Source organism: Flavobacterium frigoris PS1 (assembly GCF_000252125.1).
Taxonomy (GTDB): domain Bacteria; phylum Bacteroidota; class Bacteroidia; order Flavobacteriales; family Flavobacteriaceae; genus Flavobacterium; species Flavobacterium frigoris_A.
The window spans coordinates 1-57,671 of sequence record NZ_AHKF01000017.1; the positions used below are offsets into that span (position 1 = coordinate 1).

The 57,671-nt window shown below is 34.9% G+C and carries 49 protein-coding genes and 4 tRNA genes (1 of these 53 running past the window's edge); 40 read left to right on the forward strand and 13 right to left on the reverse strand.

What is annotated here, in order from left to right:
* Positions 1-291: 291 nt before the first annotated feature.
* The 5 genes from HJ01_RS07635 to HJ01_RS07655 all read right to left on the reverse strand — a co-directional run bounded on the left by HJ01_RS07635 (position 292) and on the right by HJ01_RS07655 (position 4,871).
* Positions 292-1,422, reverse strand: coding sequence for an esterase-like activity of phytase family protein (locus HJ01_RS07635; protein WP_007137777.1), 1,131 nt, complete (start codon positions 1,420-1,422; stop codon positions 292-294).
* A 6-nt stretch (positions 1,423-1,428) separates the two neighbouring features.
* Complete coding sequence (locus HJ01_RS07640; RefSeq protein WP_007137778.1) at positions 1,429-1,836, reverse strand: group III truncated hemoglobin; 408 nt, start codon at positions 1,834-1,836, stop codon at positions 1,429-1,431.
* A 67-nt stretch (positions 1,837-1,903) separates the two neighbouring features.
* A complete protein-coding gene (locus tag HJ01_RS07645; protein ID WP_007137779.1) occupies positions 1,904-2,431 on the reverse strand; it encodes a DUF4136 domain-containing protein in 528 nt (175 codons plus the stop codon).
* 49 nt (positions 2,432-2,480) lie between these two features.
* On the reverse strand, positions 2,481-4,463 hold the full coding sequence (locus HJ01_RS07650; RefSeq protein ID WP_007137780.1) for a urocanate hydratase: 1,983 nt from the start codon (positions 4,461-4,463) through the stop codon (positions 2,481-2,483).
* 228 nt (positions 4,464-4,691) lie between these two features.
* Complete coding sequence (locus tag HJ01_RS07655; protein WP_007137781.1) at positions 4,692-4,871, reverse strand: DUF5522 domain-containing protein; 180 nt, start codon at positions 4,869-4,871, stop codon at positions 4,692-4,694.
* 294 nt (positions 4,872-5,165) lie between these two features.
* Here HJ01_RS07655 and HJ01_RS07660 point away from each other — a divergent pair, with 294 nt between their 5' ends.
* From HJ01_RS07660 to hemL, 4 genes are all read left to right on the forward strand, one after another.
* Positions 5,166-5,507, forward strand: coding sequence for a hypothetical protein (locus HJ01_RS07660; protein WP_007137782.1), 342 nt, complete (start codon positions 5,166-5,168; stop codon positions 5,505-5,507).
* Positions 5,508-5,713: 206 nt separating this feature from the next.
* On the forward strand, positions 5,714-6,610 hold the full coding sequence (locus HJ01_RS07665) for a 1-aminocyclopropane-1-carboxylate deaminase/D-cysteine desulfhydrase (RefSeq protein WP_040473798.1): 897 nt from the start codon (positions 5,714-5,716) through the stop codon (positions 6,608-6,610).
* Entirely contained in the window at positions 6,603-7,487 is an 885-nt protein-coding gene (locus HJ01_RS07670) for a glucosaminidase domain-containing protein (protein WP_007137784.1), read from the forward strand. Before HJ01_RS07665 ends, HJ01_RS07670 begins: the two co-directional genes overlap by 8 nt.
* A gap of 51 nt (positions 7,488-7,538) precedes the next feature.
* Positions 7,539-8,825: a glutamate-1-semialdehyde 2,1-aminomutase gene (gene hemL, locus HJ01_RS07675; protein ID WP_007137785.1), complete on the forward strand. Its 1,287-nt coding sequence runs from the start codon at positions 7,539-7,541 to the stop codon at positions 8,823-8,825.
* A gap of 42 nt (positions 8,826-8,867) precedes the next feature.
* Here the strand turns inward: hemL and HJ01_RS07680 are convergent, their stop codons facing one another.
* Positions 8,868-9,329, reverse strand: a complete 462-nt coding sequence (locus tag HJ01_RS07680; protein ID WP_007137786.1) for a hypothetical protein — start codon at positions 9,327-9,329, stop codon at positions 8,868-8,870.
* A 126-nt stretch (positions 9,330-9,455) separates the two neighbouring features.
* Here HJ01_RS07680 and HJ01_RS07685 point away from each other — a divergent pair, with 126 nt between their 5' ends.
* The 5 genes from HJ01_RS07685 to HJ01_RS07705 all read left to right on the forward strand — a co-directional run bounded on the left by HJ01_RS07685 (position 9,456) and on the right by HJ01_RS07705 (position 14,854).
* Positions 9,456-9,830, forward strand: coding sequence for a hypothetical protein (locus HJ01_RS07685; RefSeq protein ID WP_238531078.1), 375 nt, complete (start codon positions 9,456-9,458; stop codon positions 9,828-9,830).
* Between the two features lie 109 nt (positions 9,831-9,939).
* Entirely contained in the window at positions 9,940-10,737 is a 798-nt protein-coding gene (locus HJ01_RS07690) for an MbnP family protein (protein WP_007137788.1), read from the forward strand.
* Between the two features lie 144 nt (positions 10,738-10,881).
* Positions 10,882-11,919, forward strand: a complete 1,038-nt coding sequence (locus HJ01_RS07695) for a cytochrome-c peroxidase (RefSeq protein WP_007137789.1) — start codon at positions 10,882-10,884, stop codon at positions 11,917-11,919.
* A gap of 4 nt (positions 11,920-11,923) precedes the next feature.
* Positions 11,924-12,895 carry a hypothetical protein gene (locus tag HJ01_RS07700; protein ID WP_007137790.1) on the forward strand — a complete coding sequence of 324 codons (972 nt, stop codon included), beginning with the start codon at positions 11,924-11,926 and terminating at the stop codon, positions 12,893-12,895.
* Between the two features lie 150 nt (positions 12,896-13,045).
* The gene (locus HJ01_RS07705) at positions 13,046-14,854 is read left to right on the forward strand and encodes a hypothetical protein (protein ID WP_007137791.1); all 1,809 of its coding nucleotides are present in this window, start codon (positions 13,046-13,048) and stop codon (positions 14,852-14,854) included.
* A gap of 101 nt (positions 14,855-14,955) precedes the next feature.
* Here HJ01_RS07705 and HJ01_RS17960 read toward each other — a convergent pair whose 3' ends face one another.
* Positions 14,956-15,078 carry a hypothetical protein gene (locus HJ01_RS17960; protein ID WP_007137792.1) on the reverse strand — a complete coding sequence of 41 codons (123 nt, stop codon included), beginning with the start codon at positions 15,076-15,078 and terminating at the stop codon, positions 14,956-14,958.
* 427 nt (positions 15,079-15,505) lie between these two features.
* Between HJ01_RS17960 and HJ01_RS07710 the strand changes: the two genes are divergently transcribed.
* Positions 15,506-17,119: a hypothetical protein gene (locus tag HJ01_RS07710; protein WP_007137794.1), complete on the forward strand. Its 1,614-nt coding sequence runs from the start codon at positions 15,506-15,508 to the stop codon at positions 17,117-17,119.
* A 74-nt stretch (positions 17,120-17,193) separates the two neighbouring features.
* Here the strand turns inward: HJ01_RS07710 and lysS are convergent, their stop codons facing one another.
* Positions 17,194-18,897, reverse strand: a complete 1,704-nt coding sequence (gene lysS / locus HJ01_RS07715) for a lysine--tRNA ligase (protein ID WP_007137795.1) — start codon at positions 18,895-18,897, stop codon at positions 17,194-17,196.
* A 288-nt stretch (positions 18,898-19,185) separates the two neighbouring features.
* On the opposite strand from lysS, the gene HJ01_RS07720 reads away from it, so the two are divergent.
* A complete protein-coding gene (locus HJ01_RS07720; RefSeq protein WP_007137796.1) occupies positions 19,186-19,911 on the forward strand; it encodes a hypothetical protein in 726 nt (241 codons plus the stop codon).
* An 86-nt stretch (positions 19,912-19,997) separates the two neighbouring features.
* Positions 19,998-20,705: a lipoyl(octanoyl) transferase LipB gene (lipB, locus tag HJ01_RS07725; RefSeq protein WP_007137797.1), complete on the forward strand. Its 708-nt coding sequence runs from the start codon at positions 19,998-20,000 to the stop codon at positions 20,703-20,705.
* Positions 20,706-20,736: 31 nt separating this feature from the next.
* Here lipB and HJ01_RS07730 read toward each other — a convergent pair whose 3' ends face one another.
* A complete protein-coding gene (locus tag HJ01_RS07730) occupies positions 20,737-21,435 on the reverse strand; it encodes a ribonuclease HII (protein ID WP_007137798.1) in 699 nt (232 codons plus the stop codon).
* A gap of 173 nt (positions 21,436-21,608) precedes the next feature.
* Here HJ01_RS07730 and HJ01_RS07735 point away from each other — a divergent pair, with 173 nt between their 5' ends.
* The 5 genes from HJ01_RS07735 (at position 21,609) to HJ01_RS17880 (ending at position 27,379) form a co-directional block, all read left to right on the forward strand.
* On the forward strand, positions 21,609-23,555 hold the full coding sequence (locus HJ01_RS07735) for a putative porin (RefSeq protein WP_040473783.1): 1,947 nt from the start codon (positions 21,609-21,611) through the stop codon (positions 23,553-23,555).
* A 187-nt stretch (positions 23,556-23,742) separates the two neighbouring features.
* Positions 23,743-25,104, forward strand: coding sequence for a pyridoxal-phosphate dependent enzyme (locus tag HJ01_RS07740; protein WP_007137800.1), 1,362 nt, complete (start codon positions 23,743-23,745; stop codon positions 25,102-25,104).
* Between the two features lie 126 nt (positions 25,105-25,230).
* Entirely contained in the window at positions 25,231-25,713 is a 483-nt protein-coding gene (locus HJ01_RS07745; protein WP_007137801.1) for a 3'-5' exonuclease, read from the forward strand.
* A 102-nt stretch (positions 25,714-25,815) separates the two neighbouring features.
* Positions 25,816-27,087: a DUF2851 family protein gene (locus tag HJ01_RS07750; RefSeq protein WP_007137802.1), complete on the forward strand. Its 1,272-nt coding sequence runs from the start codon at positions 25,816-25,818 to the stop codon at positions 27,085-27,087.
* A gap of 37 nt (positions 27,088-27,124) precedes the next feature.
* Positions 27,125-27,379 (forward strand): hypothetical protein, encoded by a 255-nt coding sequence (locus HJ01_RS17880; protein WP_040473784.1) that lies wholly within the window; start codon positions 27,125-27,127, stop codon positions 27,377-27,379.
* A 79-nt stretch (positions 27,380-27,458) separates the two neighbouring features.
* Here the strand turns inward: HJ01_RS17880 and HJ01_RS07760 are convergent, their stop codons facing one another.
* Entirely contained in the window at positions 27,459-28,910 is a 1,452-nt protein-coding gene (locus tag HJ01_RS07760) for an amino acid permease (RefSeq protein ID WP_007137803.1), read from the reverse strand.
* 315 nt (positions 28,911-29,225) lie between these two features.
* On the opposite strand from HJ01_RS07760, the gene HJ01_RS07765 reads away from it, so the two are divergent.
* Positions 29,226-30,113 (forward strand): ComEA family DNA-binding protein, encoded by an 888-nt coding sequence (locus HJ01_RS07765; protein WP_007137804.1) that lies wholly within the window; start codon positions 29,226-29,228, stop codon positions 30,111-30,113.
* Between the two features lie 171 nt (positions 30,114-30,284).
* On the forward strand, positions 30,285-31,454 hold the full coding sequence (locus tag HJ01_RS07770; protein ID WP_007137805.1) for an acyl-CoA dehydrogenase family protein: 1,170 nt from the start codon (positions 30,285-30,287) through the stop codon (positions 31,452-31,454).
* 189 nt (positions 31,455-31,643) lie between these two features.
* On the opposite strand, the gene HJ01_RS07775 is transcribed toward HJ01_RS07770, so the two are convergent.
* Positions 31,644-32,711 carry an endonuclease/exonuclease/phosphatase family protein gene (locus tag HJ01_RS07775; protein ID WP_081478705.1) on the reverse strand — a complete coding sequence of 356 codons (1,068 nt, stop codon included), beginning with the start codon at positions 32,709-32,711 and terminating at the stop codon, positions 31,644-31,646.
* Positions 32,712-32,820: 109 nt separating this feature from the next.
* Between HJ01_RS07775 and rpsU the strand changes: the two genes are divergently transcribed.
* The 18 genes from rpsU to HJ01_RS07865 all read left to right on the forward strand — a co-directional run bounded on the left by rpsU (position 32,821) and on the right by HJ01_RS07865 (position 48,744).
* The gene (rpsU, locus tag HJ01_RS07780) at positions 32,821-33,015 is read left to right on the forward strand and encodes a 30S ribosomal protein S21 (protein ID WP_007137807.1); all 195 of its coding nucleotides are present in this window, start codon (positions 32,821-32,823) and stop codon (positions 33,013-33,015) included.
* Between the two features lie 72 nt (positions 33,016-33,087).
* Complete coding sequence (locus tag HJ01_RS07785) at positions 33,088-33,981, forward strand: tyrosine-type recombinase/integrase (RefSeq protein ID WP_040473785.1); 894 nt, start codon at positions 33,088-33,090, stop codon at positions 33,979-33,981.
* A gap of 38 nt (positions 33,982-34,019) precedes the next feature.
* Positions 34,020-34,322 carry a ribosome hibernation-promoting factor, HPF/YfiA family gene (hpf, locus tag HJ01_RS07790; RefSeq protein ID WP_007137809.1) on the forward strand — a complete coding sequence of 101 codons (303 nt, stop codon included), beginning with the start codon at positions 34,020-34,022 and terminating at the stop codon, positions 34,320-34,322.
* Positions 34,323-34,414: 92 nt separating this feature from the next.
* Positions 34,415-34,488, forward strand: a tRNA-Thr gene (locus HJ01_RS07795).
* A gap of 56 nt (positions 34,489-34,544) precedes the next feature.
* Positions 34,545-34,626: transfer RNA gene (locus tag HJ01_RS07800), tRNA-Tyr, on the forward strand.
* An 85-nt stretch (positions 34,627-34,711) separates the two neighbouring features.
* Positions 34,712-34,783 (forward strand) — tRNA-Thr (locus tag HJ01_RS07805).
* Positions 34,784-34,836: 53 nt separating this feature from the next.
* Complete coding sequence (gene tuf, locus HJ01_RS07810) at positions 34,837-36,024, forward strand: elongation factor Tu (protein ID WP_007137810.1); 1,188 nt, start codon at positions 34,837-34,839, stop codon at positions 36,022-36,024.
* Positions 36,025-36,081: 57 nt separating this feature from the next.
* Positions 36,082-36,152 (forward strand) — tRNA-Trp (locus HJ01_RS07815).
* Between the two features lie 18 nt (positions 36,153-36,170).
* Positions 36,171-36,368: a preprotein translocase subunit SecE gene (locus tag HJ01_RS07820; protein ID WP_040473800.1), complete on the forward strand. Its 198-nt coding sequence runs from the start codon at positions 36,171-36,173 to the stop codon at positions 36,366-36,368.
* Positions 36,369-36,376: 8 nt separating this feature from the next.
* Positions 36,377-36,928 (forward strand): transcription termination/antitermination protein NusG, encoded by a 552-nt coding sequence (gene nusG / locus HJ01_RS07825; protein WP_007137812.1) that lies wholly within the window; start codon positions 36,377-36,379, stop codon positions 36,926-36,928.
* Positions 36,929-36,995: 67 nt separating this feature from the next.
* Entirely contained in the window at positions 36,996-37,433 is a 438-nt protein-coding gene (rplK, locus tag HJ01_RS07830; protein ID WP_007137813.1) for a 50S ribosomal protein L11, read from the forward strand.
* Positions 37,434-37,446: 13 nt separating this feature from the next.
* Positions 37,447-38,136 carry a 50S ribosomal protein L1 gene (gene rplA / locus HJ01_RS07835; RefSeq protein WP_007137814.1) on the forward strand — a complete coding sequence of 230 codons (690 nt, stop codon included), beginning with the start codon at positions 37,447-37,449 and terminating at the stop codon, positions 38,134-38,136.
* Positions 38,137-38,158: 22 nt separating this feature from the next.
* Complete coding sequence (gene rplJ / locus HJ01_RS07840) at positions 38,159-38,665, forward strand: 50S ribosomal protein L10 (protein WP_007137815.1); 507 nt, start codon at positions 38,159-38,161, stop codon at positions 38,663-38,665.
* A 91-nt stretch (positions 38,666-38,756) separates the two neighbouring features.
* A complete protein-coding gene (gene rplL, locus HJ01_RS07845; protein ID WP_007137816.1) occupies positions 38,757-39,125 on the forward strand; it encodes a 50S ribosomal protein L7/L12 in 369 nt (122 codons plus the stop codon).
* A gap of 278 nt (positions 39,126-39,403) precedes the next feature.
* The gene (rpoB, locus tag HJ01_RS07850) at positions 39,404-43,216 is read left to right on the forward strand and encodes a DNA-directed RNA polymerase subunit beta (protein ID WP_007137817.1); all 3,813 of its coding nucleotides are present in this window, start codon (positions 39,404-39,406) and stop codon (positions 43,214-43,216) included.
* 281 nt (positions 43,217-43,497) lie between these two features.
* A complete protein-coding gene (rpoC, locus tag HJ01_RS07855) occupies positions 43,498-47,805 on the forward strand; it encodes a DNA-directed RNA polymerase subunit beta' (RefSeq protein ID WP_007137818.1) in 4,308 nt (1,435 codons plus the stop codon).
* Positions 47,806-47,808: 3 nt separating this feature from the next.
* Positions 47,809-48,117: a DUF3467 domain-containing protein gene (locus HJ01_RS07860; RefSeq protein WP_007137819.1), complete on the forward strand. Its 309-nt coding sequence runs from the start codon at positions 47,809-47,811 to the stop codon at positions 48,115-48,117.
* Between the two features lie 273 nt (positions 48,118-48,390).
* The gene (locus HJ01_RS07865) at positions 48,391-48,744 is read left to right on the forward strand and encodes a hypothetical protein (protein WP_007137820.1); all 354 of its coding nucleotides are present in this window, start codon (positions 48,391-48,393) and stop codon (positions 48,742-48,744) included.
* 84 nt (positions 48,745-48,828) lie between these two features.
* Here HJ01_RS07865 and HJ01_RS07870 read toward each other — a convergent pair whose 3' ends face one another.
* Together HJ01_RS07870 and HJ01_RS07875 are read right to left on the reverse strand one after the other, a co-directional pair.
* Positions 48,829-50,418: a peptide chain release factor 3 gene (locus HJ01_RS07870; RefSeq protein ID WP_007137821.1), complete on the reverse strand. Its 1,590-nt coding sequence runs from the start codon at positions 50,416-50,418 to the stop codon at positions 48,829-48,831.
* Between the two features lie 103 nt (positions 50,419-50,521).
* The gene (locus tag HJ01_RS07875; protein WP_007137822.1) at positions 50,522-51,961 is read right to left on the reverse strand and encodes an alpha-amylase; all 1,440 of its coding nucleotides are present in this window, start codon (positions 51,959-51,961) and stop codon (positions 50,522-50,524) included.
* Between the two features lie 662 nt (positions 51,962-52,623).
* Between HJ01_RS07875 and HJ01_RS07880 the strand changes: the two genes are divergently transcribed.
* The 3 genes from HJ01_RS07880 to HJ01_RS07890 form a co-directional block, all read left to right on the forward strand.
* Entirely contained in the window at positions 52,624-54,054 is a 1,431-nt protein-coding gene (locus HJ01_RS07880; RefSeq protein WP_007137823.1) for a peptidylprolyl isomerase, read from the forward strand.
* 83 nt (positions 54,055-54,137) lie between these two features.
* Positions 54,138-55,091 carry an AAA family ATPase gene (locus tag HJ01_RS07885; RefSeq protein WP_007137824.1) on the forward strand — a complete coding sequence of 318 codons (954 nt, stop codon included), beginning with the start codon at positions 54,138-54,140 and terminating at the stop codon, positions 55,089-55,091.
* 341 nt (positions 55,092-55,432) lie between these two features.
* Positions 55,433-57,671: the 5' portion of a bifunctional aconitate hydratase 2/2-methylisocitrate dehydratase gene (locus HJ01_RS07890; protein WP_007137825.1), read on the forward strand. The gene runs 533 nt beyond the window's last position; 2,239 of the gene's 2,772 nt are visible here — the first part of the coding sequence; it begins with the start codon at positions 55,433-55,435; its stop codon lies beyond the right edge, outside the window.

A 57,671-nucleotide genomic window follows, 5' to 3' on the forward strand; every position in this document is an offset into this window, starting at 1 on the left:
TGTTTTTTATCATAGAATGCGGTAGCTCGGGGCGGAAAATGTACTACAAATTTTATACACGAAACTTTGTCTCGTTTTTTTATTCCTATAAAATGAATAACTTATTTCCTGAAAAATCTGATAAATTAGATTTTGTTTTTAAATCTAATTTAAAAATTAACTTGTTGTTATTCATGTATTTAGGAGGAAACCTTAAACAGCATTAATTTTTTGATATTTATAAAAATGAGACCAAAAAAAATCCGCAACACAAACTGTTACGGATTTTGATATTTAAAAAAAAACACTGTTTTAGTCCACTTCAAAAAGCAGCACTTGCGTTTTTTGCTTATCAGAGAAATTATTGTCAGATACAAAAAGCAAGGATTGTTTGCCATTGGCTAGTTTTGGGCCAAAAGTAACTCCTTCGATATTATCAATAAAAATGCCTAAATCATCCATATTAAGAATCAATTTTTTTGATGCTGGGGTAAATTCTTGCCCTTTCAGTGAAGCAATGTTTTTTACATTTGTGGCATTGGTGAAATCACATAAATATACTTTTATAGTACACGCTTGTCTGCCTACAGAGTACGAACGCTCTACGACTAAAAGTTGGTTTTTATCATAATACTGAATCGTTGCTATTCCGTTTACCGCAAAACCATCTGTAGGGTTTGGTTTGTGTGCAATAGGGTCTAAAAGGTAGGCGAATTGTGCGGTGTTTTTTCTGGATTTTACATCAAAGGCAAATAAGCGAATCATACCACCTTTTGTAGTGGTTGCTTCGGCATCATCTTCATACAAAGGCTCTTCGACGTTTGTGTAAAGCGTTGTGTAGTTTTTATTAAATGCTATTCCTTCAAGGACGCCATTGCTACGCGGTCCTTTTTCCTCTTTTTGCATATTGAGGTTAGCCGGTAGCTTGTATTCATTTAGATAGTTTCCGTTTAAATCCGCTGTTTGCACTGTGGGATTTTGCAGCACCGAAAAGTCTTTTGCAATAACACGAGCGCCTTCACTGCTCCATACCACTGATTTTGTTTTCGGGTTGTAACGCAGTTCTTCTGGATCAATAGATTGAGCTGGTTTTATCTCCCAGTTGCTGTATTTATCTCCAGCGGCATTTTTTAATGAAACTACATTTTTAAAAGCGATGCTATCCATTTTATTGGAGCCCAAATGAATTTTGGCCGTATAAAAACGAGCATCATTATAAATTGCTCTGTCATCGCATATAAAATAGTACAAATCGTTTTTGGCATCATAATCAATACTGGACAGTCCGCCTACAACCGTATTTTTAAATTCCTTATTGAACGGAACTTCGATAGAATTGATGAATTTTAGGGAAGGATTTGCGTTAGCTATTTCAATCCGTTTTAGACTAGAACAGGATATAAAAGCAAGCGGTAAAAAGGCGAGGAATAATAATTTGCGCATGAAATTTTATTTTGAATTTAAAAGATTCCCTTTTTGGTCGGCATCTCTAAAATAGTTGATCTTGTAATTAAACATCTCAGCCATGTTCTTGGCACGCAGTTTTGCTTCGTCAGCAATTGCACCAGTAAATAATGTATCTACCGTTTCAATAAAAATTTCCATCCATCGGTCAAAATGCACTTTATCAATAGGTAGATGTTTGTGTGGAGGAAATGGACTTCCAGTATAAGTATGTTGTTCGAGTAGGATAGTTTGCCAAAAACGGTACATTTTTCCCAAATGCTCTGGCCAACGATTCGCTATTTTCTCATTAAATATAGAACCGATGAAATCGTCTTTTTGTACTTTACCGTAGAAGGTGTCAACCAATAATTTAATATCTTCGAGTGCAGTAATGTCTTTATTTTGTGTCATAATGGGGTATAAAAATGCCTACGCAAAGGTAGGCCATTTATATAAAAAAATGAATTTTTGACTATTTCTATTTTGGTGGGAATTGTGCCAGTATTTTTGCTACAAATTCATTAATTTGACTTTCTTTTCGCTCTCGATTTTCCGTTAGGTAGCCAACACCTTCGCCTTCCCAAACCAATTCTTTTTTCTTGGCATCAATTAAATCAATGTATAGCGTTCCTTCAACATAGGTAGAAACGTAAGTACGTCCTCCCCAAAGGTATGGGTTCCATCCGTATCCCCATCCGTAACCCCAACCTGCGTTGTATTGGTCTACATCGATGCGTTCTCTTTCTTTGGTAAATATATTAATCAGTAAATCAGGGTTTTCGCTTTTAGTCATCCCTTTTTTACTAAGTTCCATATCGATTGCATTAAGAATTCTTTTCTTGTCTAATCCAGATATTTCGACTCTGTCAATACCTCTTTTATGGAATGCATAGGTTTTGTATTGACTGAAATTAACCGATTTGTCATAATCAGAATTAACTCGTATTGAGCTACAAGAACCCAATATAAATAGAAAGAGTAGTGCTAGAGTTTTAATTGCTCTCATGGTTTATATGTTTGATTACTAAAAGTTTACTAAAGATACGCTCAATTTATTAGAAATCCAACAAATTATCAGCAACAATATTCGGCAGGGTCACCTTAAGCAGCGGTTGGCTTTCCATAGCTCTTTTTATCGCAAAAAGCGCTCCCTCATTTCGAGCCCAACTTCTTCTTGAAATCCCGTTATTGACATCCCAGAAAAGCATGGATTCGATTCGTTTTGATGCTTCTTTCGATCCATCAAGCACCATTCCAAATCCACCATTAATTACTTCACCCCAACCTACACCACCACCATTATGGATAGAAACCCAAGTAGCGCCGCGGAAACTGTCTCCAATCACGTTTTGAATAGCCATATCAGCAGTAAAACGGGAACCGTCATAAATATTTGAGGTTTCTCTGTAGGGCGAATCCGTCCCTGATACATCATGATGATCCCGACCTAAAACCACAGTTTCTATTTCGCCTTTGGCAATAGCCTGATTAAAAGCTTCGGCAATTTTCATGCGGCCTTCGGCATCGGCATATAAAATTCTGGCTTGTGAGCCCACGACCAATTTGTTTTCTTGTGCTCCTTTTATCCATTGGATGTTATCCTGCATTTGTTGCTGAATTTCAATTGGAGCCGTTTTTGCCATTTCTTCCAAAACAGCGCAGGCAATATCATCCGTTTTTTGTAAGTCTTCTGGTTTTCCTGAAGCACAAACCCAACGGAAAGGTCCAAAACCAAAATCAAAGCACATAGGTCCCATGATGTCTTGAACATAACTTGGATACCTAAAATCAATATTATTTTCGGCCATAATATCGGCACCAGCGCGGGAAGCTTCAAGTAAGAATGCATTTCCATAGTCAAAGAAGTAGGTTCCTTTAGCAGTGTGTTTGTTGATGGCTGCTGTATGTCTGCGTAACGTTTCTTGAACTTTTTCTTTGAATAGATCAGGGTTGTTAGCCATCATTTCGTTGGCATCTTCAAAAGAGATATCAACGGGATAATAGCCACCTGCCCAAGGATTGTGTAATGAAGTTTGGTCGCTTCCCAAATCAATATGGATGCTTTCTTGGTCAAATTTTTCCCAAACGTCAACTATATTTCCAAGATAACCGATAGATACGGTTTCCTTGTTGGCTTTCGCCAAAGCGACTCTTTTAACCAATTCATTGATATCTTCAACGACTTCGTTGATCCAGCCTTGGCTGTGGCGAATGTGTGTAATTTTCGGATTCACCTCGGCACAAACGGTAATGCATCCTGCGATGTTACCCGCTTTGGGTTGTGCACCACTCATACCTCCTAATCCTGAGGTTACAAATAAACCACCTTTTGGAGATTTTTTTATTTTTCTAAAACCATTGAGCACCGTAATTGTTGTTCCGTGTACAATTCCTTGTGGACCAATGTACATATAACTTCCTGCGGTCATTTGGCCATATTGTGATACGCCTAGGGCATTCATTTTCTCCCAATCATCCGGTTTAGAATAATTAGGGATTACCATTCCATTTGTGACCACAACTCTAGGTGCTTCTTTGTGCGACGGGAATAATCCCATAGGATGTCCGGAATACATTGTCAAGGTTTGGTCCTCTGTCATTTCTGACAGGTATTGCATTGTCAATAGGTATTGAGCCCAGTTCTGGAAAACGGCACCATTACCGCCATAGGTAATTAACTCATGGGGATGTTGTGCCACAGCATAATCCAGGTTGTTTTGAATCATCAACATAATGGCTTTCGCCTGTTCACATTTACCGGGATATTCATTGATAGGACGCGCGCGCATTTCGTAATCTGGACGAAAACGATACATATAGATGCGTCCATAAGTTTCTAATTCTTGTCGGAATTCTTGAATTAGTTCGGCATGATGTTCTGCCTCAAAATAGCGCAAAGCATTACGAAGTGCTAGTTTTTTCTCCTCTGCTGATAGAATTTCTTTTCGTTTTGGAGCATGATTGATTTCTGCCTCATACGTTTTAGGCTGAGGTAGTATAGTAGGAATTCCTTGTTGGATTTGTTCTTGGAAAGTCATCTTAAATGTTGATTCGTTAATTTAGTAAAGTTTTGATTCGGTAGAAAATGCCTTTGGAACTTCCTCGGGCTTTTTATAGTAACGAAACCACTATGGATAACGAATATCCGATCGATGGTAGGATTTGTGAATTCGAATCCTAAATTTCTGTGAGCAAATATCCATTTATATTGTTTTGTTTTTTATTGTTTGAAAACTAAGAATACCATTAAAAATTTTATTTAATAATTACTGTTTTTTTATATTTCCCGTTTTCTTGTCGTAACCGTAAGGACAGTGGCGACAACCGCTTTTACAGCAATACCCTCTTTTTAGGTGGTGTTTTTCAGTAAAGCATTTATAACCTTCTGGGGTGTAATAGAAATCTTCGCCTTCGATTAATTTATTTTCGTTATTCTCGTCAATCATGTTTTGGGGGTATTCTATTGTGAAAATTATTTAAAACATTTCGAATTGTCCGATTTGCTCAAACGATTGAGTTTTTCATTAAATTAAACTATTTTATTACCACAAATTTATAAATTTTATAGCGAATGTGTCTTGTTGTTGCTGAAAATTTAATTTATAGATATGTTGGATAATTAGGAATCCAATAGTAATACTTCTCTTTTACTTTGTGTTTTAAAAAGTAAGAGCGATTCAGAACAATTTTGAAGAATATTTTTTTAGTACTTTCGTTATTTTTATTAAACCTTAATAGCAATGTTTCTAGTTGTAACTAAATATTTAATACCGAAAGGATATCGCGGCTTGACGGCATTTCCTTTTGTATTTGTGAAATACCGTAGCGATAAAGAAAACATGGTTTTTATTAATCACGAAAGAATTCATTTGCGACAACAGTTGGAACTATTAGTATTTCCTTTTTTTGTACTCTATATGTTAGAATACTTCGTTCGTTTAATCCAATATAAAAACAGGAATTTAGCCTATCGAAATATTAGTTTTGAGAGGGAAGCTTATGATAATGAATCGGATACTTCCTATCTTAAAAAAAGAAGGTTTTTTAGTTTCATACAATATATAAAAAACCGCACGATGTAGTGTTTTGCTTTCTGACGAAACCGCCTGGTTCAATAGCAGTTATCTAGTAGTACTAGTGATTTTTTAATGGTATAAAAGACTAAATTGGTAAGAAAGTTTAACTGAAAAAGGAATATTGCCTTAAAAACATGTTATAAAGAGACAATCTATGGTTAATGCATCTTTTTGTAGGCTATAAATTTTACCTTTGTAAAAAATTATTTCGTTTGAATCAAAAGCTTTTTATAGAGTTCCCACATTCAATCTCCGTTTCAATAAAACGTGAAGACTTGATCCATCCATTCGTATCAGGAAATAAGTTCAGAAAGCTAAAGTATAATTTGCTGCAAGCGAAAGAAGAAAATCAAGAAACGCTACTCACTTTTGGAGGGGCTTTTTCTAATCATATTGCCGCTGTGGCCTATGCTGGAAAAGAAAACGGATTCAAAACCATCGGGATTGTTCGTGGCGATGAATTACGTGATAAAATTGATGAAAATCCAACTTTAGTATTTGCTCAAAATTGCGGTATGCAATTAGAGTTCATTTCTAGGGAAGAATATCGTTTGAAAAATGAGTCTGCATTTTTAGAAAACTTGAAAAAGCAATACGGTGATTTTTACCTTATACCAGAAGGCGGAACCAATGACTTGGCCATAAAAGGCTGTCAAGAAATTCTAACTAAAGAAGATTCTGATTTTGATTTTGTATGCTGTTCGGTAGGAACCGGCGGTACTATTTCGGGAATTATAAACAGTGCTTTACCGAATCAGAAAATTTTAGGATTTCCAGCTTTAAAAGGTGATTTTTTGAAAGATGAAATTCGTATTTTTGTGCAGAATGAAAATTGGGAACTGATAACGGAGTATCATTTTGGCGGATATGGGAAAGTAAATCAGGATTTAGTTACTTTTATCAACCAATTTTATGTCGAAAATAAAATTCCTTTAGACCCTATTTATACTGGAAAGATGGTTTTTGGCGTTATAGATAAAATACAGAAGGGTTATTTTCCGGCCCAATCAAAAATTTTATTGATTCATACAGGTGGAATACAAGGAATCAAAGGAATGAATGTGAAGTTGAAAAATAAACAATTACCAATAATAGATATACATGTTTAAAAAAATCCTACTTATTCTCACCGCAATTTTAATAGTGAGTTGCAACGCTACAAAACCGGTGATTGTCACAACAAAATCAGCTCCAGTAGTTACAAAAAAAGTACCCTCCCGATCAAACAAAAGGACAAACGTTGCTAAACCAATTGTAAAAAAGATAGCAATAGCAGCACAAGATAAGGAAGAAGATGAAGTGATAGAATCAACTTCGAGAACGGTTGTTTCAAATGATATTGTGGCTAATTATATTGCCCAATATAAAGATATTGCCATGAGTAACATGAAAATTTATGGTATTCCTGCAAGTATTATTTTAGCACAGGGAATACTAGAATCTGGCGCAGGAAAAGGTGATTTGGCAATTAGGGCCAACAATCATTTTGGAATTAAATGCCACGATTGGACAGGGGAAAGTGTCAGGCATGATGATGATGCCAGACAAGAATGTTTTAGGAAATATGGAGAACCAGCTGAATCTTTCAAGGATCACGCTTTATTCCTAACTGGCAGAGGCAGGTATTCCCGTTTGTTCAGCTTGCCAAAAGAAGATTACGAAGCTTGGGCAAAAGGGCTTAGAAGTGCCGGTTATGCCACCGATCCAAGATATCCACAGAAATTGATTTCATACATTCAAAGATACGATTTAGGGAGATTTGATTCGCAGGTTTTGGGAACCAACTACACACCTATGGAAAATCAAGTACAATCAGTACGAATTGTTAGCGTTGAGAGTTATAATGGCGATGTCTACGTAGTACAAAAAGGAGATACTTTGTACTCCATTTCAAGAAAATTTAATTTAGTAGTCGATCAATTAAAGCAGAAGAATAAGCTTTCGGCAAACACACTTTCTATTGGACAAAAACTGATTGTGAATTAGAATTTTAGAAAATTAATACAGTTATCATAATTAAAATATCAAAAAATATAAATGTTATATAAAAGAAGTAGTCAGCTTTTTGCTGAAGCGGAAAAAGTAATTCCAGGTGGTGTAAATTCGCCAGTAAGAGCATTCAAAGCAGTAGGAGGAACTCCAATTTTTGTACAACGTGCCAAAGGTGCTTATTTGTATGATGAGGATGGAAACCGATTAATAGATTATATCAACTCTTGGGGACCTATGATTTTAGGTCACGCTTTTGAACCGGTTGTAAAAGCAGTAATAGAAAAAGCAAAACTTGGGACTTCTTTTGGGATGCCAACAGAGTTAGAAACTCAAATTGCAGCTTTGGCAGTTTCTATGGTTCCAAATATTGATAAAATCAGGTTTGTTAATTCGGGAACAGAAGCTTGTATGAGCGCTGTAAGATTAGCACGTGGATTCACCAAAAAAGATAAAATAATAAAATTCGCAGGTTGTTACCACGGTCATTCTGATTCTTTTTTGATTCAGGCGGGAAGTGGAGCGATTACTTTTGGTTCGCCAAATAGCCCAGGCGTAACTGCAGGAACAGCAAAAGATACTTTATTAGCAACTTACAATGATTTACAAAATGTAAGGACTTTAATCGAAGCTAATAAAAATGAAATTGCCGCTATAATTGTAGAGCCTGTGGCTGGGAATATGGGTTGTATTCCTCCGAACAAAGGGTTCTTAGAAGGTCTAAGACAACTTTGTACAGCTAATGACATTCTGCTTATTTTTGATGAGGTAATGACTGGATTCCGACTAGCAAGAGGTGGAGTTCAAGAATTATCTGGTGTAGATGCAGATATCGTTTGTTTTGGAAAAGTAATTGGAGGAGGTTTACCAGTAGGTGCTTTTGCTGCACGTGAGGACATCATGAATTATTTGGCTCCATTAGGACCAGTTTATCAAGCGGGAACTTTATCAGGAAATCCTTTGGCAATGGCCGCTGGATTAGCAATGCTGCAAGCATTAGATAACGATCGTGCTATTTTTCAAAGATTAGCTGAGAAAACAGCATACTTACACGAAGGAATTGAAAAGGTTTTAGAAGCAAATAATGTTGTTTTTACGATCAATAGAATAGGATCAATGATTTCAGTACATTTTGATGCGGCCCCAGTAGTAGATCTTAAGTCTGCCGGAAACGGAGACAATGAAACCTTCAAGAAATTCTTCCACGGATTATTGCAGGAAGGGATTTATATTGCGCCATCTGCCTATGAGACTTGGTTTATTACCGATGCGCTTACTTATGAAGATCTGGATTTTACTATTCAAGCTATAGATAAAGTTTCTAAAACTTTCTAGAACAAAAAAAACTCTCGGCTATCAACCGAGAGTTTTTTTTAATTATTTTTTCATTTCTTCTTTTTTGGTCTCGTTATGCATTCCTTTTCTTTGGTGCATTCCTCTTTTTTTATGATGTTTTGCTTTCATAGCATCCCATTTTTCAAATTGCTCTGCTGATAATATAGATTTCATTTTAGCTTTCATTGCAATTTGCTCATCCATCATTTTGCTTTTCATGGCAAAACGTTGGTCGCTTGTCATTTTTTCTTTGTTTTCTTTTCGTGCCTCCATCATTGCTTCACGTTTAGCACTTTTCTCAGCAATGACACTTTTCATTTGAGCTTGTTGTTTTGATGACAAATCTAATTCTAATGTCATTTTTTTCAACATCAGCTCGTTTCGCTGTTCAGGAGTGAATTTTTCCATTTCAGCTCTACCTTGTCTTTTGTCAGTTTTATTTCCTTGTTGCGCAAAGCTTGTCATTCCAACAACTAATAATGCGGCGATAATTAATTTTTTCATTTTTTTTATTTTAATGTTTATAGTGATAAGACAGCGATATGTCTCGATGGTTTAAGCCTTAACAAAAGTTTAATAAAAGCTGATATTTATTAGATATATTAAATAACGGTATTATATCTTTGCATCGTGAAAAAAATTGCAGTCATAATAATTATTGTTTTGTTTCTAAAACCCATATTCCCGGTTTTAGATTATGCTGTTAATTATGACTACATCTCAAAAGTACTTTGTATCAATAAAGCAAAACCAGAACTGAAATGTAATGGAAAGTGTCATTTGATGAAAGAATTGGCAAAAGCTTCAGAGGATGATAAAACCAATTCCACTGAAAAAAAACAAAGTGCAAATAAGTTAATAGACCTTTTTGTTGAAGAACAAGACTCATTTAATTTTGCATTTTCAATTATTGAAATCAAACCTTTATTCAATTCAAAATGCAGAAATCTTTATTCGCATTTGAATTCTAATTCTATTTTTCACCCACCCATTTTCATTTCTTAAATAGTAAATAAACTTTTAGTATCTCTATTTCCTTCGGCGAAAGCCTAATGGGAATCTTTGTGATACGCCCTATTTTAAAATTTATAAAAAAAGAAATTACCCTTAAAAAATGAAAAATTTAATATACAAAGCCATAGCTGTTTTAGCTTTGAGCGCAACATTTACTGCATGTTCTAATGATGACGAAACAATTTCAGGAACAGGAAATTTAGCAATAGAATTCGATAATTCTTTTAAAGGAGATGATCTAATTCTAGATACACAAGCGAATACTACAGTAAGCAACGAAGTCCTTAAAATTAGTAGCATAAAATACATTATCAGTAATATTGTCCTTACAAAAGAAGATGGAACCACTTTTACATATCCAAAAAGTGAAAGCTATTTCATAGTAAACGAAGCTGATATAGCGACACATGTATTGAATCTTAAAGACCTTCCTGCAGCTAATTATACTAAAGTTACTTTTGGTGTTGGAGTTGATAAAGAGCAATGGCAGGCCGGTGCAACTGGTCAAGGTGATTTCTTAGCAACAGCACAAGCAGCAGGAATGATGTGGAGCTGGTCAGCGGGTTACAAATTTGTAGCTTTTGAAGGAACTTTTACTTCTGCAACAGTTACTACTCCAGTTCCGTTTAAAGTACATACAGGACAAACAGGGACTGATTATAACTACACTACTGTTGCGCTAGATTTAAAGACAAAAGCACTAGTAAGAAGCACAATTACACCGCAAATTCACATTATTACTGACTTGGCTAAGATTTTAAATAGCACAAATGTGATCAAACTTTCTGATAATAATCCTAATGGAACGGGTGCAAATATCATGGGAGGTGCTAACTTACCATTAATAACTGCAAACGTTGCAACTATGTTTTCAGTAGACCACGTTCATAACGATTAATTTCATTTTTAGGAGCACAAGAGTTTTGTATAAAGAAATTAGGTTCCGTTTTTCGCTGTATCTTTTTTTTGAAATAAAAAAAAAGGATGCCTCTGCAACCGGGGCTAAACCAAAGCTTTTGTGCTTTTATCTAAATTTAAAACCATGAAAACAAATCATTTTCTTTGGCTACTCATTCCGTTATTATTTAGTTGCTCAGATCAGGATGACGAGTATGTGAATCTACCATTAGATTTCTCAGTACCCTCTAATTTTCCTGACCTGAAATATGATATCAGCTTAAATGCTCCTACCGAAAAAGGATTTGAATTAGGTAAAAAATTATTCTATGACGGCCGTTTAGCTTCAGATGGACTAGTGTCTTGTGGGTTTTGTCACCTGCAAGAAAATGCCTTTACCCATCACGGACACACTGTAAGTCATGGTGTTGATAATGCATTAGGGACTAGAAACGCACCTTCTATTCAAAACTTAGCCTATCAATCTGTATTTATGTATGATGGAGCGGCAAGCCATTTAGATTTACAACCTATAATACCATTGACAAGTGCGATAGAAATGAATGGGGATTTAAATGCTATTCTCGCTATGATGAAAGCTGATAAAACCTATAAACAATTGTATAAAGAATCTTTTGCTGATGGTGCTGTATCTGTTGAGAATATGCTTAAAGCACTTTCGCAATTTATGGTGATGTTGACCTCATCTAATTCTAAATTTGATCATTATAGACGCAATGAAATAGCAGGGACTTTCAGTAATGAAGAAGCCGCTGGGTACATTATTTTTAAAGCGAAATGTGCTTCTTGCCACGCAACGGATTTAATGACTGATGATTCTTTTAGAAACAACGGTCTTGCTATAAATCCATTAATTAATGATGTGGGACGTTACAGAGTAACAGAGTTGGTACAAGATTATTATAAATTTAAAGTGCCTAGTTTACGTAATGTTGAGATGACTGCACCTTACATGCATGATGGCCGTTTTGGTTCGCTAGAATCGGTACTAAATCATTATAGTTCTGGAGTTGTCGCATCAGCTACTTTGGACCCTATTTTACAACAAAATGGCCGACTTGGGATTTCGCTTTCGGCTACAGAAAAAGTGCAATTAATTGCTTTCTTAAAAACATTAACCGACAATCAATATCTTACTGATAAACGATTTTCAGAATATTAATACAATGAAAAATACAATCATAATATCTCTTTTTACTTTATTAGCTGTTCAGTTGGCAACAGCGAAAACGGTAAAAGACAGCATTTCAGGTTTTACATTTCAGAAAATGCAATTTGAGGCTGTAATGGATTTTGACTGCGATGCCTGCGGTTGTTCAGCTAGTGGCGGTAGTATGGGGTTCAGCTCGATGCTTAATGCTAATTTTGTTGGAGTTCGCTACTTTAATCAAAGTTATAGTAGTAGGGACGGAATTTTTGCTAACTCTCCTTGGATTGATGAAAATTTTAATACGACTCAAGTTTGGGCAAAAATCCCTATTTCTGATAAGATTCAGATTACGGCTTTGATTCCGTATCACTTTCACGATCGAGCGCTGACATCTGGTACCGAAAAGATCAGTGGGCTAGGAGATGTGACTATTATGGCGACCTACTCCGTATATCAAACTCAAAAAGATAGTGCTGTATTTGCTCATAATTTGCAAGTGGGTGGCGGTGTAAAAATGCCTACAGGAAAATTTAAAGAATCTAATAATCTAGGCACTGTAAATCAAAGTTTTCAATTAGGTACAGGAAGTTGGGATTACCTTTTGCTAACAGAGTATGTTATAAAAAGGAAAGATTTAGGATTAAATACGATGCTAAATTATACTTTGAAGACAGAAAATGACAAAAAATACCAGTTTGGGAACCAGTTAAACTACGGAAGTACCTTGTTTTATCTGTTAGATTTAAATTCGGTTCAACTAGTACCTCAATTAGGTTTAGCTGGAGAAATCTACGAAACTAATAAGCAATATGGCGAAAAAGTACCGGATACTTCGGGAGATGTTCTCTTTAGTAAATTTGGTGTCGAAGTAGGGAAAGATAAATTCTCAGTAGGAGTTAATGCTATGCTACCTTTAAGTCAAAACTTATCGAGCGGAAGAATAGAAGCTAATTATAGATGGAGCGTAAATTTGAATTACACTCTATAGGATAAAAGAGTACTTTTTTTTTAAAACCCAACAACTTTCTTGAAAGGCGTTGGGTTTAATTTTTCAAGAATAATCGTCACATGATATATATCAGCTTTTTACTGCATTAAAATACTAATATTTGTGGATTAATATTTAAAAAATATTTCCATGACAACAACTAAACCGTTACATACATTTCACATTCCGGTAATGGGATTAGCATATACTATTGATAGTCCAATTCGAGTAGCAAAGTATGGCATCTCCTCTGTGATTTCAATCATAGATGATGATCTTATTGAAAAAATGAGTGCTTTTTACAGTACCAAATTTGGTATTCCTTACAAGGAAACTACTCAGAAAATTCACGATTACCGTGCGGAACGAATCACTTCTTATTTGAACTTGGTAGACAAAATCGTAAAGGACAAATTCGACAATTTCAAAAATGAGTTGGCTGAAAGCAAACAGGCATTAGAGAATTATATTGCCATGTTGCCAAATAAATCAGAGATAAAACTGGGTTTACAAAATTTAGTAGATGATGGACTCACTTTTAAGGAAAATATCAAAAATTTTCTTGAAAACAATCTAACTACAGGTGATATTGATGTTAATATCATGACGAAAGTCGATAAAGATAATTTTATCAAAGACGAGCAATTAGCTACTGAGTTTAATGATGCTCATGCTTCACTTCGTGGTTTTGCTAATAGTACGCTGACTTCTTCGGTGGTGCTTTCAGCTGGAATGAATCCGAGATTGTACAGTTATTTTGAGAGTTTTGATGTCTTTTTTCCAGATGCTAACAACCATTTGAATAAGAAAATCATCCTTAAAGTCAGCGATTTTAGATCGGCTATGATACAAGGAAATTTTCTGGCTAAAAAAGGCCTTTGGGTTTCTGAATACCGAATAGAATCTGGCCTGAATTGCGGAGGACATGCTTTTGCTACTGAGGGCTATTTATTGGGCCCAATTTTAGAAGAATTCAAAGAGAAAAAAGAACAATTGATTCAATCTGCACATGAGTTAATGGTGAAAGCCCTAACCATTAAAGGGAAACATGTTCCTGAGAAGCCATTGGAATTAAAAATCACCGTTCAAGGTGGGGTAGGAACTGCTGAAGAGCATGCTTTCCTGTTGAACCATTATGAAGTTGATTCTGTGGGCTGGGGTTCGCCATTTTTGTTGGTTCCGGAAGCCACATCAGTTGATGAATCCACACGTAAATTATTGGCGAAAGCCAAAGAAGAGGATTTGTATTTGAGTCATATTTCTCCTCTGGGAATTCCTTTTAATACTTTGAGAGGAACAACAAATGAAATGCTGAAACAAAAACGCATACAAGAAAGCAATGCAGGTAGCTCCTGTCCAAAAAAGTTTTTGGCGCTAAGCAAAGAATTTGGCGCTAAAGGAATATGTACTGCTTCTAAAAAATACCAAGACGTAAAACTAGAGGAATTGGAAACTAAAAAAGACACTTTTTCTGTTGAAACTTTCGAGAATGCAAAAAATAAAATCACTGAAAAGTCCTGTCTTTGTGTAGGTTTAGCAAATGCATCCTATTTAGAAAATGACATTAAAATCAAAGGACAGGCTCAAGGAGTTGTAATTTGTCCAGGGCCTAACATGGCTTATTTCGACAAAGAAGTGTCACTTTCAAAAATGGTACAACATATTTATGGAAATGATTCCGTGTTGACTGAAACGAATCGTCCGAATATGTTTGTAAAGGAATTGAAAATGTATCTTGATTATTTGAACAATGAAATTGCAACAGTTTCTGAGGAGATAACAGCCGGCCAAATTAAAAAATGGAAGGCATTTAAGAAGAATTTAGGAGAAGGAATTGAATATTACCAATCCTTATTTTTACCCAGACTTTCTTCTGAAAATGGGAAGATTCAGGACCTGCTTCGTTTTTATAAAGAGGAGCTATCAAACATAAAAATTCCAGAATTGGAAATAGCATAAAATAGGAAAGCGGCTTGAAATTTCAAGTCGCTTTTTTTATATTTTGTCTTGAAAAAATAATACACAAAACAAGATTATGCTATGGGCTCAATGAGCTTTATTTATGCTTTTAATTCATTAATGACGGCAAGTATTCCATCTAGTTTTTTTAATATTCTACCATAACCAAGCTTCAAATCGAAGTCTCCTATTCGTCCTCCAAAGTAGGCTAATAAACTGATCATAATAAGCTAGTAAAAGCGTTTCTTTTAAAGATCTAAACAACAGTTCCATATAATGTTAGGACATGGTTTAGTGAGTATTGAAGTGAGATAAGGAAAATATGAGCAGTAAAAAACTGATTGGAGTATTTTACTGAGGGATGAGTCTATTCGATCACTGTCAATATTTCTGAATTTGCAGACTAAACGCAACAAATTATAGTATTAGAATAATGGTTTGCAGGGCGCCGCCTCATTTTAAACTGTTTTTTTTAAATTATTTTGACTGTCTTTTGGCTTTATTTTCTATAGCAAAACGCAAGCAATTCAAATACACCAGCAAAGATTTTGTATAATATTTATTGTCAGAAAAATCGAATGAAAATACAGAAAGTATTTGTTTGACATTTTTTTAAATTGTAGGTTTGCCTTCCTTAAATATAGTAAAATAATGAAAACTAAAATCATAGCCTTTGGCTTGCTAGTAATGGCACTTAGTCAATCCTGTCAATCAAATGATGATCTTTCTGGTAAAGAAGAAAAAGTAATTTTAAATTCAGATGCTAATTCTCTAAACGCAAGAATGGATCATTCTAGCTCTGGTGTAATTAATTTAGTAGGTTCTAATTTGACTTCTAGAAATGCTGCAACATCTGAAACTGACAAGTTTCCAATGTCCCTAGTAGCTGAAGTTAATCCTCCTGTTTATGAAGGAAAAACTCTTACAGCAACTCATGTTGATGTAAAGGATAAATATGTGTACGTATCCTACAATACTGTAGGAGAAACTTATTTAGGAGGACTTGATGTTATCGATATTTCTGAGCCAAATAATCCTAAACTTGTAGTTCAAGCGATTTTACCTAATACTGATATTAGTACTGTAATTTACGATAATGGTAATTTGTATTTTTCTGGCGCAACAAGTGTTGATGCTAATGCGAACTTAACTACTCCAGCTTTTGTTGCGAAAATGCCGTTGCAAAACGGACTTTTAACGACTGATTATTCTAACATACCTTTGTTGAGCTACGTAGGCACCGGAGTAGCGGTTGCGACCAACGACTATTTTGCTGTTTCAGGTAATAATGGAGTTTTAGCAAAAATAGATAAAACAACTAATAGTATTAAAGTAACCATTCCTATAGCCGATTTAAGAGCTTTGGGTTATATTAATAATAAAGTGGTTGTACTTAGTGGTAAAGAAGGTGTAAAAGTATACAATGCAGATTCTATGAGTTTGGTTTCTTCTTTCGCAGCAACTACTGATGTGGCTGAAGCAAAAAGAACTATTGACTTTCAAGGTGATAATATATTAGTAGCTCAAGGGTACAGTGGTTTATTGGTTTATAGTGCCACAGGAAGTCTTTTGCAAACACTATCATTGCCAACAGCTATAGCAGGCGTTAGCCCATCTGACGTGGTGACAAATGCAGTTTCTGTTAATGGTGATTATGCATACGCTGCCAATGGTGCAGCTGGAATTGCTGTGTATCAAAAACAAACTTCAAACTTAGTATCATTAGGTAGTATTTCCTTAGGAGGTTCTGCAAATTATGTAAAAAGTGTAGGTGATTACATTTTTGTAGCAACAGGCTCAGGTGGTTTGAAAATTGTCAAAAAAGTTACGGTACCAACCATTGATTGTTCCAATTTTCAAACTTATAATGGAGGACAATGGTTAAATGTTAATTCAGGCGAAACTTTAAACTATCAAGGTTCTGCTTCGATACAAGGAATTAACGTCAATCAGAATTTAACATTTTGTGGGTCACTTTCAATAAAGCAAGGTGTTAATATTAATAGCGGCGGTGTTTTTACTATGAAAGGTTCCATGGCACAAGGAAATTACAATAGTAATAGTAGCAACTTTAATTTTAACATTAATGGTACTTTTAAAGTAGAAGGAAGTGTAGTACTCTATGGTAATTTAATACTAAATAGTGGTGCTACAATAGAATTTGTAGGGTCTGGATCTAGCATTACTATTTACGGTAAGGTAACTAAAAATAGTGGTGTAACCATCAAAGGGAACTACACCGATACCTTTAATAGTTTGAAATAAGATTTTACCTAGATTAGAATAATAAAAAAGGAGCTTCGATCGAAGCTCCTTTTTTATATAGAATAGTATTGGAATTATCCTTTCAATCGGCATGCTTTCACATCGCCATCAACAACTACTTCAGTCATTCCAAGAGAAGAAAGGTTTTTCATGGCTTTATCCCACTTTTTACCGCTTAATTCTGATTTAATTTTTAGTAAACCAAATTCCATTTGGTTTTCATTCGCTTGTAAAATAGCAACAATTGTTTTTTCGTCAGCCTCTAACTCAACAGCAACTTGTTTTTTCTCTGGACGCATTTGCGGGAAGAACAATACTTCTTGAATAGAAGCATTATTTGTCAAGAACATCATTAAACGGTCCATTCCTATTCCTAATCCAGATGTAGGAGGCATACCGTATTCAAGTGCTCTTAAGAAATCTTCATCAATAATTCCAGTTGCTTCATCATCTCCCTTTTCAGCTAAACGCATTTGGTCTTCAAAACGGGCGCGTTGATCAATAGGGTCATTTAATTCGGAGTAGGCATTGGCCACTTCTTTACCACAAACCATTAATTCAAAACGTTCTGTCAATTCAGGATTGTCACGGTGCTCTTTACAAAGTGGTGACATTTCCTTAGGATAATCAGTAATGAATGTTGGTTGAATATAATTTCCTTCACATTTAGCTCCAAAAATTTCATCAATCAATTTTCCTTTACCCATTGTAGCATCAACTTCAATTCCCATTCCTTTAGCAGCTTCATAAAGTTCAGCTTCTGTTTTACCAGAAATATCAAAACCTGTGAAATGCTTGATAGAATCAGTCATTGTAACACGAGCATAAGGCGCTTTGAAATTGATTTTATGTTCACCAAAAGTTGCTTCACTTGTACCGTTTACACTGACAGCGCAATGCTCAAGTAAATTTTCAGTAAATTCCATCATCCAGTTGTAGTCTTTGTAAGCTACATATATTTCCATCGCTGTGAATTCTGGGTTGTGTGTTCTATCCATTCCCTCGTTACGGAAGTTTTTAGAAAACTCATACACTCCATCAAATCCACCTACAATTAATCTTTTTAAGTACAACTCATTTGCAATACGCATATACAGTGGCATATCAAGTGAGTTATGGTGCGTGATAAACGGACGCGCCGCGGCTCCACCAGGAATCGATTGTAAAACAGGAGTTTCAACCTCAAGGTATCCTGCATCGTTAAAGAAACCACGCATAGCATTGAACAATTTTGTTCTCTTGATAAATGTTTCTTTCACATGTTGATTTACGGTCAAATCTACATAACGCATTCTGTAACGCAATTCGGCGTCATTGAAAGCATCGTGTACTTTTCCATCTTCATCAACTTTCGGTAAAGGCAACGGACGTAATGTTTTACTTAAAAAAGTAAATTCGTCCACACGAATACATTGTGCGCCTACTTTGGTAGTAAACAATTCACCTTCGATACCTATGAAATCACCTAAGTCGGTTAATTTTTTAAATACCTGATTGTACAATGTTTTGTCATCTCCCTCACACAACACATCGCGGTTTACATACAATTGTATGCGGCCTTCGCTATCTTGCAATTCAGCAAAACAAGCTTTTCCTTGATCTCTTACACTCATCAAACGCCCGGCAACAATCACCTTTTTACCTTCTTCAAAGCTTTCCTTTATTTGTTTCGAAGTATGATTTACTGGAAAAAGATTAGCTGGATAAGGGTTAATTCCCAAATTGCGTAAGTTTTGTAGTTTTTCTCTACGGATAATTTCTTGTTCTGATAATGCCATTTTATTCTGATTTTAAGAGCGCAAAGATAGTCTTTATGTGTTAAAGTAGCAAAGTGAAAAAGTTGAATGTTAGTTTAATATAACGATTAATTTTAGGAGCAGAAACACTAGGTTTTTAAGAACGAACAGTCCCGCTATTCGCTTTATCCTCACCAAAAAAAGGTTCGGGATATCGCTACTATCGGGGCTAATTTATAACGAGTAGAATTTGTAAGAATATTTTGTTAAATGTGCTATTTAAAAAGGGCATCTAGTGTACATTTAGCTTCATTAAAATTTTAAATTAAAATGAAACACGCTTTTTTGTTGCTACTACTAATACTATTGACTAGTTGTGAGGTTACCGAAACTTTACATATTAACCCAGATAATAGTGGAACTATTGAATTTGACAGTCACAGGAACGAAAGTAGCTATATGCAAATTGCAGGCGAGGAATATTCGAAAGAAACCGTTTTTAAAGACACAACTTATGTGTTTCAGGAGTACATCGACAACTATAATGCTAATTTTATTAGATATACTTCAACTGAACAAGCGCTTTTTAACAGCTTTAAAAATGTAAAAGTCCATATCAAGAAAAGTGCTTTTGACAAAGAATTTAGAACCACAATTACACAAGCTTTTAAAAAGGTAGAAGACATAGCAGATCTTTCTAAAACGGAAAATTACGCAGATGACATTAAACATAATTATGCTTTAACAGCTGAGGAGCATTATTACAACATCCGTTATACTTTGAATGGAAATCATTTTAATAGAATTGTTACTATTACAGATGAGAATATCTTTCAAAAAGAAAAGGATAAAATGGAAGAATATAAAAAACGACTTGCTAGTTTTAAATTGGTACAAACTTATACTTTAAACTATCATTTTTCTTATAAAATTAAATCGGTTTCAAATAGCAATGCCGTAATTAGTCCCGACAAAAAAAGCTTAGAATTACAGTTTTTAGTCTTCGATTTTTTGCAAAACCCAGAAAGTACAAATTTAGATGTGATTCTTGAATAGTGGTTTTAGTACGCCATTAACCTTTGCAACTTCAATCTAAAACTTTGTACCTTTGTAGTTCAAAACCTTTGCACTTTTAAAAAGAAATGAACAAAACAATCCAACTTCAAGATTTAGGAAATAAAGACTACAAAGAAACTTGGGAATACCAAGAGGAACTTTTTAAAGCAATCGTTGACTTAAAAATCAGGAATAGGAGAGAAGAACTTAATCTTGAAACTCCAAATTACTTTCTTTTTGTAGAACATCCGCATGTGTATACTTTAGGCAAAAGTGGTGACTTAACTAATTTATTGTTATCTGAAAAGCAACTGGAAGACAAAGGAGCAACTTTTTATAAAATTAATCGTGGTGGTGATATTACCTATCATGGCCCAGGGCAAATTGTGGGTTACCCAATTATAGATTTAGAAAATTTCTTTACTGATATTCATAAATACTTGCGTTTTCTGGAAGAGTCTATCATTCTTACATTACAAGAGTACGGTTTGGAATGTGGTCGAAGTGAAGGCGAAACTGGAGTTTGGCTAGGTGTAGGAACGCCATTTGCACGTAAAATTTGTGCCATGGGTGTTCGTGCCTCGCGTTGGGTAACTATGCACGGATTTGCTTTAAACGTAAATGCTGATTTAGGTTATTTTGACAATATCATTCCCTGCGGTATTCGCGGGAAAGCAGTCACTACATTAAACGTTGAACTTGGTGTTGAAAGAGTGGATGAAGAAGAAGTGAAAGCAAAAATTCTGAAACATTTCGCCAATATTTTTGAAGCTACTTTCGAGAAATCTAACTAGCAGATTTACCACTGACAAAGGAAATCAGTAATTATAAGTCTAGCTTCGTTTGTTCCGGTAACAATCGAAAACTCATTCGATGGTATTTTGAAATGCCATATTTTCTAATAGCCTCTCTGTGTTCTTTGGTAGGATAACCCTTGTTTTTTTTCCAATTGTACATAGGATATTCCTCATGAATGCGATTCATGTATTCATCACGATAGGTTTTCGCTAAGACAGATGCGGCTGCAATACTCATGAACTTCGCATCTCCTTTTATAATACTGGTGCTAGGGATAGAGGTAAGGATTTCAATTTCAGCTTTGGTATAGATTTTTCCGCCTTTATTTTTCAATCCATTTTTGTGGATAAACGGAGCATTTCCGTCAACAATAATATACTCAGGCTGTGGCTCAAGTTGTAAGACACATTCCTGCATTGCTTTTATTGAGGCGTTTAGGATATTGATTTCGTCAATCACCGCTGGTCCTAAATGGGTTACTGCAAAGTTTATAGCGATTTCTTCAATAATAGGTTTGAGTTTTTCTCTGTTCTTTTCAGTGAGTTGCTTAGAATCGTTGATTAACTCGTAAAAGCTATAGACTAATTCGTTTTTATTTTTTCCTTTTTGAGAACGAAAGACGGGAAGTGTTACAGCAGCTGCGGTTACAGGTCCTGCCAGACATCCGCGGCCCGCTTCATCGGTTCCGGTTTCCAGTATAAATTCCGAAAAATTATGTTGAAGCATATCAAAAGGTTTTATAAACAGCAAATATTATATTTTTTTTTCACAATAAGGCATGATAGTACTATTTGCTAAGACAAAGCAATAGGTTAAGGTATTTTTTTATATGTTTTTATCATTTACCTTTGCTCGTATTACAATAGTGAAAATAATAGCCTAATTATATATCCGTTCAAATGAGAATACTCTTTTTTTTATCTTTTTTAGTACTGCCAACAATGCTTTTTTCCCAAACAAGACTAGGCGACGATTCAAGAGAGCCTAAAAGCATGAGAGAATTGGATAAATTAAAAAGTCCAAATGAACAAAAAGTGGCCACCATGGACATGTACCGTTTTATTTCAATAGACCGAGATACCACTTATCTGGATACCACACTTACAATTCAAAGAGACTATAGTTTTAATTATCTGCGAAAAGACATCTTCGGGTTATTGCCTTTTTCGAATGAAGGACAAACTTATAATACCTTGCAATATGGTTTGACCGAGTTCTCTCCTTACCCTCAAATCGGTTTCACAGCAAAACATTTTAATTTTCTGGAAGCAAATGATATAAGATATAGTTCTGTTGCAACTCCGGTAACCGAATTATATTTCAAATCAGTGATGCAAAAGGGGCAAACGCTAGATGCCTTTTTTACTTTAAATATTAATCCTAGACTAAATCTTTCGATAGCATATAAGGGATTGCGTTCTGAAGGGAAGTATATAAATCAACTATCCAGTACAGGGAATTTTAGATTCACTACAACCTACAATACCAAGAACGAACGCTATTTTGCAAATGCGCATTTTACCTATCAGGATATTTTAAATGAAGAAAATGGCGGTATAACGACAATTAGTGATTTTGAAAGCGAGGATCCTAATTACGATAATAGACAAAGACTGGAGGTGTATCTTAATGATGCGGAGTCTTTCCTTAAAGGGAAGCGATTTTTTGTAGATCATTTTTTCAGGGTCAATTCAGAAAAAGGCGACAACAATTTGTATGTTACTCACCAATTTAATTATGAGAATAAATTTTTCGAGTACAATCAGGAAACGGTTCCTTCAACTGTTGGTTCAACTACGGTGTATAGATTTGGCGATTCTTTTGTGAGCTCAGGAATCAATGACCAGACGCACTACAATAAGATGTATAATAAAGCAGGACTGGTTTATGAAAACACTACTCTAGGAAAATTTCAATTTTTTGCTGATGATTTTCGAAGCAATTACTACTACGATAAAATATTAATTTTTGACGATAAAACAGTTCCAGCTTCATTAACGCGAAATATCAATAGTGCTGGTGGCCAATATGATTATCGTAAAAATAAGCTGAACGGAAAATTCTTGTACTCAAGATCCATTACAAATCAATCGCTATCAAACTTGGATGCTAAATTGAATTATGATTTGAATGATGCCTATCAGTTTTCATTTGGGTATCAAAACATGAATAAATTGCCGAATGATAATTACAATTTGTATCAAAGCAGTTATGTGAGTTACAACTGGAGTAATAATTTCAAAAATGAAAAAATAAACGCGATTACTGCTGAGGCAGCGACGCCTTGGGTTGGAGCATCGGTTCAGTTTATGACACTCAACGACCATTTGTATTTTGAAAACACAGCAACCGACGACAGCCAGCAAATTGTAACACCAAATCAGTATAGTAACACCATAAATTACGTATCATTGAAGTTGAACAAGGAAATAACTTTTGGAAGGTTCGCTATAGATAACACGGTTCTATATCAAAAAACAGATCAAAATGATGCGATTTTAAATGTTCCTGAAATTGTAACGAGAAACACCATTTATTATACCAATTATCTGTTTAAAAAAGCATTGTTTCTACAAACTGGGATTACTTTAAATTATTTCAGCAAGTATTTGGCTAATGATTACAATCCGGTAATTGGGGAATTCTTTGTGCAAAATGAGAAGGAGATTGGTAACTATCCAAATCTTGACTTTTTTATTAATGCTAAAATTCAAAGAACTCGAATTTATCTGAAAGCGGAGCATTTTAACTCTTCTTTTACTGGAAACAACTTTTATTCTTCACCTAACAGTCCGTATCGTGATTTCACGATCCGTTTCGGTTTGATTTGGAATTTCTTTAATTAAGCTAAAAGATTTTTTTTTGGCGTTTTATCGTGCAATCCGCTATATCTTTCCTTGCTTAAAGAAAGCAAGTAAAGGATGCCGCTGCTGTCACGAACGCAAAAGGGGGTAAAAGTCGATTGTTTTTATAACAAAATACTATCTTTGCAGAAATATTTATAACAAATCAGAATCTTAAACGTATAATTAAATGCAATACGCAGAAAATATATTAGGTACAATTGGTAACACACCTTTGGTGAAGTTAAACAAAGTAACAGAAGGAATAGATGCATTAGTACTGGCTAAAGTAGAGTCTTTTAATCCTGGGAATTCTGCAAAAGACAGGATGGCTACAAAAATGATCGCTGATGCTGAAGCTGATGGTCGATTGAAGCCAGGAGGAACAATAATAGAAGGAACTTCTGGGAATACTGGAATGGGACTTGCACTAGTTGCAATTATAAAAGGCTATAAGCTGATTTGTGTGATTTCAGACAAGCAGTCTAAAGAAAAGATGGATATCCTACGTGCAGTGGGAGCAAAAGTAGTAGTGTGCCCTACAGATGTAGAGCCTACTGATCCTAGATCATATTATTCTGTTTCAAAAAGATTAGCTGAGGAGACTCCTAATTCTTGGTACGTGAATCAATATGACAATCCATCAAATGCAATTGCTCATTACGAACAAACGGGTCCGGAAATTTGGGAACAAACAGAAGGTAAAATAACTCATTTCGTTGTTGGAGTGGGGACAGGAGGGACTATTTCAGGAATTGCAAAATATTTGAAAGAGAAAAATCCAAAGATCAAGATTTGGGGTATAGATACGTATGGTTCTGTATTTAAAAAATACCACGAAACTGGAATTTTTGACGAAAACGAAATCTATTCTTACATAACAGAAGGAATTGGTGAAGATATATTGCCTAAAAACGTCGACTTTTCATTGATTGACGGATTTACAAAAGTAACTGATAAAGATGCTGCGGTTTATACTCGTAAAATTGCTCTTGAGGAAGGGATTTTTGCAGGAAATTCTGCCGGAGCGGTGGTAAAGGGCTTGTTACAGTTAAAAGAACATTTTAAGCCAGAAGATGTTGTCGTTGCCTTATTCCATGATTCAGGGAGCCGATATGTAGGTAAAATGTACAACGATGACTGGATGCGCGAAAGAGGTTTTCTAGAAGTAGAAGTCACCAAAGCTGAAGATGTCATTAAAGATCATATTGAGAAACCATTAATTGTGGCGCGTACTGAGGAATTAGTATCTCATGCTATTGAAAGAATGCGTAAATATAAAATTTCACAAATTCCTGTAATGGACATTACTGGATTTGTGGGGTCCCTTGACGAATCTGATTTGTTTCAAAGCTATGTTAACGATACAAAAACTGCAGACAGGCCAATTCGTGAAATTATGGGGAAACCCTATCCAGTTGTACAACTAGGAACTACTATTGAAGCTGTTTCTAAGTTATTCTCACGCGAAAATGATGCCGTTTTGATTGATTTAGGAAACGGGAAACACCACATTATCACGAAATATGATATTATAGGTTCGATAAAATAATAGTAAATGATTTTTTTTTGCCACGAATTCCAAATATAAACACAGATTCATTTTGTGTGAATACTTGAAGTTCGTGGCTTTTTAAATCTAAAAAATAAAGACAACAATTCTAAAACTGAAATACAGATGACATTTACTGCAATAGATTTTGAAACTGCGACGGCATTCCATCCTTGCTCCGTGGGTATTGTTACAGTAGAAAACGGAATAATTGTAGATGAGTTTGTTACTTTAATCAAACCACCTAATAATATTTATTCTCCCTTTACAATTCAGGTGCACGGCATATACCCGCGAGACACGGTAAATGCAAAGTCATTCTTACAAGTATTTCCTGAAATACAAAAACGACTTCAAAATAGAGTAGTTGTTGCGCATAATGAAAGTTTTGACAGGAATGTCCTGGCTAAATCCATGGCGTTATATAATTTAAATTATGAAGATTTGAATATTGGTTCCCGCTGGCAATGCACTGTCAAAATTTACAAAGCCAAAGGCTTGAAGCCAACAAAATTGAGTGACTGCTGCCGTGAGATGAAGATCGCGTTAAATCACCATGAAGCCTTATCAGACGCTAGGGCTTGTGCCAAACTATATATGTTGCGATAGTTGCAATTCAAATAAGTTGCAATTCAATTTGCTGATTTTTTACAAATGAATTAAGCTGTTCTTTTTTTTATTACTTTAGTTATTAAATAACAAGGTTTTACGATGAAAGAAGATTTTCTGCATTACCTCTGGAGATTTAAGAAGTTTGATACTCTTAATTTAAAAACTTCCAACAATGAGGATATTACAATTAGTAACGTTGGTCAGTACCTTGAGCTAGCCGGCCCTGATTTTTTCAATGCCCAGATAACCATTGGTAATCAGAAATGGGCTGGTAATGTTGAAATACATCTTAAGTCATCAGATTGGTATGTGCATCATCACGAAAAGGATGCTGCTTACGAAAACGTAATTCTTCATGTAGTTTGGGAACATGACACGGAGATTTTTAGAAAAAATAATGTCGAAATTCCTGTTTTAGAGCTCAAAAAATACGTCGATAACTCGGCATTGGTTAATTATGAGCTATTGATGACTCCAAAATCGTGGATTTATTGCGAAAAGGAGCTTAACAGCGTAGATGTTTTTGTGGTCAAGAATTGGCAAGAACGCTTGTTTTTTGAACGGCTGGAGCGGAAGTCAAAGCCCATTGAGGAATTGTTAGTACAAACTAATAATGATTGGGAAACCGTTTTGTTTATGCTTTTGGCAAAAAACTTTGGACTCAATACAAATGGGGATCTATTTTTTAAAATAGCCAATTCAATCCCTTTTTCAATTATTAGAAAAGAAAGTTTTGAGCAGGAGAATTTAGAGGCTTTATTGTTTGGAAATGCAGGTCTGTTGGATGAAGAAAAAGAAGATAATTACTATAAGGATTTGAAATTTAGGTTTAGCTACTTGTCACAGAAATATCAGATAGAAAGAAACTTATTTGAACCAGTTCAGTTTTTTAAGCATCGTCCGGATAATTTTCCCACAATTCGGCTTTCGCAGTTGGCAAGTTTATATCATTTTGAACAAAACCTATTTTCTAAAATAAGCGCGATTGAATCACTCTATTCGATTTATACGCTGTTTAAAGTTAGTACTTTGGATTATTGGCAAGATCATTATCAGTTTGATAAAAAAAGTCCTGCAAAGAAAAAAATGCTTTCTAAATCATTTGTCGATTTGATTGTCATCAATACTATAATTCCAATTTTATTTGCCTATGCAAAAAGTCAAGGGAAAGAAATTTCGGAAAACGTAATTGAATTGATAAATAAGATCTCTCCAGAGAAGAATGCGATTATAGATAAGTTTAGCTCTTTTGGGATAAAATCAGCAAACGCTTTTGAAACTCAATCATTGTTGCAGCTCAAAAACGAGTATTGCAATAAAAGTAAGTGTCTGGAATGTGCCATTGGAATGGAATTATTGAAGAATAATTAATAGAACGAGTCTATCATAAAATTCAGTATTTTTGCATATGCAAAAGATACAATCAAACAATAAGTTATCATCAGTTATAAAACTTAAATATTTCTTTGAGAAATATGGTTTTCACGTTTCTTCGCGATTAGCTGATAAATTAGGTATGCGGGTAACAAGTGTACGCCTATTTTTTATTTATATATCGTTTGTCACCGCGGGATTATGGTTTGGAGTGTATTTAACTCTAGCTTTCTGGATTAGACTTAAGGATTTGATTCGGGCAAAACGGACCTCGGTATTCGATTTATAGGGCTATTAAAAGGGTATAAAAAAAGGGACCATAAAGTAAATTGTTACTTTATGGTCCCTTTTTATGTTCTACTGAAAAATTATTTTTGAGGATTGTTCAATTTACTTTTTTTCTTGCCATATGCGAAATAAATAATAACTCCAAGTGCCATCCATATCACTAATCGAATCCAACTTTCGTAAGGAAGAGAGTACATTAAGTACAGACAAACCAATATACCTGCAATAGGTACATAGGGTACGAAAGGTGTTTTAAAAGCTCTAGGTGCGTCTGGCATTTTTTTACGCATTACCAAAATTCCGAAACAAACTAAAACGAATGCTAACAAAGTTCCGATACTTACCATATGTCCTAAATCACTTACAGGTACTAAACCAGCAAATATACTAACGAATCCCATGAAGAAAAGATTAGTTTTCCATGGCGTACGGAATTTTGCGTGAATTTCACTGAAAAAAGAAGGTAATAAACCATCGTTACTCATAGTGTAAAATACACGGCTTTGTCCCATAAGCATAACAAGCATCACTGAAGTATAACCTGCTAAAATAGCAACGATTAACCCAGTTTGAAGAAAGTCATATCCTGTTACTGCAAATGCAGTTGCAGCTGGCTTCGCGTCATTAGCAAATAAATAATAAGGTACAAGACCTGTCATAACGTGAGCAAACAAAACATATAGTATAGTACAGATCACTAGGGAACCTAGAATTCCAATCGGCATCCCTTTTTGAGGGTTTTTTGCTTCTTGAGCTGCAGTTGAAACCGCATCAAAACCAATAAAGGCAAAGAATACTGTTCCTGCTCCTGCAGCAATTCCTGACCATCCAAACTGACCTTTTATTCCTGTATTTTCTGGAATGTATGGAGAGTAATTAGCAGGGTCAATAAATTGCCAACCTACGATAATAAAAATAATAACAACAATAACCTTTAGGATTACCAAAATGTTGTTTATCGATGCAGATTCTTTTGTTCCTCTAATCAATAACAAGGAAAGTGAAGAAACTATTAATACAGCGGGAAGGTTGAAATATCCACCGTTTACAACTGTGCCATCACCTAATGTTAAGGTTTCCCAAGGGGAACATATAAAATTGGGGTTGAGATGTATTCCATATTTATTTAATAACTCAAGGAGGTATCGAGACCAACTAACTCCTACGGTTGCTGCCCCAAGTGCATATTCAAGCACTAAATCCCAACCAATAATCCAAGCCATAAATTCTCCCATAGTTGCGTAAGAATAGGTATACGCACTACCTGCTACAGGGATCATTGAGGCAAACTCTGCGTAACATAGTCCAGCAAATGCACATCCTATCGCTGCCAATATAAAGGATAAGGTTACTGCTGGTCCTGCATGCTCTGCAGCGGCTATTCCCGTTAGGGAGAATAATCCAGCCCCTATTATTGCGCCAACTCCTAGGGCTACAAGTGAGCCTGAAGATAATGTTCTTTTTAATCCTTTTTCGGATTCTGACGCTTCATTTAGTAAAACCGATAGTGGTTTTGTTTTCCAAATTGACATATATTTATTGGTTTTTTGTTATTAGTGCTCAAATGTATTATTTTTTACAAAATATAAAAATAATATTGCAACTAAATAAGAAAATAAAAGTGTTGCCAATGTGTAGTCTTATTCCGGATTTCGAAATATTATGGGAGTTAAATAACGATTTGCATCCTTATTGTTGAATTTTGCACGAATAATTATCATATTTATTTTTTAGTAACGTATTTTTTTGTCGGATTATTTTATAATTTTAGTGCTGAACTTTAAAAATGGGTACTGCTTAGGGATGTTTGAAGTGAGCATAGTTTTTCACAATTAATTTTGGTCGATATGGATTTCAAAAAAGCAGCTTTTTATTTTAAATTCTCGAAAAGTCAGCAAACTGGGATTTTGTTTCTCTTTGCTATCATTGTGATTTTTCAAGGAGTCTATTTTTTCGATAATGCTGATTCGGTTGAAAAAGATTCTCCCGAAAAACAGAAGTGGCTTTCCATGCAAGCTGAAATTGATTCCTTAAATCAATCAAATTCCAAAATCGTATCAAAAATTTATCCATATAACCCAAATTTCATTACGGATTATAAAGGTTATAAACTTGGTATGTCAGTTGAAGAGATAGATAGGCTTCTCGCATTTAGAAAAGAAAATAAATATGTGAATTCAGCAAATGAATTTCAGGCTGTAACCAATGTATCTGACTCCTTATTAAAAGTAATGGCAGTGGACTTTAAGTTTCCTGATTGGGTTAAAAATAGAGAAGCGTATAAAAAGAATGTGAATTATGAAAAAAAGGATTTTGTACAAAAACATGTGGTTGTGTTGTCTGATATCAATAAAGCAACTCAAGAAGATTTAATTAAAATATATGGCATTGGTGAGGTTATTTCGCTTAGAATTTTAAGGCTAAAGGAAAGTCTTGGTGGGTTTGTTTCTATGGAGCAGATGAAAGATGTTTGGGGGTTGTCAGCCGAGGTTATCGATAATCTTAATTCACATTTTAAGATCATGGCCGTGCCTAAAATAGACAAAATTGACATAAACAATGCCTCATTAAAGGAATTGGCAAAGTTTCCTTACTTTAAATATGGTGTAGCTAAATCAATTGTGACGTATAGAAGTATGAATGGGGATTTTAAGTCTTTTGAGGATTTGGCAAAAATTAACGATTTTCCTGTTGAAAAATTAAAAATAATAGAGTTATATTTGGCTTTTAATTAGAAGTACATAATAAAGGTTGTTTGTTTATTGGTTAATTGGCTTTGAAATGCTAGTGTGAGTAGTAGTAAACTTTCTATTCAACAGTAGCTCTATGAGCTTAAAAACTTTAATTTTGATTATTATAAAATAATTTACCTCGATTTATAAAAATAAATAAAAAAATATATTTACATGAATTCATTATATTTCACAGAAGAGCACCAGTCTTTTAGAGCGAGTTTGAAAGATTTTTTGCAAAAGGAAGTTGTACCTCATATTGAGAAATGGGAGAAAACGGGTACAATAGAACGTTTTATATGGAAGAAGTTTGGAGAAATGGGTTTTTTTGGAATTCCTTATCCTGAAGTTTACGGAGGGTTAAATTTAGATTTATTTTACACCGTTATTTTTTTAGAAGAACTTCAAAAAGTAAAATCTGCTGGTTTTGCAGCTGCAATGTGGGCGCATTCTTATTTAGCAATGACACATTTAAATGCGGAAGGCGATGAGCGTATTAAACAAGATTATTTAGTACCGAGTATTGCTGGTGATAAAATAGGTGCGTTATGTATTACGGAGCCTTTCGGCGGTAGTGATGTTGCGGCTATGCGTACCACAGCGATAAAAAAAGGAGATAAGTATATTATCAAAGGTTCTAAAACATTTATTACAAATGGTGTTTATGGTGATTATTATGTAGTTGCCGCAAAGACAAGTCCAGAGCTTGGAAACAAGGGGATAAGTATTTTTTTGGTAGATAGTAATCTTAAAGGAGTTTCTGCTGTAAAGCTGGATAAATTGGGTTGGAGAGCTTCAGATACTGGCGAAATTGCATTTGATGACGTAGAAATTCCTGTTGAAAATTTAATGGGCGAAGAAGGAAAGGGGTTTCCTTATATTATGCAGCATTTTGCTTTAGAACGCTTGATTATGGCTATAAATGCACATGCTAGAGCCGAGTATGCAATTGACTATGCGATAGATTATATGTCGCAACGAGAAGCATTTGGTAAAACAATAGATAAGTTCCAGGCTTTAAGACATAAATTAGTAGAGAACGCTACAGACGTAGAGCATTGTAAAGTGTTTAATTATTCAGCTGTTGCTAGGTTAGACAAAGGCGAGTATGTAGTAAAGGAAGCTACTATGGCCAAATTAAAATCGACTCAAGTAGCTGATGAGACAATTTACAGTTGCTTACAAATGTTAGGAGGATATGGTTACATGGAAGAATATCCGCTAGCGCGTTTATTTAGAGATAGCCGATTAGGGCCGATAGGTGGTGGAACATCAGAAATACTTAAGGAGATATTAGCGAAAATGATAATTGATAAACAAAATTATAAGCCAGCTGTGAAATAATGACTAGCGTATTTAAATGACTAAAAATCCTGTTTGTATTAAACAGGATTTTTTTTGTGATATTGAAAGCTGTAATAACTAGTTTTTGCTGGCCGAATTGATAATGTTTTTGGAAGCTAAATAATTTGTTACAACATAAAACAAGCTTGCTGAAAGAGTAAGTGATTCAAGTACAATCGAAAGTTACAATTATTTACGATTGTCGCTTTTTTCATTGATACCTTCAACTATAACCTCTTGGACAATTTCATGTTCTTCTTGTTCTAGAGTTTCTATTAAGTCTTGTTGTTCAGCTGTTTTTTTATTAATAAAAAACGTTGAATATATAGGGAAATGATCTGAATCAATGGTTTCTAGAGTTTTTAGCTCTTCGACAAAAATATCGGCTGTGTGAAACATTAAATCGATTGGGAATCTCAAAAACCAGTATTTTGTGTGGTAGCTTGAAATAAAGCCTCTTCCTATTCTGCCATCAATTGTTTCACTTGTTTTTCTGAATAGGATCGATGATTTTGCCCATGCCACATTATTAAAGTCTCCTAGTACTACAGTTGTATTTGCGTTTGCTTTTATTTTTTTTGCTACACTTAATAGCTCTCCGTCTCTTTCTTTTGAGTTCTCTTCCTCTGTTGGACTAGGAGGGGGAGGATGAATAGCAAAAAATGTAAAGTTAAAATTATCATTGGTTTTAATTTTAGCTTCTATACTGGGTAAATCATCGGCTACAAAATAGTGTACTTGATGTTCTGTCATCTGTAATTTAGAGTAAAAGTGCATGCCATAGGTATTGTTTAATCCTATTTTTATACTATATGGGTATTCTAAATCCAAAACCGAGAGTGCTTTTTCCCAGTTTTTATCGGACTCCATTGTTAAAAAAATATCAGGGCTGTATTTATGTATTAAATTGACGAATTTTTCATACTCTTTGTTTTCTTGAAAAACATTTGCAGATATAACTGTAATTTTCTTCGAAGAAATGTTGGAATGTTTCTTTTGATTTGTTTTGTAAAAAGAATTGTACTTGTAGAATGATTTTATATGTATTAAAACACTTATAAATGTCAGGGCTTGCAATATTTTTATCCAAATAGTAAAGTTATCGACTATTAATAAGCTTGAAATAAGCGTGGTTAATTGTAAAATTACGATTTGAATTTTACCGTATTCAAATATTCTAAAGAACCAATGTGTCAGTGGTAAGTTAGGTATAAAACTTATTATAAGTAATAGAGTTGAAATGATGATAAACCACATGTGTTGTTCTTTTTTTAGGTAAAAATAAAGAAAAATGATTGATCAATTACTTGTTAGTTCGTATTATTATCTTACTTTTGCACACTTAACGAAAGGGGGTGTCAAAATTATGTTAATTATACCAATTAAAGACGGAGAAAATATCGATAGAGCATTAAAGCGCTATAAAAGAAAATTTGATAAAACAGGAACTGTTCGTCAGTTACGTGCACGAACTGCTTTTATTAAGCCTTCTGTAAAAAATAGAATTAAAGTTCAAAAAGCAGCTTATATTCAAAACATGAAAGACAACTTAGAGAACTAAGTTATTTCTTTTCAGAATTAAATTCCGTTAGTCATTAAAGTTTCTTAACTTTGATGCTAACGGTTTTTTTATATGGTTACCACTACAGAAGCATTTATGGGTTATCTAAAGAGCGAGAAAAAGTATTCTCCTCATACGATAAATGCGTACCTGAATGACATAATTAACTTCCAGTCATTCAATAAAATTAATTTCGAACAAGATAATATAGAGCAGGTTAATTACAATCAGATTAGAACCTGGATTGTTTTTCTTGTGGATGGTGGTATTTCAAATGTCTCTGTAAACAGGAAAATAGCATCTTTGAAAGCTTTTTATAAATTTCTGTTGAAAATTAAACAAATAGATGTTAATCCGCTGTTAAAGCATAAGGCCTTGAAGATTTCAAAGAAACTTCAGACACCTTTTTCGGAAAAAGAAGTCGCTGAGGTGTTTGTTAGGATGCAGGAGGCGTATGGCTTTGAGGAAGTGAGAAATAAATTAATAATAGATTTGTTTTATACCACAGGGATACGTAGAACAGAGCTCATTCATTTGAAAGCTGCTGATGTTGATTTGTCAAAGAATACGATAAAGGTCTTGGGTAAAAGAAATAAAGAGCGCATTCTTCCTCTTTTGCCGGTTATTAAAGAACAGTTCTTGTTGTATATCGGTGAGCAGTCTTCTTTGGAATGTATTCGGGATATTGAGTTTTTGTTTTTGTCAAAAAAAGGGGTAAAATTAAATGATTCTTTTGTGTATCGATTAATAAATTCTTACTTTAGTACGGTCTCTGAAAAAGTAAAAAAGAGTCCGCATATTCTGCGGCATACGTTTGCGACTCATTTATTAAATAACGGGGCTGATTTAAATTCAGTGAAAGAATTGTTAGGACATTCTAGTTTGGCATCAACGCAAATTTACACACACAGTAGTTTGTCTGAGTTGAAAAAGGTTTATGAAGACGCTCATCCAAGGAATAAATAACAATTCGTAAAATCTTTAACCATTAAAAAAAATTGATTATGAAGGTAAATGTTCATGCGGTTAACTTTGCTGTTGACGGAAAATTAGTAGATTATATTCAAGAGCGAATGGATAAATTAGAGAAGTATTACGATAAGGTAGTTTCTTCAGATGTTTATTTGAAAGTTGAAAAAACAAGTGATAAAGAAAATAAGATCGTTGAGGTCAAGGTTAATGTGCCTGGCGATGATTTTGTAGTTAAAAAACAATGTAAGACTTTTGAAGAGGCGATGGAGTTGTCGGCGGAATCATTGGAGAGATTGCTGGTTAAAAGGAAGGAAAAGATACGAGCGCACATATAATATTAAATTTTTTTTAAAAAATGTTTTGATTGAGAGATAAAATCTCTACATTTGCAGTCCGTTAGAAATAGCGGACTTTTTTTATTGAAAATGCCAGCGTAGCTCAGTTGGCTAGAGCAGCTGATTTGTAATCAGCAGGTCGTGGGTTCGAGTCCCTCCGCCGGCTCTGGAAAAGCAATAATATTGCATTTGGCTAAAGGCGATGTTAGAAATAAAAAAAGAGGGGAGATACTCAAGCGGCCAACGAGGGCAGACTGTAAATCTGCTGACTACGTCTTCGCAGGTTCGAATCCTGCTCTCCCCACGAGAATTAATTTAAGATTGTAGATTTTAGGTTGGAGATTGAAAAATCTAAAATTGAAAGTCTAAACTCTTTAAGAAAGGATTCTGCCGACTTAGCTCAGAGGTAGAGTGCTTCCTTGGTAAGGAAGAGGTCACGGGTTCAATTCCCGTAGTTGGCTCAAGTAAGTAGGAAATTGAAATAAATATATAACTAGATTAAAAATTAAGTAAAATGGCAAAAGAAACCTTTAACCGTTCGAAACCACACTTAAATATTGGTACGATCGGACACGTAGATCACGGTAAAACTACTTTAACAGCAGCAATCACAAAAGTGTTATCTGATGCTGGTTACTGTCAAGCAAAATCATTTGATCAAATTGATAATGCTCCTGAAGAAAAAGAAAGAGGTATTACAATTAATACATCTCACGTTGAGTATGAAACAGCTAATCGTCATTACGCTCACGTTGACTGTCCTGGTCACGCGGATTACGTAAAGAACATGGTAACTGGAGCTGCTCAAATGGATGGTGCTATTCTTGTTGTTGCTGCAACTGACGGACCAATGCCACAAACACGTGAGCATATCCTTTTAGGTCGTCAAGTAGGTATTCCTAGAATGGTTGTATTCATGAATAAAGTGGATATGGTTGATGATGAGGAGTTACTTGAATTAGTAGAAATGGAAATTAGAGACTTATTGTCTTTCTATGAGTACGATGGTGATAACTGTCCAGTTATTCAAGGTTCTGCTTTGGGTGGATTGAACAATGATCCAGCATGGGTTCCTAAAATTCTTGAATTGATGGAAGCTGTTGATGCTTGGATCGAAGAGCCAATCAGAGATACTGATAAGCCTTTCTTGATGCCTGTTGAAGATGTATTCTCAATTACTGGTCGTGGAACTGTTGCTACAGGTCGTATCGAAACTGGTATTGCTAATACAGGTGATGCTGTTGAGATCATTGGTATGGGAGCTGAAAAATTGACTTCTACTATTACAGGAGTTGAGATGTTCCGTAAAATCCTTGATAGAGGAGAAGCTGGTGATAACGTAGGTATTCTTTTAAGAGGTGTTCAAAAAGAAGACATCAAAAGAGGAATGGTTATTGTTAAGCCAGGATCAGTAAAACCACATGCTACTTTTAAAGCAGAGGTTTATATCTTGAAAAAAGAAGAAGGTGGACGTCATACTCCATTTCATAACAACTACCGTCCACAGTTCTACGTACGTACAACTGATGTAACAGGAGTTATTACTTTGCCAGAAGGTGTAGAGATGGTAATGCCAGGGGACAACTTAACTATTAATGTAGCTTTGTTAAGCCCAATTGCAATGAATGTTGGATTACGTTTTGCTATCCGTGAAGGTGGTAGAACTGTAGGTGCAGGTCAGGTAACTGAAATTGTAGCATAATTCTATAAAATAAATAGGAAACCAGTAACTCTTTATTTTGTTACTGGTTTTTAATAAACGGGCGTAGTTCAAGGGTAGAATAGCGGTCTCCAAAACCGTTGATGGGGGTTCGAATCCCTCCGCCCGTGCAAAAAAAATATATCATAATGGCAAAAATAGTTAGTTACATATCAGAATCATTTGAGGAATTAAAGTCAAACATGACTTGGCCAGTTTGGGCTGAGGTACAAAAACTTACGATTGTTGTTGCTATTTTCTCTGTTTTATTCGCTTTGGCAACATGGGGAGTAGATGAGTTTTTTGCAAAAGCATTAGCCGGATTTTTTAACTGGATAAAAGCTTAATTTTTGTGATGACGGACAATAATTTAAAAAAATGGTATGTCGTTCGAGCAGTGAGCGGACAAGAGAATAAAGTGAAAGCTTACATAGAAACCGAGATCTCTAGACTTGGGATGGGTGATCATGTTTCTCAAGTTCTTGTTCCTACTGAAAAAGTGGTGACTGTTAAGGATGGAAAAAAACTAATCAAGGAAAAAGTTTATTTCCCTGGTTATGTTATGATTGAAGCAAATCTGATTGGTGAAATACCTCATATTATTAAGTCTGTGACTAGTGTTATTGGTTTTTTAGGTGAAACTAAAGGTGGGGAACCAGTTCCTTTAAGACTGTCAGAAGTTAATAGAATGTTGGGTAAAGTAGATGAGTTGGCTGTGAATACAGATACTCATGCGATACCATTTAATATAGGTGAAACGATTAAGGTTATTGATGGTCCTTTCAACGGTTTCAATGGAACGGTTGAAAAAATCAATGAGGAAAAGCGTAAACTTGAAGTGATGGTGAAAATTTTCGGAAGAAAAACACCGTTGGAGTTAAGTTTTATGCAAGTTGAAAAAGTATAATATTTTGTTACATATAATATCCATTACAATCGCTTCCTAATGATTGTGATGTTAAATTTTTTAAAAAATGGCTAAAGAAATTAGTAAAGTAGTTAAACTACAAGTTAAGGGAGGTGCTGCGAATCCATCGCCACCGGTTGGACCTGCTTTAGGAGCTGCTGGTGTGAACATCATGGAGTTCTGTAAGCAATTTAATGCTAGAACTCAGGATAAAGCCGGCAAAATATGCCCAGTGCAAATTACTGTGTATAAAGACAAATCATTTGAATTTGTTGTTAAAACTCCGCCTGCAGCTGTTCAATTATTGGAAGCTGCAAAGCTAAAATCTGGTTCTGGTGAGCCTAATCGTAAAAAAGTAGCTAGTGTTACTTGGGAACAAATTAGAGCTATTGCTGAAGACAAGATGCCAGACTTAAACGCTTTCACTATGGAAGCTGCAATGAGTATGGTTGCTGGAACGGCTAGGTCTATGGGTATAACTGTATCAGGAGACTCTCCTTTTTAATTAAAAGAAAGACATGGCAAAATTGACAAAAAAGCAAAAAGAGGCTGCTTCAAAAATTGACAAGAATAAAGTATACTCTTTGAAAGATGCTGCGGCATTATTGAAAGTAGTTGCTTCTGCAAAATTTGATGAGTCTGTTGATATCGCAGTTCGATTGGGTGTAGATCCAAGAAAAGCGAATCAAATGGTTAGAGGAGTGGTAACATTACCTCATGGAACTGGTAAAGACGTTAAGGTATTAGCATTAGTTACTCCGGATAAAGAAGCGGAAGCTTTAGCAGCAGGAGCAGACTATGTAGGTCTTGACGATTATTTAGCAAAAATTAAAGCGGGATGGACAGATGTTGATGTAATTATCACTATGCCTAGCGTTATGGGTAAATTAGGTCCATTAGGTCGTATTTTAGGACCTAGAGGTTTAATGCCTAACCCTAAAACAGGTACTGTAACTATGGATGTTGCAAAAGCTGTTCAAGAGGTAAAAGCTGGTAAAATCGATTTTAAAGTTGATAAAACTGGTATTGTACATGCAGGAATTGGTAAAGTTTCTTTTGGAGCGGAGCAAATTGTTGACAATGCACACGAAATTATTCAAACATTAATCAAACTTAAACCAACTGCGGCTAAAGGAGTTTACATCAAAAGTATCTACCTTACAAGCACAATGAGTCCTGCTATTGCATTAGACCCAAAAGCAGTATAATTGGTAGTTAATAATTTTTAGTATGACTAGAGAAGAAAAATCAATCGCGATTGAAGAATTAACTGCACAGTTAGCTGGTACAAATATTGTTTATATAGCAGATATTTCTGGCCTAAATGCAGATACAACTTCAAAGTTGAGAAGAGCTTGTTTTAAAGCAAATATTAAATTAGAGGTAGTAAAAAACACTTTGCTTGTAAAAGCAATGGAAGTTTCTGAGAATGAGTATGGTGATTTACCAACAGTTTTGACTGGTAATAGTGCTATTTTTATCTCAGAGATTGCAAATGCTCCTGGAAAAATAATAAAAGATTTCCGTAAAAAATCAACTAAGCCACTTTTAAAAGGAGCTTATATTAATTCGGAAGTTTATATTGGAGATGATCAATTAGATGCATTAGCAACTATCAAATCTAAAGAAGAACTTATTGGTGAAATCATTGGATTACTTCAATCACCAGCACAAAGAGTTATTTCTGCTCTTCAAAATCAATTCGCCAAAGAAGAGGCTGTTGAAACAGAAGCATAATAAAAATAGAGTTTATCTCAGTTTTTGTTATTTACAATGCGCACAATAAACAAAATATAATTTTACAAATCATTTTAAAACGATAGAAAAAATGGCAGATTTGAAACAATTCGCAGAACAATTAGTTAATTTAACTGTAAAAGAAGTTAACGAATTAGCAACAATATTGAAAGATGAGTACGGAATCGAACCAGCTGCTGCAGCTGTAGTAGTTTCAGGTGGTGGTGACGCTGCTGCTGAAGACGTTCAAACAGAATTTACAGTTGTATTGAAAGAAGCTGGTGCTTCTAAATTAGCAGTTGTGAAAATGGTAAAAGAACTTACAGGTTTAGGTTTGAAAGAAGCTAAAGATGTAGTTGATTCTGCACCATCAAATGTTAAAGAAGGTGTTTCTAAAGAAGAGGCTGAAGGTCTTAAAAAATCTTTAGAAGAAGCTGGAGCTGTAGTTGAATTAAAATAATTCTCACATAGTTTTAGATTAAGGTTTAGGTCTTGGGTTTAGTAGCCCAAAGACCTAAACCATTTTTCGTATAATAAAAGTCTATTTTATTTCACTGCGAAATAGTCTTTAGAATTAAATTTATTTTACCCCATTACGAGGAAAAAAAATTAACAGATAATAAGAAAGTAGTTATCTTAAATTGGTTTTTAAAGATGTAATGGTAGTAAAAGAAAAGGTATAAATAAGATCTTATTTATACAAAAAAATTACTTTTTTAATCAAAATTTTGTCCATTGATGATTACAAATCAGACCGAAAGATTGAATTTTGCCTCTACAAAAAATATCCCGAACTATCCAGATTTTCTAGATGTTCAGGTAAAATCTTTTCAAGATTTTTTTCAATTAGAAACTAAATCTGATGAAAGAGGCAATGAAGGACTTTACAACACCTTCATGGAAAATTTTCCAATTACAGATACAAGAAATAACTTTGTATTGGAATTCCTTGACTACTTTGTAGATCCACCACGTTATACAATTCAAGAATGTATAGAAAGAGGACTTACACATAGTGTACCTTTAAAAGCAAGGTTGAAACTATACTGTACAGATCCAGAACACGAAGATTTTGAAACTATTGTTCAGGATGTATATCTTGGTACAATTCCTTACATGACACCAAGTGGTACTTTTGTAATTAATGGTGCTGAACGTGTTGTTGTTTCTCAGTTGCATAGATCTCCAGGGGTTTTCTTTGGACAGTCTTTTCATGCTAATGGAACAAAATTATATTCTGCCAGAGTAATTCCTTTTAAAGGTTCATGGATAGAATTTTCTACAGATATCAATAGCGTAATGTACGCTTATATCGACAGAAAGAAAAAATTACCTGTAACTACTTTATTCCGTGCAATTGGTTTCGAAAGAGATAAGGATATCCTTGAAATCTTTGACCTTGCTGAAGAAATTAAAGTATCTAAAACGGGACTTAAAAAATATATCGGTAGGAAATTAGCTGCTCGTGTATTGAACACATGGCATGAAGATTTCGTAGATGAAGATACTGGTGAAGTAGTTTCTATCGAACGTAACGAAATAATCCTTGACAGAGATACAATTATCGATAAAGATAATGTTGAAGAAATCATTGATTCTAACGTTAAATCTATTTTGTTACATAAAGAAGATAATAATCAAGTTGATTATTCTATCATTCATAACACGTTACAAAAAGATCCAACCAATTCTGAAAAAGAAGCCGTTGAGCATATCTACAGACAATTGCGTAACGCAGAACCGCCTGATGAAGAAACTGCTCGTGGTATTATAGATAAATTGTTTTTCTCAGACCAACGTTACAACTTAGGTGAAGTAGGTCGTTACAGAATTAACAAAAAACTTGGTTTAGATACTCCAATGGAAAAGCAAGTGCTTACCAAAGAAGACATCATTACCATTGTAAAATACTTGATCGAATTAATCAACGCGAAAGCTGATATTGATGATATTGATCACTTATCAAACCGTCGTGTTAGAACAGTTGGAGAACAATTGTCTCAACAATTCGGTGTTGGTTTAGCGCGTATGGCTAGAACAATTAGAGAGCGTATGAACGTTAGAGATAACGAGGTGTTTACACCAATAGATTTGATTAATGCTAAAACATTGTCATCTGTTATCAACTCTTTCTTTGGTACTAACCAATTGTCTCAGTTTATGGATCAAACGAATCCACTAGCCGAGATTACGCACAAAAGAAGATTATCCGCGCTAGGACCAGGTGGACTTTCGAGAGAGAGAGCTGGATTTGAGGTACGTGATGTTCACTATACGCACTACGGACGTTTATGTCCTATTGAAACACCAGAGGGACCAAACATTGGTTTGATATCTTCTCTTGGAGTTTATGCTAAAGTAAACGGAATGGGTTTCATCGAAACACCTTACCGTAAAGTAACTAACGGAGTTGTAGATTTAACTTCTACTCCAATTTACTTAAGCGCTGAAGAAGAAGAAGGAATGTTGATTTCTCAGGCGAATATTAAGATGGATGATTCCGGAAAAATTACTGCTGAGAATGTAATTGCGAGAATGGAAGGTGATTTCCCAGTAATTGATCCTATAAAAGTTGATTACGCAGATGTTGCTCCAAATCAAATTGCTTCAATTTCAGCTTCTTTGATTCCTTTCTTAGAACATGATGATGCGAATAGAGCCTTGATGGGATCTAACATGATGCGTCAGGCCGTACCATTAATTCGTCCTGAAGCTCCAATTGTTGGAACTGGTTTAGAGCGTCAAGTAGCTTCTGATTCTAGAGTTTTAATTAACGCTGAAGGTGATGGAGTTATTGAATATGTAGATGCAAATATCATCACTATAAAATACGATCGTTCTGAAGAAGAAAGAATGGTTAGTTTCGAGTCTGACGAGAAAACATACAATCTAATTAAATTTAGAAAAACCAATCAAGGGACAAGTATTAACCTTAAACCTATCGTAAGAAGAGGGGATAGAGTGGTTCTTGGACAAGTATTATCTGAAGGGTATGCAACTCAAAATGGAGAGCTAGCTTTAGGTCGTAACTTGAAAGTGGCGTTTATGCCATGGAAAGGATACAACTTTGAGGATGCGATTGTAATCTCTGAAAAAGTAGTTCGTGACGATATTTTTACCTCTATTCACGTTGATGATTATTCATTAGAAGTTAGAGATACGAAATTAGGTAACGAAGAGTTGACTAATGATATTCCAAATGTTTCTGAAGAGGCTACTAAAGACTTAGATGAAAATGGTATGATTAGAATTGGAGCCGAGGTTAAACCTGGTGACATTCTTATCGGAAAAATTACTCCAAAAGGAGAATCAGATCCTACTCCAGAAGAGAAATTGCTTCGTGCAATCTTCGGGGATAAAGCAGGTGATGTAAAAGATGCTTCGTTGAAAGCGTCTCCTTCTCTACATGGTGTTGTTTTAGATAAAAAATTGTTTGCAAGAGCAGTAAAAGATAAACGCAAACGTACGCAAGATAAAGATGCTTTAGGCGCTTTAGAAATGGAATTTGAAGTTAAATTTGTTGAATTGAAAGACAAATTAATCGAGAAACTTTTCTTAATCGTTAATGGTAAAACATCTCAAGGTGTAATGAATGATTTGGGTGAAGAAGTTTTACCAAAAGGTAAAAAATACACTCAGAAAATGCTTAACGCTGTGGAAGATTTTGCTCACTTAAGTAAAGGTCAATGGGTTGCTGATGATGCAACTAATAAAATGGTTAATGATTTAATTCATAACTATAAAATTAAATTGAACGATTTACAAGGTGCTTTGCGAAGAGAGAAATTCACAATTACTGTAGGTGATGAATTACCTGCTGGAATTTTGAAATTAGCTAAAGTATATATTGCCAAAAAACGTAAGTTGAAAGTTGGGGATAAAATGGCGGGACGTCACGGTAACAAGGGTATTGTTGCAAGAATCGTTCGTCATGAAGATATGCCTTTCCTTGAAGACGGAACGCCAGTTGATATCGTGTTGAATCCATTAGGAGTACCTTCACGTATGAACATTGGTCAAATTTATGAAACGGTATTAGGTTGGGCTGGACAAAACTTGGGTAGAAAATTTGCTACTCCAATTTTTGATGGTGCTTCTCTAGACCAAATCAATGAATTGACTGACGAAGCTGGAATACCACGTTTTGGACATACATATTTATATGATGGTGGAACTGGAGAGCGTTTCCATCAAGCGGCTACTGTTGGAGTTATCTATATGTTGAAATTAGGACATATGGTTGATGACAAGATGCACGCACGTTCAATAGGACCGTACTCATTGATTACGCAACAACCACTTGGTGGTAAAGCGCAATTTGGTGGACAACGTTTTGGAGAGATGGAAGTTTGGGCACTTGAGGCTTATGGAGCATCAAGTACACTTAGAGAAATCTTGACAGTTAAGTCTGATGATGTTATCGGTAGAGCTAAAACTTACGAAGCAATCGTAAAAGGAGAATCTATGCCAGAACCAGGATTACCTGAATCATTCAATGTATTAATGCATGAATTGAAAGGTCTTGGATTAGACATTAGATTAGAAGAATAAAAATAGTTTGTAGTTGTCAGTTTTCGGGTAGTAATGCCTGAAAACTGATTACTCATTTTTAAGAGTTTTTTGGATTTATACCCGTAAACCGTTCCGATTTTTTATATAAACCAAAGCGGTTTTGTAAATAGCACTTTAATACATTATTAAAGTTTAGAGAAGTAACCCGAGGAAAGTGGCTTAATGATTACACAATTTTTTAAGCAATGCGCTTAATAGGCATAAGTAGATCATAAGTCTAATATCAATTTTCAATTGCAAATAAATCAATAGTAAAAACTATGATGAATAATAGAAATAATAAAGATAAAAACCCTGTAAAAAGGTTTAATAAAATTTCGATAGGACTAGCTTCTCCTGAATCTATCTTGAAAGAATCAAGAGGTGAAGTTTTGAAGCCAGAAACTATCAACTACAGAACACACAAACCAGAACGTGATGGTCTTTTCTGCGAAAGAATTTTCGGTCCAGTTAAGGATTTTGAATGTGCTTGTGGTAAATACAAAAGAATCCGTTACAAGGGAATCATTTGTGACCGTTGTGGTGTTGAAGTTACTGAGAAAAAAGTACGTAGAGATAGAGTAGGTCACATCAACCTTGTTGTGCCAATTGCTCATATCTGGTATTTCCGTTCTCTTCCAAATAAAATTGGTTACATTCTTGGTCTTCCATCTAAGAAATTAGATATGATCATATACTACGAAAGATACGTAGTTATCCAAGCTGGTATTGCCAAAAATGGTGAAGGTGAATCAGTACAAAGATTAGATTTCTTAACTGAAGAAGAATATTTAAATATCTTAGATACTCTTCCTGCAGATAACCAATATCTTGACGACTTCGATCCTAATAAATTTGTTGCCAAAATGGGAGCAGAATGTATTATGGATTTATTGGCAAGAATTGATCTTGACGAATTGTCTTATGAATTAAGACATAAAGCAAACAATGAAACGTCTAAACAACGTAAAACTGAAGCATTAAAAAGATTGCAAGTTGTTGAATCTTTCCGCGAGTCTAACTTGAACCGTGAAAATCGTCCTGAATGGATGATTATGAAAGTGGTACCAGTTATACCTCCGGAATTACGTCCTCTTGTGCCTCTAGATGGTGGTCGTTTTGCGACTTCAGATTTAAATGACTTATACCGTCGTGTAATCATACGTAACAACCGTTTGAAAAGATTAATGGAGATTAAAGCTCCAGAAGTTATCTTGAGAAACGAGAAACGTATGTTGCAAGAATCTGTAGATTCATTATTTGATAATACACGTAAGGCTTCTGCAGTAAAAACAGAATCAAACAGACCGTTAAAATCATTATCTGATTCCCTTAAAGGTAAGCAAGGACGTTTCCGTCAAAACTTACTTGGAAAACGTGTGGATTATTCTGCTCGTTCGGTAATTGTTGTTGGACCTGAATTGAAATTGTTCGAATGTGGTATCCCTAAAGATATGGCAGCTGAACTTTACAAACCTTTCGTTATCCGTAAATTGATAGAAAGAGGAATTGTAAAAACGGTTAAATCAGCCAAAAAAATAATAGACAAAAAAGAGCCTGTAGTTTGGGATATTCTTGAAAACGTAATTAAGGGTCACCCTATATTACTGAATCGTGCCCCTACTTTGCACAGATTGGGTATACAAGCATTCCAACCAAAATTAATTGAAGGAAAAGCAATCCAATTGCACCCTTTAGTTTGTACTGCATTTAATGCGGATTTTGATGGGGATCAAATGGCAGTTCACTTACCATTAGGACCAGAAGCTATTCTTGAAGCACAATTATTAATGTTGGCTTCTCATAACATTTTGAATCCTGCAAATGGTGCTCCAATTACAGTACCTTCTCAGGACATGGTTTTGGGTCTATATTATATGACCAAAGAGAGATTGTCTACTCCAGAAAAGAAAATTTTAGGTCAAGATTTGACTTTCTATTCTGCTGAAGAAGTAAATATTGCATTAAATGAAGGAAGATTAGAATTGAATGCTAGAGTGAGAATTAGAGCAAAAGATTTTAATGACGCCGGAGAATTGGTGTTTAAAATTATTCAAACAACTGCTGGGCGTGTTATTTTTAACGAAGTAGTACCAGAAGCAGCAGGTTATATCAATGATGTATTAACTAAGAAAAATCTTAGAGATATTATCGGACATGTATTAAATTCAACTAGTGTACCTGAAACGGCTGCCTTCTTGGATAACATGAAAGATATGGGGTACAAATTTGCCTTTAGAGGTGGATTGTCATTCTCATTAGGTGATATTAGAATTCCAGAGCAAAAACCAAAATTAATTGCAGATGCTAGAGAGCAAGTTGAAGGTATCTCTGCAAATTATAACATGGGTCTTATTACAAATAACGAACGTTACAACCAAGTTATTGATGTATGGACTTCTGCAAATGCTCAATTGACAGAGTTAGCAATGAAAAACATTAGAGAAGACCAACAAGGTTTCAACTCGGTGTATATGATGCTTGATTCTGGAGCAAGGGGTTCCAAAGAACAAATTCGTCAGTTAACTGGTATGCGTGGTTTGATGGCTAAGCCTAAAAAATCTACTGCTGGTGGTGGTGAAATTATTGAAAACCCGATTCTTTCTAACTTTAAGGAAGGTCTTTCGATTCTTGAGTATTTTATCTCTACTCACGGTGCGCGTAAAGGTCTTGCGGATACTGCCTTGAAAACGGCGGATGCAGGATATTTAACAAGAAGACTGCATGATGTTTCTCAAGATGTTATTGTCAACATCGAAGATTGTGGAACATTAAGAGGTGTTGAAGTGTCAGCATTGAAAAAGAATGAGGAGATTGTTGAATCATTAGGAGAAAGAATTTTAGGACGTGTTGCATTACAAGACGTAATTAATCCTTTAACTAATGAAGTGTTGATCCAATCTGGATTACAAATCACTGAGGCAATTATGAAACAAATTGAAGCTTCTCCAATTGAGAGAGTGGAAGTTCGTTCACCATTGACTTGTGAGGCGTTGAAAGGTATTTGTGCTAAATGTTACGGTAGAAACTTAGCTACTGGTAAAATGACACAAAGAGGTGAAGCAGTTGGTGTAATTGCTGCACAATCTATTGGAGAACCAGGTACACAGTTAACATTACGTACTTTCCACGTTGGAGGGGTAGCGGGTGGTATTTCTGAGGAATCTAGCATCATTACTAAATTTGATGGTAAGCTGGAAATTGAAGATTTAAAAACTGTTAAAGGTGAAGATAACGAAGGAAACGCTGTTGATATTGTCGTTTCTCGTTCAACTGAATTGAAATTAATAGATGCTAAAACAGGTATCTTATTAAATACACATAATATTCCTTACGGTTCAAGTATTTTTGTAAAAGACGGTCAAGCAGTTGCAAAAGGAGATGTAATCTGTAAATGGGATCCATATAATGGAGTTATTGTTTCTGAATTTACTGGAAAAATTGCTTACGAAGAATTAGAGCAAGGTCAATCTTACATGGTTGAAATTGATGAGCAAACTGGTTTCCAAGAAAAAGTAATTTCTGAGTCTAGAGCCAAAAAATTAATTCCAACTTTATTGGTTTACGGTAAAGACAATGAATTGATTCGTTCTTACAACTTACCAGTTGGAGCCCACTTAATGGTTGAAAACGGTGAGAAAATTAAGGCAGGTAAAGTATTGGTGAAAATTCCACGTCGTTCTTCTAAATCAGGAGATATTACAGGAGGTTTACCAAGAATTACTGAACTTTTAGAAGCTCGTAATCCTTCAAATCCAGCTGTAGTTTCAGAAATTGATGGTGTTGTTTCTTTTGGAAAAATCAAAAGAGGTAACCGTGAGATTATTATTGAATCTAAATTTGGTGAGGTTAAGAAATACCTAGTAAAACTTTCAAGTCAAATTCTTGTTCAAGAGAATGACTTCGTTAGAGCTGGTGTTCCTTTGTCTGATGGAGCAATTACTCCAGAAGATATCTTAAGAATTAAAGGGCCTGCTGCTGTTCAACAGTATTTGGTTAATGAAATTCAAGAAGTATACCGTTTGCAAGGGGTAAAAATTAATGACAAGCACTTTGAAGTAGTAATACGTCAAATGATGCGTAAAGTTAGAGTGCAAGATCCAGGGGACACATTATTCCTAGAAGATCAATTAATTCATACCAAAGACTTTATCTTCCAAAATGATAAATTGTACGGAATGAAAGTAATTGAAGACGCTGGTGATTCTGCTAACTTAAAAGAAGGACAAATTATCTCGCCTCGTGAGTTGCGTGATGAAAACTCTCTTTTGAAACGTACCGATAAAAATATCGTTGTGGCTCGTGATGTAATCACTGCAACTGGAACTCCTGTATTACAAGGAATTACAAGAGCATCGCTTCAGACGAAATCATTTATTTCGGCTGCCTCTTTCCAAGAGACTACTAAAGTATTGAACGAAGCTGCTGTTGCAGGTAAAATTGACTACTTAGAAGGATTGAAAGAAAATGTAATTGTTGGACATAGAATTCCTGCCGGTACAGGTATGAGAGAATATGATCATACGATTGTAGGTTCAAAAGAAGATTATAATGATATGATGGCTAATAAAGAAGAATATATCTATTAAAGTATGAGTAACTCAAATCAACAAGATCAAATTAATATAGAACTGGATGAAAAAACAGCTGAAGGGATTTATTCTAATTTGGCTATAATCAATCATTCGTCCTCAGAGTTTGTTCTAGATTTTGTAAGTATCATGCCTGGTATTCCCAAGGCCAAAGTAAAATCAAGGATTGTCTTGACACCGCAACATGCCAAAAGATTGTTAAAAGCAATAGGAGAAAATATTCATCGTTTTGAAGTCGCTCATGGCGAAATTAAGGACAGTGAACAACCTCCAATTCCACTTAACTTTGGTCCCGCAGGGCAAGCATAATTTTATAGAAAAGGCTCCATATTTATATGGAGCTTTTTTGTTTTCATTAAGTTGGTGATAATTTTACAAATAGTGTTTTTTGCCGTGCGTTTGATAATCATTTAATTAACCAATGATAATTGTGTGGAAACCTGTCTGTTTATAGGTGTATTTTGTAGCTAAACGAGTTTTATGGTTGTTCGTCGGAAATATTTTTTGACGGAGTATTGATGTAGTAGTTTTGTCAAAGAATTAGAGATTTAAAGTAATCTCTTTCGAAAAACAAAGCCCCTTATGAATAATTTTTCTAAACAAAAAGACTCTAGAAAATCAGTAATCATTTTTGTAATGTTTCTTTTTATTTTTTTGTCCAATGTTTCGGCATTCAGTCAAACTTCAGAAAACAATCCAATTGTGGCTAATTCAAATGAAACTAGTAGTGAAGTAAAAGAAGAAAGTAGTAAGGTGACGACAAATATGGATTTTGTTCTCTGGTTCATGGGCTCAAAGCAAGATCCCAATAGCACCATTTCTACGGAAGGTATTAACACAAAGAAAAAAATAATGACTTCAGGATTGTCTCCAAATCGTTTGCTTATTAAAGCGTTTTTAAAAAAGGCTGTTAATTTTGAAAGTGCATTAGCATAAGAATAGCTTACTCCTTAAAGGACATAAAAAAAACGCTAATTTTTAAATTAGCGTTTTTTTTTATGCAATATAGTTTGTAACTATTTAATCAAACTCTGATGTAAAAAATAGTTTCACACTTGGGTATTTATTTTGGGTCATTTGAATTGTGAAATCTGAATCGGCAAGAAATACTAATTGACCATATTTATCATGAGCTAAGAACTTCTGTTTTATTCTTTTGAATTCTTTGAACTCATTATTTTTAGCGTCATCTGGTTTTACCCAGCAAGCTTTATGAACAGGAAAGTTTTCATAAGTACATTTAGCACCATATTCGTGCTCTAAACGATATTGGATAACTTCATACTGAAGCGCACCAACTGTTCCAATGATTTTTCTGTTGTTCATTTCTAAGGTGAATAATTGTGCAACACCCTCGTCCATCAACTGGTCAATACCTTTGTCAAGCTGTTTGGCTTTCATCGGGTCAGCATTATTGATGTATCTAAAATGCTCCGGAGAGAAACTTGGAATCCCTTTAAAGCTCATGATTTCTCCCTCAGTCAATGTGTCACCAATTTTAAAGTTTCCAGTGTCATGAAGACCTACAATATCTCCAGGGTAAGAAATATCTACTATTTCTTTTTTCTCAGCAAAAAATGCGTTTGGACTTGAGAATTTTAAATTCTTTTTTTGGCGAACGTGGTAATACGGTTTATTTCTTTCAAAAGTTCCCGATACAATTTTTATAAATGCCAATCTGTCTCTATGCTTAGGGTCCATATTAGCGTGGATTTTAAACACAAAACCTGTCATTTTTTCCTCTGTAGGATCAACTAATCTAGTTTCAGATTCTTTTGGTCTTGGCGATGGCGCTATCGCAACAAAGCAATCCAATAGTTCGCGTACACCGAAATTATTCAATGCCGAACCAAAAAAGACTGGTTGTAACTTTCCATCTAGGTAATCTTGACGATCAAATTTAGGATAAACTTCATCAATCAATTCTAGTTCTTCCCTTAGAGTGTCAGCGGGTTTTTGCCCAATTATTTTTTCTAGTTCAGGATTTTGTACATCCGAAAAAGCGATAGTTTCCTCGATATTCTTACGGTTGTCACCACTAAATAAATTAATGTTTTTCTCCCATAAATTATAAATACCCTGAAAGTCGTAACCCATTCCTATTGGGAAACTTAGAGGAGTAACTGTTAGTCCTAGCTTTTGCTCGACTTCATCCATTAAGTCAAACGCATCTTTTCCTTCACGATCCATTTTGTTTATGAATATGATGATGGGAATTTTTCGCATTCTACATACGGCGACTAGTTTTTCTGTCTGTTCCTCGACTCCTTTTGCAACATCAATAACCACAATAACACTGTCAACGGCAGTTAAAGTTCTAAAGGTATCTTCTGCAAAATCCTTGTGCCCTGGAGTATCAAGAATATTTATTTTTTTTTCTTGGTAATTAAAAGCTAAGACGGAGGTGGAAACAGAGATTCCTCTCTGACGTTCAATTTCCATGAAATCACTCGTTGCTCCTTTTTTAATTTTATTGTTTTTTACAGCACCTGCTTCTTGAATTGCTCCACCAAAAAGGAGGAGTTTTTCTGTAAGTGTTGTTTTACCTGCATCGGGATGCGAGATAATTCCGAAAGTTCTTCTTCGTTGTATTTCTGTTAGAAAGCTCATGTGTCGTTTAAATAGTTTGCAAAAGTACTATTTATAAATGCTAATAAAAAAAAATGAGGCTGTCTTTTAGGACTGCCTCATTTATAATGAAATTATAATCTCCTTACATGTTAATCGACCATACTGAATAGCTGTTTGGTGGACTTTGGATTTTTACCCAACTGTCTCCTTGAGTTGTAGGTAACCAAGTAGAATTACCAGTAAAATCCTTTATTTGTGCATTGGTCCAGTTGGTAGGTACCCATCTTTCTTGCCATGAAGAAGAATTGTTTATGTAAACAACTAAGCCAGGATTTCCGTTATACCCATTTCTTCGTGCAATATACTCGTCATTATCCGCGTATAAAATAGATGTCGTTCCTGTCGCTTTATTGTTGTGTATCCAAATAAGGTTGTCCATTTTGGCTTTGTTTAGCCATTCTTCGTAGTCTCTATAAAAGATCGTAGGATATCCTTCATGCGTTAGAATATAGGCATAAGCCAATTGCTTATTGTAAATTTCATCTGTGTCATGATTCGTTACGAAAGTAACTGCTTTGTGTGGATTCCTTTTCCACATCATATCATCATTCAGTAGATTAAGGTTGTTTCCGTCAAATGCATCATTCATTTTATAATAGCAGGCGAAATCAAATACAGAACTATTGGCATTATTGGCCCACCATTCTAGAGTGTTAACATTTGAATCCCAATATTCACCAACTGAGAAACCTCCAACGTTCGCGTTCCAATCTTTAACTACCCATGGACCAAAACCTTTTACATAGTCAAATCTCCAACCGTCAAACTTCATCGTGTTTTTATAGTATTTTCCCACACCATCAGAGCGCAACCAAAGCCAGTTTTGAACATTTGGGGTTACATGAGCTAAGTCTGGAAAACCTCCAAAAGCTCCTTCATCATTATTTCCATAAGCATTTTTATAAAAGTCGGCGCTTGTTCTTGGGAATTTACCTGAAGCAACCCCAGTAAAATTAGTGTAGGTTTGCGTTCCTGTATATGGGTTGTTTTCTAATTGTCCACCACTATTGTGATTAAGTACCATGTCAGCATATACTTGTATGTTTTCACTATGCGCTTTAGTAATTAAGCTTACCAATTCCGTTTTGGAACCAAAGCGAGTTTCTATTGTTCCATTTTGGTTGTAATTTCCAAAATCAAAGTAATCCGTTGGGTCATACCCCATAGAGAAAGGTCCGTTTTGTGCCTTTGATACTGGTGGTAGCCATATAGAACCGATTCCGGCATTCGACCATGCTGTTACTTTTGTACTCAAAGTATTCCACCAGTTTCCACCTGATGGGACATCCCAGTAAAAAGCTTGCATCATTACTCCTCCTCCGGGATTTGCAACGTATTTTCCTGTGGTTGAAGGTGTTTTTCCTGTACTGAATGCATGTCCATCGTGATGGGTGACATTTATAACTTTAAATTGTGAAGCTGCATGGGTAGAATTTGTTATTGCCTCCTCATTGGAGTTGCAGGAATATAAGGCAATTAACAAGGCTGATAGCAGATAGATTTTAAGATTTGGGTTTTTCATGAAATGGTTGATTTGGGTTAATTAAGGTTCTTAGAAATAATTTGGGATTATTTTAATTTGGGGGTATTTATTGTATCGATAGAATAAATGTTTTTTTATTGCGAAATATATTTTATATCATTTATTTTTTTAAGAATAATATTTTTTTAGCATTGCTAATGTATATAAAATTTAGAGTCAAATACTTCGTGGTTTTTTTATTGCGCGACGAAAACGTTGTAGTGTTGACAACTTGTTAGTTATTTTATTGCAAATGAGTGTCTTGATTTGTTTGTAACTTGGTTTTGGGAATAAAAAAAAGAAATTCGTAAAATGTGAAAATTAACTTTGATTCGTGCAACGAGTCTCAAAATATAATGTCTCTTTTTTATTTGCAAAGTCTATAATTAGAAGTTGTTAGCGAACGGAAATGGTAGCACGAATCAAGGAAAGGGGAGAATCGATAAAAGCGCTGATAATTTTTTGTTAATACTAGTATGGAAACTTGTATTATGTAATTGAATTGTTATTTTTGTTCGCTTGAACCATGAGAAAAGTTTGTAAGAACATTTTTATTTTAGGACTATCATGGTGTATATTTGACAGATCCATTGGGACTATGTAAATGAAGTCATTGCGGGTTAGAGAAAATGTTACTTACAATAAAATATAAATATCAAATAATGCCATTAAAAAAAATACAAATGAAGTCCGTAAATAGTAGAATTGCAGTAATATTTTTTGTTTTACTATTTTCAAGTACGATAACTAGAGCGCAAGAAATCATTAAAGACAGTGTAATAGCTCCGGTTAAAAAAATCCAATCCAACGAAAGACAAAAGATTGACGGTATCATTGCTACTGTAGGGGAATATATCATTTTAGATTCTGATATTGATAAGTCGTACTTGGAAATTTCAAGTCAAGGTGGTTCGATAAAGGATATCACTAGATGTCAAATGCTAGGAAAGCTTTTAGAGGACAAACTATATGCGCACCAAGCTATTCAGGACAGCGTTAAGGTTACGGATGCTGAAGTGAAAGGGATGATGGAAGAAAGGTTAAACTATATGGTTGGCCAAATCGGTTCTCTTGATAAAGTGATAAGTTATTATAATAAAAGTTCAGAAGAAGAATTCAGAAGTTATTTCTTTGATATTTTAAAGGAGCAGAAATTAACTTCTGAAATGCAAAAAAAGATTATCGGAGACGTTGAAATTACGCCTGAAGAAGTTCGTAACTTTTTCAAAACAATACCAAAAGGAGAACTACCTGTTTTTGGTGCAGAAATGGAAGTGGCGCAAATTGTTACGACACCTAAAGTTTCAGCTGCAGAAAAGCAAAAAGTAATCGATAGATTGAATGGATTCAAAAAAGAAATTCAAGAGGGTTCAAGTTTTGCGACTAAAGCTGTTTTGTATTCTCAAGATCCCGGTTCAAGGTCTAATGGAGGTTTTTATAAAATGAACAGAAAAACGGCCTTTGTTAAAGAATTTAAAGATGTAGCCTTCAGTTTGCAGGAAGGTGAGATTTCTGCCCCTTTTGAGACAGATTTCGGATTCCATATAATATATGTTGAAAAAATAAAGGGTCAAGAGTTAGAATTACGTCATATATTATTGACGCCAACGGTAACGGAAGAAGCTTTAAACGAAGCGAAAGAAAAAATAACGTTAATCAGAAAAAGAATCGAGGATAAGGAGTTGACTTTTGAGGAAGCGGCAAGGAAATTTTCTGATGAAAAGGAAACTAAAACAAACGGTGGTGCTTTAATTAATCCTAAAACACAAGATACCCGTTTTGAACTGACAAAAATGGATCCTTCGTTGTATAGTCAAGTTTCTAATTTAAAAGATAACAATATTTCAGAGCCGGTTATTGATATGGATGAACAGGGTAGAAAAAGCTATAAGTTGATTACTGTTACAAATAGGATAAATGAGCATACTGCCGATTATGCAACTGATTATATTAAAATTAAAGAATTGGCCCTAAAAGAAAAACAAATCAGAGCCATAGGAAAATGGTTTGATGAAAAAATAAAAGAAACCTATATCAAAATTCTGGGGGACTATAGAGATTGCGAGTTTACTAACAATTGGGTAAAAAAATAATTTCTTTTAAAAAAATAAATAAAAAGAGTTAGCTTTATGATTTCATAGAGTTAACTCTTTTTTAATTTAAAATATACTTAAAAATGTCTGATGTAGCTGCAATACATAATTTGGTTCAAAAGCGAAATGAACTGAAAAGCGAAATCGCAAAAATTATTGTTGGTCAGGATGCGGTGGTAGATCAGATTTTGCTTTGCATTTTCTCTGGTGGGCATGCACTGCTAGTTGGAGTTCCAGGATTAGCCAAAACTTTAATGGTAAATACGCTAGCTCAAGCTTTGGGGCTTAATTTTAAAAGAATTCAATTTACTCCGGATTTAATGCCTTCTGATATATTAGGAAGTGAGATATTAGACGAAAACCGTCAATTCAAATTCTTAAAAGGACCTATTTTTTCGAATATAGTGCTTGCAGATGAAATTAATAGAACGCCGCCCAAAACGCAAGCCGCATTGTTAGAAGCTATGCAGGAACGTTCCGTTACAATTGCGGGAGAAAACTATAAGTTAGATCTGCCTTATTTTGTTTTGGCTACACAAAATCCTATTGAGCAGGAGGGGACTTATCCATTGCCGGAAGCCCAGTTAGACCGTTTTATGTTTGCTATCAAACTTGAATACCCTTCTTTTAAAGAAGAGGTTGAAGTGGTAAAGCGAACTACCTCAAATGTAGTCAATACGATTAACCCATTGTTTACAGCGCAGGAAATTATTGATTTTCAAGCCTTGATTCGTAGAATTCCGGTGGCAGACAATGTTATTGAATATGCAGTGACCTTGGTTAGTAAAACACGTCCCGATAACAGATTAGATAATGATTATGTTAAAAGCTACCTAGATTGGGGAGCTGGTCCAAGAGCGTCGCAAAATCTAATTCTAGCGGCCAAAGCACATGCTGCTTTCAATGGTAAGTTTTCTCCAGATATCGAAGATGTAAAAGCAGTTGCCGTAGGAATACTTCGTCATAGAATTATTAAGAACTACAAAGCAGATGCTGAGGGAATAACTGAAGAAATGATTATTGGAAAGTTGCTTTAAAATGATTTTTTATTCGTTTTATACTTCAATTTTGTAGAGAACTACAACGTTTTCTTATTGGTTAAATTTTTTCTGTTTTAGAAATATTAGGAATACAAATGATTAATTATGAATTAACCATTAAAATGTTAAATTTTTTACATTTTATCAATTATACGCAGCAAAAATCAGTATTAGATAATAATAATTTTTGAAAAGGGCAGCTCTATTAAATTTTTTTTGTTCTCGTCTTTAATATGTAAATTTGCATTTGAAAAACAAAAAAGTACCTCAATATAATAGCTTTTTGATATTGAAACTATCAATGCAATCTGCTATTATAAGTCAAAAACAATTCTATTATGAATACTTATAAGGATTACATTCAAGAGATTGAAGAAAGAAAAAGCCAAGGCCTTAACCCGAAGCCAATTGATGGAGCTGAATTGCTAAGCGAGATCATTTCACAAATTAAAGATTTGAATAACAAAGATAGAGAGGATTCTCTTAACTTTTTCATTTACAATGTTGTACCAGGTACTACCCCTGCTGCTGGTGTGAAAGCTAAATTTTTGAAAGAAATCATTCTAGGGGATTCAGTAGTTGCTGAAATTACTCCTGATTTTTCTTTAGAATTGTTATCACACATGAAAGGTGGAACTTCTGTTGAAGTATTGCTTGATTTGGCTTTAGGTGATGATGTAGCTATTGCTAAAGAAGCTGCAGTGGTATTAAAGACGCAAGTTTTTCTTTACGAAGCGGATACAGATCGTTTAGAAGAAGCTTTCAAAAATGGTAATCCAATAGTTGCAGCAATTCTAGAGAGCTATGCACAAGCTGAGTTCTTTACTAAATTACCGGAAATAGCAGAAGAAATTAAGGTGATCACTTATATCGCTGGCGAAGGGGATATTTCAACTGATTTACTTTCTCCAGGGAACCAAGCGCACTCAAGATCGGATCGTGAACTTCATGGTAAATGCTTAATTTCTCCTGAAGCACAAGATGAAATCAAAGCATTAGCAGAAGCGAATCCTGATAAGAGCGTTATGTTAATTGCTGAGAGAGGTACTATGGGAGTAGGATCATCAAGAATGTCAGGTGTAAACAACGTTGCTTTATGGACAGGTAAAAAAGCAAGTCCTTATGTTCCATTTATCAACATTGCTCCAATTATTGCTGGTACAAACGGTATTTCACCTATTTTCCTAACAACAGTAGGAGTTACAGGTGGAATAGGGATCGATCTTAAAAACTGGGCGAAAAAACTAGATGCACAAGGGAATGTTGTTCTTGATGAAGCTGGAGAAGCTATTCTTGAGGAAGTATACTCTGTTGCTACTGGAACTGTTCTTACTATCAACACTAAAACAAAGAAACTTTTTAACGGAGAAAAGGAATTGATTGATATTTCAGCGTCTTTAACTCCTCAAAAAGTGGAGTTTATTAAAGCTGGTGGATCATATGCTATAGTTTTCGGTAAAAAGCTACAAACATTCGCTGCTAAAACTTTAAATATAGATATACCTCAGGTTTATGCTGCGTCAAAAGAAATTTCTATTGAAGGTCAAGGTCTTACTGCAGTAGAAAAAATATTCAATAAAAACGCTGTTGGGACAACTCCAGGTAAAGTATTGCATGCAGGTTCAGATGTGCGTGTAGAAGTTAATATCGTAGGTTCACAAGATACAACTGGTCTTATGACATCTCAGGAATTGGAGTCTATGGCTGCAACTGTGATTTCTCCAATTGTGGATGGTGCTTACCAATCAGGTTGTCATACTGCTTCAGTTTGGGATAATAAGTCAAAAGCAAATATCCCTAGATTAATGAAGTTTATGAACGACTTCGGTTTAATTACAGCGCGTGACCCTAAGGGTGAGTATCTTGCAATGACGGATGTTATTCATAAGGTGCTTAATGATCTTACAGTTGATGATTGGGCAATTACTATTGGAGGTGATTCTCATACAAGAATGTCTAAAGGTGTTGCTTTTGGTGCTGATTCAGGAACTGTAGCGCTTGCATTGGCTACAGGCGAGGCTTCCATGCCAATCCCGCAGTCAGTGAAGGTGACATTCAAAGGAGAAATGAAGGAATATATGGATTTCCGTGATGTAGTTCATGCTACTCAATCTCAGATGCTTCAGCAGTTTAAAGGAGATAACGTTTTCCAAGGTAGAGTTATTGAGGTGCATATTGGTACTCTTACAGCTGACCAATCATTTACATTTACGGATTGGACAGCAGAGATGAAAGCAAAAGCTTCTATCTGTATTTCTGAAGATGCTACTTTGATAGAATCATTAGAGATTGCCAAAAGTAGGATCCAGATCATGATTGATAAAGGAATGGATAATAAAACACAAGTTCTGAAGGGATTGATTGCTATTGCTGATAAGCGTATAGCAGAGATCAAATCAGGTGAGAAACCAGCATTGGCTCCAGATGCAGATGCTAAGTATTTTGCTGAAGTTGTTGTTGATCTTGATGTAATTGCAGAGCCAATGATTGCGGATCCGGATGTAAATAACATTGATGTTTCTAAAAGATATACGCACGATACAATTAGACCACTTTCTTTCTATGGTGGTGATAAAA

Excerpts from the sequence above, each read along its gene's own strand:
- lipB (WP_007137797.1), top strand. The coding sequence starts at position 19,998 with ATGAACAAAACAATCCAACTTCAAGATTTAGGAAATAAAGACTACAAA.
- rplJ (WP_007137815.1), top strand. The coding sequence starts at position 38,159 with ATGACTAGAGAAGAAAAATCAATCGCGATTGAAGAATTAACTGCACAG.
- HJ01_RS17880 (WP_040473784.1), top strand. The coding sequence starts at position 27,125 with ATGCAAAAGATACAATCAAACAATAAGTTATCATCAGTTATAAAACTT.
- HJ01_RS07875 (WP_007137822.1), bottom strand. The coding sequence starts at position 51,961 with ATGAAAAACCCAAATCTTAAAATCTATCTGCTATCAGCCTTGTTAATT.
- rplK (WP_007137813.1), top strand. The coding sequence starts at position 36,996 with ATGGCTAAAGAAATTAGTAAAGTAGTTAAACTACAAGTTAAGGGAGGT.
- lysS (WP_007137795.1), bottom strand. The coding sequence starts at position 18,897 with ATGGCATTATCAGAACAAGAAATTATCCGTAGAGAAAAACTACAAAAC.
- HJ01_RS07700 (WP_007137790.1), top strand. The coding sequence starts at position 11,924 with ATGAAAAATACAATCATAATATCTCTTTTTACTTTATTAGCTGTTCAG.
- rpsU (WP_007137807.1), top strand. The coding sequence starts at position 32,821 with ATGTTAATTATACCAATTAAAGACGGAGAAAATATCGATAGAGCATTA.
- HJ01_RS07740 (WP_007137800.1), top strand. The coding sequence starts at position 23,743 with ATGCAATACGCAGAAAATATATTAGGTACAATTGGTAACACACCTTTG.
- rpoB (WP_007137817.1), top strand. The coding sequence starts at position 39,404 with ATGATTACAAATCAGACCGAAAGATTGAATTTTGCCTCTACAAAAAAT.
- HJ01_RS17960 (WP_007137792.1), bottom strand. The coding sequence starts at position 15,078 with ATGATCAGTTTATTAGCCTACTTTGGAGGACGAATAGGAGACTTCGAT.
- tuf (WP_007137810.1), top strand. The coding sequence starts at position 34,837 with ATGGCAAAAGAAACCTTTAACCGTTCGAAACCACACTTAAATATTGGT.
- hpf (WP_007137809.1), top strand. The coding sequence starts at position 34,020 with ATGAAGGTAAATGTTCATGCGGTTAACTTTGCTGTTGACGGAAAATTA.
- HJ01_RS07820 (WP_040473800.1), top strand. The coding sequence starts at position 36,171 with ATGGCAAAAATAGTTAGTTACATATCAGAATCATTTGAGGAATTAAAG.
- HJ01_RS07650 (WP_007137780.1), bottom strand. The coding sequence starts at position 4,463 with ATGACTTTCCAAGAACAAATCCAACAAGGAATTCCTACTATACTACCT.
- HJ01_RS07640 (WP_007137778.1), bottom strand. The coding sequence starts at position 1,836 with ATGACACAAAATAAAGACATTACTGCACTCGAAGATATTAAATTATTG.
- HJ01_RS07705 (WP_007137791.1), top strand. The coding sequence starts at position 13,046 with ATGACAACAACTAAACCGTTACATACATTTCACATTCCGGTAATGGGA.
- hemL (WP_007137785.1), top strand. The coding sequence starts at position 7,539 with ATGTTATATAAAAGAAGTAGTCAGCTTTTTGCTGAAGCGGAAAAAGTA.
- HJ01_RS07750 (WP_007137802.1), top strand. The coding sequence starts at position 25,816 with ATGAAAGAAGATTTTCTGCATTACCTCTGGAGATTTAAGAAGTTTGAT.
- HJ01_RS07760 (WP_007137803.1), bottom strand. The coding sequence starts at position 28,910 with ATGTCAATTTGGAAAACAAAACCACTATCGGTTTTACTAAATGAAGCG.
- HJ01_RS07690 (WP_007137788.1), top strand. The coding sequence starts at position 9,940 with ATGAAAAATTTAATATACAAAGCCATAGCTGTTTTAGCTTTGAGCGCA.
- HJ01_RS07730 (WP_007137798.1), bottom strand. The coding sequence starts at position 21,435 with ATGCTTCAACATAATTTTTCGGAATTTATACTGGAAACCGGAACCGAT.
- rplL (WP_007137816.1), top strand. The coding sequence starts at position 38,757 with ATGGCAGATTTGAAACAATTCGCAGAACAATTAGTTAATTTAACTGTA.
- HJ01_RS07735 (WP_040473783.1), top strand. The coding sequence starts at position 21,609 with ATGAGAATACTCTTTTTTTTATCTTTTTTAGTACTGCCAACAATGCTT.
- HJ01_RS07680 (WP_007137786.1), bottom strand. The coding sequence starts at position 9,329 with ATGAAAAAATTAATTATCGCCGCATTATTAGTTGTTGGAATGACAAGC.
- HJ01_RS07720 (WP_007137796.1), top strand. The coding sequence starts at position 19,186 with ATGAAACACGCTTTTTTGTTGCTACTACTAATACTATTGACTAGTTGT.
- HJ01_RS07770 (WP_007137805.1), top strand. The coding sequence starts at position 30,285 with ATGAATTCATTATATTTCACAGAAGAGCACCAGTCTTTTAGAGCGAGT.
- HJ01_RS07880 (WP_007137823.1), top strand. The coding sequence starts at position 52,624 with ATGCCATTAAAAAAAATACAAATGAAGTCCGTAAATAGTAGAATTGCA.
- HJ01_RS07885 (WP_007137824.1), top strand. The coding sequence starts at position 54,138 with ATGTCTGATGTAGCTGCAATACATAATTTGGTTCAAAAGCGAAATGAA.
- rplA (WP_007137814.1), top strand. The coding sequence starts at position 37,447 with ATGGCAAAATTGACAAAAAAGCAAAAAGAGGCTGCTTCAAAAATTGAC.
- HJ01_RS07655 (WP_007137781.1), bottom strand. The coding sequence starts at position 4,871 with ATGATTGACGAGAATAACGAAAATAAATTAATCGAAGGCGAAGATTTC.
- HJ01_RS07865 (WP_007137820.1), top strand. The coding sequence starts at position 48,391 with ATGAATAATTTTTCTAAACAAAAAGACTCTAGAAAATCAGTAATCATT.
- rpoC (WP_007137818.1), top strand. The coding sequence starts at position 43,498 with ATGATGAATAATAGAAATAATAAAGATAAAAACCCTGTAAAAAGGTTT.
- HJ01_RS07870 (WP_007137821.1), bottom strand. The coding sequence starts at position 50,418 with ATGAGCTTTCTAACAGAAATACAACGAAGAAGAACTTTCGGAATTATC.
- HJ01_RS07695 (WP_007137789.1), top strand. The coding sequence starts at position 10,882 with ATGAAAACAAATCATTTTCTTTGGCTACTCATTCCGTTATTATTTAGT.
- HJ01_RS07645 (WP_007137779.1), bottom strand. The coding sequence starts at position 2,431 with ATGAGAGCAATTAAAACTCTAGCACTACTCTTTCTATTTATATTGGGT.
- HJ01_RS07745 (WP_007137801.1), top strand. The coding sequence starts at position 25,231 with ATGACATTTACTGCAATAGATTTTGAAACTGCGACGGCATTCCATCCT.
- HJ01_RS07710 (WP_007137794.1), top strand. The coding sequence starts at position 15,506 with ATGAAAACTAAAATCATAGCCTTTGGCTTGCTAGTAATGGCACTTAGT.
- HJ01_RS07775 (WP_081478705.1), bottom strand. The coding sequence starts at position 32,711 with ATGTGGTTTATCATCATTTCAACTCTATTACTTATAATAAGTTTTATA.
- HJ01_RS07660 (WP_007137782.1), top strand. The coding sequence starts at position 5,166 with ATGTTTCTAGTTGTAACTAAATATTTAATACCGAAAGGATATCGCGGC.
- HJ01_RS07785 (WP_040473785.1), top strand. The coding sequence starts at position 33,088 with ATGGTTACCACTACAGAAGCATTTATGGGTTATCTAAAGAGCGAGAAA.
- HJ01_RS07670 (WP_007137784.1), top strand. The coding sequence starts at position 6,603 with ATGTTTAAAAAAATCCTACTTATTCTCACCGCAATTTTAATAGTGAGT.
- HJ01_RS07860 (WP_007137819.1), top strand. The coding sequence starts at position 47,809 with ATGAGTAACTCAAATCAACAAGATCAAATTAATATAGAACTGGATGAA.
- HJ01_RS07635 (WP_007137777.1), bottom strand. The coding sequence starts at position 1,422 with ATGCGCAAATTATTATTCCTCGCCTTTTTACCGCTTGCTTTTATATCC.
- nusG (WP_007137812.1), top strand. The coding sequence starts at position 36,377 with ATGACGGACAATAATTTAAAAAAATGGTATGTCGTTCGAGCAGTGAGC.
- HJ01_RS07765 (WP_007137804.1), top strand. The coding sequence starts at position 29,226 with ATGGATTTCAAAAAAGCAGCTTTTTATTTTAAATTCTCGAAAAGTCAG.